56 protein-coding genes (1 of these 56 running past the window's edge) are annotated in these 57,671 nt (G+C 44.0%); 33 read left to right on the plus strand and 23 right to left on the minus strand.

Translation table 11 applies throughout. The annotated features are described in order from the left end of the window. Positions 1 to 109: 109 nt before the first annotated feature. Together FN831_RS23475 and FN831_RS23480 are read left to right on the plus strand one after the other, a co-directional pair. On the plus strand, positions 110 to 454 hold the full coding sequence (locus FN831_RS23475) for a Crp/Fnr family transcriptional regulator (protein WP_142530655.1): 345 nt from the start codon (positions 110 to 112) through the stop codon (positions 452 to 454). Between the two features lie 137 nt (positions 455 to 591). Further along, on the plus strand, positions 592 to 1,401 hold the full coding sequence (locus tag FN831_RS23480; RefSeq protein WP_142530656.1) for an alpha/beta fold hydrolase: 810 nt from the start codon (positions 592 to 594) through the stop codon (positions 1,399 to 1,401). A 115-nt stretch (positions 1,402 to 1,516) separates the two neighbouring features. Here FN831_RS23480 and FN831_RS23485 read toward each other — a convergent pair whose 3' ends face one another. After that, positions 1,517 to 2,386, minus strand: a complete 870-nt coding sequence (locus FN831_RS23485; RefSeq protein WP_142530657.1) for an NmrA family NAD(P)-binding protein — start codon at positions 2,384 to 2,386, stop codon at positions 1,517 to 1,519. 157 nt (positions 2,387 to 2,543) lie between these two features. On the opposite strand from FN831_RS23485, the gene FN831_RS23490 reads away from it, so the two are divergent. The 4 genes from FN831_RS23490 to FN831_RS23505 all read left to right on the plus strand — a co-directional run bounded on the left by FN831_RS23490 (position 2,544) and on the right by FN831_RS23505 (position 5,947). Next, entirely contained in the window at positions 2,544 to 3,272 is a 729-nt protein-coding gene (locus FN831_RS23490) for a hypothetical protein (protein WP_142530658.1), read from the plus strand. Between the two features lie 75 nt (positions 3,273 to 3,347). Further along, positions 3,348 to 4,757, plus strand: coding sequence for a dihydrolipoyl dehydrogenase (gene lpdA, locus FN831_RS23495; RefSeq protein WP_142530659.1), 1,410 nt, complete (start codon positions 3,348 to 3,350; stop codon positions 4,755 to 4,757). Positions 4,758 to 4,782: 25 nt separating this feature from the next. Then, on the plus strand, positions 4,783 to 5,469 hold the full coding sequence (locus FN831_RS23500) for a metal-dependent hydrolase (RefSeq protein ID WP_142530660.1): 687 nt from the start codon (positions 4,783 to 4,785) through the stop codon (positions 5,467 to 5,469). Between the two features lie 58 nt (positions 5,470 to 5,527). Beyond that, the gene (locus tag FN831_RS23505; RefSeq protein ID WP_142530661.1) at positions 5,528 to 5,947 is read left to right on the plus strand and encodes a winged helix-turn-helix transcriptional regulator; all 420 of its coding nucleotides are present in this window, start codon (positions 5,528 to 5,530) and stop codon (positions 5,945 to 5,947) included. A gap of 12 nt (positions 5,948 to 5,959) precedes the next feature. Here the strand turns inward: FN831_RS23505 and FN831_RS27795 are convergent, their stop codons facing one another. From FN831_RS27795 to FN831_RS23520, 4 genes are read right to left on the minus strand one after another with little or no spacing between them, the layout of a single operon-like run. Continuing rightward, positions 5,960 to 6,124 carry a hypothetical protein gene (locus tag FN831_RS27795; RefSeq protein WP_185960586.1) on the minus strand — a complete coding sequence of 55 codons (165 nt, stop codon included), beginning with the start codon at positions 6,122 to 6,124 and terminating at the stop codon, positions 5,960 to 5,962. A gap of 3 nt (positions 6,125 to 6,127) precedes the next feature. Continuing rightward, positions 6,128 to 6,826, minus strand: a complete 699-nt coding sequence (locus tag FN831_RS23510; RefSeq protein ID WP_142530662.1) for an NmrA family NAD(P)-binding protein — start codon at positions 6,824 to 6,826, stop codon at positions 6,128 to 6,130. Between the two features lie 35 nt (positions 6,827 to 6,861). After that, positions 6,862 to 7,917, minus strand: coding sequence for an aldo/keto reductase (locus FN831_RS23515; RefSeq protein ID WP_142530663.1), 1,056 nt, complete (start codon positions 7,915 to 7,917; stop codon positions 6,862 to 6,864). Positions 7,918 to 7,970: 53 nt separating this feature from the next. After that, positions 7,971 to 8,564 (minus strand): TetR/AcrR family transcriptional regulator, encoded by a 594-nt coding sequence (locus tag FN831_RS23520; RefSeq protein WP_221931396.1) that lies wholly within the window; start codon positions 8,562 to 8,564, stop codon positions 7,971 to 7,973. A gap of 237 nt (positions 8,565 to 8,801) precedes the next feature. Here FN831_RS23520 and FN831_RS23525 point away from each other — a divergent pair, with 237 nt between their 5' ends. From FN831_RS23525 to FN831_RS23535, 3 genes are all read left to right on the plus strand, one after another. Beyond that, entirely contained in the window at positions 8,802 to 9,647 is an 846-nt protein-coding gene (locus tag FN831_RS23525; RefSeq protein ID WP_142530665.1) for an alpha/beta fold hydrolase, read from the plus strand. A 280-nt stretch (positions 9,648 to 9,927) separates the two neighbouring features. Further along, a complete protein-coding gene (locus tag FN831_RS23530; RefSeq protein ID WP_142530666.1) occupies positions 9,928 to 13,161 on the plus strand; it encodes a S41 family peptidase in 3,234 nt (1,077 codons plus the stop codon). Beyond that, positions 13,158 to 13,871, plus strand: coding sequence for a GNAT family N-acetyltransferase (locus tag FN831_RS23535; protein WP_142530667.1), 714 nt, complete (start codon positions 13,158 to 13,160; stop codon positions 13,869 to 13,871). Before FN831_RS23530 ends, FN831_RS23535 begins: the two co-directional genes overlap by 4 nt. Here the strand turns inward: FN831_RS23535 and FN831_RS23540 are convergent. The 3 genes from FN831_RS23540 to FN831_RS23550 form a co-directional block, all read right to left on the minus strand. Continuing rightward, entirely contained in the window at positions 13,860 to 14,465 is a 606-nt protein-coding gene (locus FN831_RS23540) for a TetR/AcrR family transcriptional regulator (RefSeq protein ID WP_246101725.1), read from the minus strand. The two genes, FN831_RS23535 and FN831_RS23540, sit on opposite strands and share 12 nt — an antisense overlap. Before the next feature lie 124 nt (positions 14,466 to 14,589). After that, positions 14,590 to 15,333, minus strand: coding sequence for an SDR family oxidoreductase (locus FN831_RS23545; RefSeq protein ID WP_142530668.1), 744 nt, complete (start codon positions 15,331 to 15,333; stop codon positions 14,590 to 14,592). Between the two features lie 138 nt (positions 15,334 to 15,471). Next, on the minus strand, positions 15,472 to 15,846 hold the full coding sequence (locus tag FN831_RS23550) for a winged helix-turn-helix transcriptional regulator (RefSeq protein ID WP_142530669.1): 375 nt from the start codon (positions 15,844 to 15,846) through the stop codon (positions 15,472 to 15,474). 287 nt (positions 15,847 to 16,133) lie between these two features. Here FN831_RS23550 and FN831_RS23555 point away from each other — a divergent pair, with 287 nt between their 5' ends. After that, a complete protein-coding gene (locus FN831_RS23555) occupies positions 16,134 to 17,102 on the plus strand; it encodes a quinone oxidoreductase family protein (RefSeq protein WP_142530670.1) in 969 nt (322 codons plus the stop codon). Positions 17,103 to 17,157: 55 nt separating this feature from the next. Here the strand turns inward: FN831_RS23555 and FN831_RS23560 are convergent, their stop codons facing one another. Both FN831_RS23560 and FN831_RS23565 read right to left on the minus strand, forming a co-directional pair. Beyond that, positions 17,158 to 17,718 (minus strand): TlpA family protein disulfide reductase, encoded by a 561-nt coding sequence (locus FN831_RS23560; protein ID WP_142530671.1) that lies wholly within the window; start codon positions 17,716 to 17,718, stop codon positions 17,158 to 17,160. Between the two features lie 211 nt (positions 17,719 to 17,929). Further along, positions 17,930 to 18,808 (minus strand): helix-turn-helix domain-containing protein, encoded by an 879-nt coding sequence (locus tag FN831_RS23565; RefSeq protein ID WP_142530672.1) that lies wholly within the window; start codon positions 18,806 to 18,808, stop codon positions 17,930 to 17,932. 143 nt (positions 18,809 to 18,951) lie between these two features. Between FN831_RS23565 and FN831_RS23570 the strand changes: the two genes are divergently transcribed. Continuing rightward, the gene (locus FN831_RS23570; RefSeq protein ID WP_142530673.1) at positions 18,952 to 20,115 is read left to right on the plus strand and encodes an alpha-hydroxy acid oxidase; all 1,164 of its coding nucleotides are present in this window, start codon (positions 18,952 to 18,954) and stop codon (positions 20,113 to 20,115) included. Between the two features lie 143 nt (positions 20,116 to 20,258). After that, positions 20,259 to 21,404, plus strand: coding sequence for a dipeptidase (locus FN831_RS23575; protein ID WP_142530674.1), 1,146 nt, complete (start codon positions 20,259 to 20,261; stop codon positions 21,402 to 21,404). A gap of 183 nt (positions 21,405 to 21,587) precedes the next feature. On the opposite strand, the gene FN831_RS27800 is transcribed toward FN831_RS23575, so the two are convergent. Continuing rightward, a complete protein-coding gene (locus FN831_RS27800; protein ID WP_185960587.1) occupies positions 21,588 to 21,734 on the minus strand; it encodes a hypothetical protein in 147 nt (48 codons plus the stop codon). Between the two features lie 283 nt (positions 21,735 to 22,017). Here FN831_RS27800 and FN831_RS23580 point away from each other — a divergent pair, with 283 nt between their 5' ends. Together FN831_RS23580 and FN831_RS23585 are read left to right on the plus strand one after the other, a co-directional pair. Beyond that, positions 22,018 to 22,827 carry an SDR family NAD(P)-dependent oxidoreductase gene (locus FN831_RS23580; protein ID WP_142530675.1) on the plus strand — a complete coding sequence of 270 codons (810 nt, stop codon included), beginning with the start codon at positions 22,018 to 22,020 and terminating at the stop codon, positions 22,825 to 22,827. A gap of 3 nt (positions 22,828 to 22,830) precedes the next feature. Beyond that, a complete protein-coding gene (locus tag FN831_RS23585; RefSeq protein WP_142530676.1) occupies positions 22,831 to 23,577 on the plus strand; it encodes an alpha/beta fold hydrolase in 747 nt (248 codons plus the stop codon). 5 nt (positions 23,578 to 23,582) lie between these two features. On the opposite strand, the gene FN831_RS23590 is transcribed toward FN831_RS23585, so the two are convergent. Continuing rightward, positions 23,583 to 24,488 carry an alpha/beta hydrolase gene (locus FN831_RS23590; protein ID WP_185960588.1) on the minus strand — a complete coding sequence of 302 codons (906 nt, stop codon included), beginning with the start codon at positions 24,486 to 24,488 and terminating at the stop codon, positions 23,583 to 23,585. Positions 24,489 to 24,594: 106 nt separating this feature from the next. Here FN831_RS23590 and FN831_RS23595 point away from each other — a divergent pair, with 106 nt between their 5' ends. After that, a complete protein-coding gene (locus tag FN831_RS23595; protein WP_142530678.1) occupies positions 24,595 to 24,888 on the plus strand; it encodes a hypothetical protein in 294 nt (97 codons plus the stop codon). A gap of 92 nt (positions 24,889 to 24,980) precedes the next feature. Here the strand turns inward: FN831_RS23595 and FN831_RS23600 are convergent, their stop codons facing one another. Continuing rightward, positions 24,981 to 26,723: an ABC transporter ATP-binding protein gene (locus FN831_RS23600; RefSeq protein ID WP_142530679.1), complete on the minus strand. Its 1,743-nt coding sequence runs from the start codon at positions 26,721 to 26,723 to the stop codon at positions 24,981 to 24,983. A gap of 171 nt (positions 26,724 to 26,894) precedes the next feature. On the opposite strand from FN831_RS23600, the gene FN831_RS23605 reads away from it, so the two are divergent. Continuing rightward, a complete protein-coding gene (locus FN831_RS23605; protein ID WP_142530680.1) occupies positions 26,895 to 28,319 on the plus strand; it encodes a TonB-dependent receptor in 1,425 nt (474 codons plus the stop codon). Between the two features lie 57 nt (positions 28,320 to 28,376). On the opposite strand, the gene FN831_RS23610 is transcribed toward FN831_RS23605, so the two are convergent. The 4 genes from FN831_RS23610 to FN831_RS23625 all read right to left on the minus strand — a co-directional run bounded on the left by FN831_RS23610 (position 28,377) and on the right by FN831_RS23625 (position 31,449). Continuing rightward, complete coding sequence (locus FN831_RS23610; RefSeq protein ID WP_142530681.1) at positions 28,377 to 29,444, minus strand: SDR family oxidoreductase; 1,068 nt, start codon at positions 29,442 to 29,444, stop codon at positions 28,377 to 28,379. Positions 29,445 to 29,543: 99 nt separating this feature from the next. Then, entirely contained in the window at positions 29,544 to 30,110 is a 567-nt protein-coding gene (locus tag FN831_RS23615; RefSeq protein ID WP_142530682.1) for a Crp/Fnr family transcriptional regulator, read from the minus strand. Between the two features lie 191 nt (positions 30,111 to 30,301). Further along, the gene (locus FN831_RS23620) at positions 30,302 to 30,541 is read right to left on the minus strand and encodes a hypothetical protein (RefSeq protein ID WP_142530683.1); all 240 of its coding nucleotides are present in this window, start codon (positions 30,539 to 30,541) and stop codon (positions 30,302 to 30,304) included. Between the two features lie 68 nt (positions 30,542 to 30,609). Continuing rightward, a complete protein-coding gene (locus FN831_RS23625; RefSeq protein ID WP_142530684.1) occupies positions 30,610 to 31,449 on the minus strand; it encodes a helix-turn-helix domain-containing protein in 840 nt (279 codons plus the stop codon). Between the two features lie 84 nt (positions 31,450 to 31,533). Here FN831_RS23625 and FN831_RS23630 point away from each other — a divergent pair, with 84 nt between their 5' ends. Then, positions 31,534 to 32,391 carry an alpha/beta fold hydrolase gene (locus FN831_RS23630; protein WP_142530685.1) on the plus strand — a complete coding sequence of 286 codons (858 nt, stop codon included), beginning with the start codon at positions 31,534 to 31,536 and terminating at the stop codon, positions 32,389 to 32,391. Positions 32,392 to 32,403: 12 nt separating this feature from the next. Here FN831_RS23630 and FN831_RS23635 read toward each other — a convergent pair whose 3' ends face one another. Genes FN831_RS23635 through FN831_RS23650 form a run of 4 tightly spaced genes read right to left on the minus strand, consistent with a single transcriptional unit; the run spans position 32,404 to position 34,783 of the window. After that, on the minus strand, positions 32,404 to 33,279 hold the full coding sequence (locus FN831_RS23635) for a helix-turn-helix domain-containing protein (protein WP_142530686.1): 876 nt from the start codon (positions 33,277 to 33,279) through the stop codon (positions 32,404 to 32,406). After that, on the minus strand, positions 33,267 to 33,806 hold the full coding sequence (locus tag FN831_RS23640; protein ID WP_142530687.1) for a GNAT family N-acetyltransferase: 540 nt from the start codon (positions 33,804 to 33,806) through the stop codon (positions 33,267 to 33,269). The genes FN831_RS23635 and FN831_RS23640 overlap by 13 nt, the downstream gene beginning before the upstream one ends. A gap of 6 nt (positions 33,807 to 33,812) precedes the next feature. Then, positions 33,813 to 34,289: a MarR family winged helix-turn-helix transcriptional regulator gene (locus FN831_RS23645; RefSeq protein WP_142530688.1), complete on the minus strand. Its 477-nt coding sequence runs from the start codon at positions 34,287 to 34,289 to the stop codon at positions 33,813 to 33,815. Next, positions 34,286 to 34,783, minus strand: a complete 498-nt coding sequence (locus FN831_RS23650; RefSeq protein ID WP_142530689.1) for a GNAT family N-acetyltransferase — start codon at positions 34,781 to 34,783, stop codon at positions 34,286 to 34,288. Before FN831_RS23650 ends, FN831_RS23645 begins: the two co-directional genes overlap by 4 nt. 270 nt (positions 34,784 to 35,053) lie before the next feature. On the opposite strand from FN831_RS23650, the gene FN831_RS23655 reads away from it, so the two are divergent. From FN831_RS23655 to FN831_RS23675, 5 genes are all read left to right on the plus strand, one after another. Next, positions 35,054 to 36,376, plus strand: a complete 1,323-nt coding sequence (locus FN831_RS23655; protein ID WP_246101727.1) for an MFS transporter — start codon at positions 35,054 to 35,056, stop codon at positions 36,374 to 36,376. A 130-nt stretch (positions 36,377 to 36,506) separates the two neighbouring features. Then, positions 36,507 to 37,694 (plus strand): multidrug effflux MFS transporter, encoded by a 1,188-nt coding sequence (locus FN831_RS23660; RefSeq protein WP_142530690.1) that lies wholly within the window; start codon positions 36,507 to 36,509, stop codon positions 37,692 to 37,694. A gap of 47 nt (positions 37,695 to 37,741) precedes the next feature. Next, positions 37,742 to 38,917 (plus strand): hypothetical protein, encoded by a 1,176-nt coding sequence (locus FN831_RS23665; RefSeq protein WP_142530691.1) that lies wholly within the window; start codon positions 37,742 to 37,744, stop codon positions 38,915 to 38,917. Positions 38,918 to 38,949: 32 nt separating this feature from the next. After that, on the plus strand, positions 38,950 to 39,342 hold the full coding sequence (locus tag FN831_RS23670; protein ID WP_142530692.1) for an acyl-CoA thioesterase: 393 nt from the start codon (positions 38,950 to 38,952) through the stop codon (positions 39,340 to 39,342). A 5-nt stretch (positions 39,343 to 39,347) separates the two neighbouring features. Continuing rightward, positions 39,348 to 39,872, plus strand: a complete 525-nt coding sequence (locus FN831_RS23675) for a peptide-methionine (S)-S-oxide reductase (protein WP_142530693.1) — start codon at positions 39,348 to 39,350, stop codon at positions 39,870 to 39,872. A 95-nt stretch (positions 39,873 to 39,967) separates the two neighbouring features. Here the strand turns inward: FN831_RS23675 and efp are convergent, their stop codons facing one another. After that, a complete protein-coding gene (gene efp, locus FN831_RS23680) occupies positions 39,968 to 40,528 on the minus strand; it encodes an elongation factor P (protein WP_142530694.1) in 561 nt (186 codons plus the stop codon). A gap of 190 nt (positions 40,529 to 40,718) precedes the next feature. On the opposite strand from efp, the gene FN831_RS23685 reads away from it, so the two are divergent. The 11 genes from FN831_RS23685 (at position 40,719) to FN831_RS23730 (ending at position 56,449) form a co-directional block, all read left to right on the plus strand. Beyond that, positions 40,719 to 41,876: a PepSY-associated TM helix domain-containing protein gene (locus tag FN831_RS23685; protein WP_185960589.1), complete on the plus strand. Its 1,158-nt coding sequence runs from the start codon at positions 40,719 to 40,721 to the stop codon at positions 41,874 to 41,876. A 24-nt stretch (positions 41,877 to 41,900) separates the two neighbouring features. Then, on the plus strand, positions 41,901 to 42,248 hold the full coding sequence (locus tag FN831_RS23690) for a winged helix-turn-helix domain-containing protein (RefSeq protein ID WP_142530696.1): 348 nt from the start codon (positions 41,901 to 41,903) through the stop codon (positions 42,246 to 42,248). A gap of 64 nt (positions 42,249 to 42,312) precedes the next feature. Beyond that, the gene (locus tag FN831_RS23695) at positions 42,313 to 44,958 is read left to right on the plus strand and encodes a TonB-dependent receptor (RefSeq protein WP_142530697.1); all 2,646 of its coding nucleotides are present in this window, start codon (positions 42,313 to 42,315) and stop codon (positions 44,956 to 44,958) included. A gap of 135 nt (positions 44,959 to 45,093) precedes the next feature. Then, on the plus strand, positions 45,094 to 46,491 hold the full coding sequence (locus FN831_RS23700) for a serine/threonine protein kinase (RefSeq protein WP_142530698.1): 1,398 nt from the start codon (positions 45,094 to 45,096) through the stop codon (positions 46,489 to 46,491). Positions 46,492 to 46,518: 27 nt separating this feature from the next. Next, a complete protein-coding gene (locus FN831_RS23705) occupies positions 46,519 to 47,463 on the plus strand; it encodes a hypothetical protein (RefSeq protein ID WP_142530699.1) in 945 nt (314 codons plus the stop codon). Positions 47,464 to 47,466: 3 nt separating this feature from the next. After that, the gene (locus FN831_RS23710; RefSeq protein ID WP_142530700.1) at positions 47,467 to 48,990 is read left to right on the plus strand and encodes a PP2C family protein-serine/threonine phosphatase; all 1,524 of its coding nucleotides are present in this window, start codon (positions 47,467 to 47,469) and stop codon (positions 48,988 to 48,990) included. Positions 48,991 to 48,992: 2 nt separating this feature from the next. Next, positions 48,993 to 52,946, plus strand: coding sequence for an FtsW/RodA/SpoVE family cell cycle protein (locus FN831_RS23715; protein WP_142530701.1), 3,954 nt, complete (start codon positions 48,993 to 48,995; stop codon positions 52,944 to 52,946). Positions 52,947 to 53,001: 55 nt separating this feature from the next. Next, the gene (locus tag FN831_RS23720) at positions 53,002 to 53,814 is read left to right on the plus strand and encodes an FHA domain-containing protein (RefSeq protein ID WP_142530702.1); all 813 of its coding nucleotides are present in this window, start codon (positions 53,002 to 53,004) and stop codon (positions 53,812 to 53,814) included. Between the two features lie 35 nt (positions 53,815 to 53,849). Next, positions 53,850 to 54,017, plus strand: a complete 168-nt coding sequence (locus FN831_RS27805; RefSeq protein ID WP_185960590.1) for a hypothetical protein — start codon at positions 53,850 to 53,852, stop codon at positions 54,015 to 54,017. 167 nt (positions 54,018 to 54,184) lie between these two features. Next, on the plus strand, positions 54,185 to 55,750 hold the full coding sequence (locus tag FN831_RS23725; protein WP_142530703.1) for a hypothetical protein: 1,566 nt from the start codon (positions 54,185 to 54,187) through the stop codon (positions 55,748 to 55,750). Positions 55,751 to 55,765: 15 nt separating this feature from the next. Then, entirely contained in the window at positions 55,766 to 56,449 is a 684-nt protein-coding gene (locus tag FN831_RS23730) for a hypothetical protein (RefSeq protein ID WP_142530704.1), read from the plus strand. 34 nt (positions 56,450 to 56,483) lie between these two features. Here the strand turns inward: FN831_RS23730 and FN831_RS23735 are convergent, their stop codons facing one another. Next, on the minus strand, positions 56,484 to 57,671 hold the 3' portion of the coding sequence (locus FN831_RS23735) for a DEAD/DEAH box helicase (RefSeq protein ID WP_142530705.1). Its footprint extends 2,196 nt past the window's final position; 1,188 of the gene's 3,384 nt are visible here — the last part of the coding sequence; its start codon lies off the right edge, out of view; the stop codon is at positions 56,484 to 56,486.

The following is a 57,671-nucleotide window of genomic DNA, read 5'->3' on the forward strand; positions in this document are numbered from 1 at the left end:
GGTTTTTTACTGTTCATTGTGTCCATAAGTTTATACTAATTTACTTATTCTTACTCTTGATTATCAAGAGTTGACACAGTTTGATTTACAGTCTCCCAAACATCAGTTTGTGACCTCATTTACCAGTTTCCTGGCACAAACTGAATGCAATTATTACACGGAGGCCATGTCTGATTCCCTGATCCTTTATATTCATGTGGACCAGTTAAATTTGCTCTACCGCCAGTCTCACCAATGGGAGCGCTTTGGCAGGCTGGTAGCAGAAACCGCATACCATACGGTCATGCGAAATACTGAAGGTTTTCTTTTTAAAAAAGCAGAAGACAGGTATCTGGAAATGCTGGAGCAGCATCCCGATATTTTTAGTTCTATACCACTTTATCATATTGCATCCTACCTGGGGATACAAGGTCCTTCACTGAGCCGGATCCGAAAGAGATTAGTTCATAAATAAGCTCCCGTTGACCTTTCAAGCTATCCTGTCACTTAAAAGTCACATACATTTTCGGTATTCTGATTTTAACCCAGGTTAAACTCCTGCCCATGTTTTCATCCTAGTATTGCGCAGCCTAAACAATTAGGCAATACATTATGAAAAAAATAATTTTAAGGGCACTCTTCGGAGTGCTGATCATGGCTGGGTTTTTTTCCTGCTCAAAGGATGAACATCATGATTCGCAATCAGGGAAAACATATGTTATCGTTCCGGGAGCCTGGCAGGCCCCTTATGCATGGGCAACGGTGAAAGCAGAACTTGAACAGGCAGGCAATAAAGTAGTAGTTGTTGAGCTGCAGGCGCATGGAAAGGATACTACCGCCGATGCGCATACATCCATCAATCTGTATAGGGACAGGGTGGTTACTGCTGTTAACGGACTAAGCGGTAAGGTAATCCTTGTAGGGCACAGTCTGGGAGGAGAGGTGATATCTGCTGTTGCAGAAGCTATTCCCGGCAAGATCGACCGACTGGTTTACCTTGCTGCATTCCTTCCCGCAAGCGGGCAGTCTGTATACGACCTGGCGAGTACAGACACGACTTCTCTACTGAGGATATCAATCATTCAATCAGGGTATGTCCTCGACCTTATCCATGATAATATCGCGAATATTTTTATCCAGGATGGCACAACGGATGAAAAGAACCTGGTGTTGAGTAATTACCGCTTTGAACCAGGCCTCCCCTTCAATGATAAGGTTACACTCTCTGCCACTAATTATGGAACTGTAAAGAAGTACTATATACACACGCTTCTGGATCAGGCGGTAACCTACAAGCTGCAAAAACGGATGGTTGCCGGTGCCGGAATCATACAGGAATATAACCTGAATACCAGCCATAGCCCTTTTCTTTCAAAACCCGATTCTGTAACGATACTGCTGACAAAAATTGCTGCACAATAGAATAAGTGTATCTAGTAAAAAGACTGTCCTTATTCAGTTCTTCGATATGGGTAATATCAAGTCCTGTTGAGGCACAGTCTTTTAAGTAAAAAGCGATGCTGAGAACAGCGTTGTTTTATTGGAATATTTCTTTCCTGCTGGTGATAAACTCAAGCATTCCCGTAGGGATTTTACCTGTAATCTCTTCTATAAAGTCATTCGTTCCTGAAAATAAACCATCCCGGCAATCCTGGGCTACCGCCGTTATATGCTGTATGTGATAATCGGAGCGTTTATCTTTCAGATATTCTGCAAATTCGGGGATCTCCATAGAAGCGTAGGTAATTTTTCTTCCAAGAACTTCGCTGAGTATTTCTGCCACATCATATTGTGTAAGCTCGACCGGGCCAAAAAGGGGATAAGTTTTTCCGGCATGTGCCGATGGGTTGGCAAGAATTGCTGCGATCACATTTCCCTGGTCTTCAGCAGTCACAGGTGCGTACTTTGCGTTGCCAAACGGTAATGTAAGGCGGTCGTTTTCTCTGATTTCCCCGGCAAAATAGGTAGTCCACTCTGCAAAAAAGGTGGGCCTGATGTGAGTAACAGGTACACCTGAACGGTCAAATATGCGTTCTGCAACCCAGTGGTTCTGCGCTGCATGACTTTTTGATATTCTTCTGGCAGAGATCTGTGACATATTTAAGATATGACACACGTTTTGTTCCAGCGCAGCCTGTGCAAAAAAGGCTGTTGATTCAATGATACCGCCGATAGTAATCGGATATACATAGTAAGCTGCAGATATACCTTCCAATGCATTACTTACATCATCAAAAACAGAGATATCTCCCTGCACAACTTGTACTCCTCTTTTTTCCAGCTCGTCTGATCGTCTGTCTATCCTGTGGACCATAGCCCTGACAGAAATTCCAAGATCAAGTAATCTGTTAACCGCATTTCTGCCTGTTGAACCGGTAGCGCCGGTTATTAAAACTTTTTTTTCCATGATATGATTTAAATGCTGTTGCTGCTCCGGAAAATTTATTAAGGCATGTCGCAAAAACTTCTTTCGCTGGGATGACATACAGCTGAGTAATAAAATATACTTTTGCAAATATACCGAACGGTATATTATGATTACTGATATTTTAAAAAATAAAATTATGAATGACGGAACAGAACTTTTATCACTGGTAATTGAAGCTCACGGGGGCATTGAGAGATGGAATCAACTTAAAGAAGCAGACATTCACGTGCAGATTGGAGGGTTTACCTGGATCTATAAAGGCCAGCCCGACCTGCTGAATGATATCCATTACCGGGCTCAGCTGCATCATCAGTATGGGAATTATTACCCCTTTGTCTCCCAGGACAATCTCAGTGTATTTGAAACCGGAAGGGTAGCTATTGAGACAAAAGGCGGAGAGCTGATTGAAGAATTGCTGCATCCCAGGGCTAGTTTTGCAGCACATACACGTGAAAGCAAATGGAGCAAACTACAGCTGGTATATTTTGCAAGTTATGCCATGTGGAACTATCTGACATTTCCCTTTAATTTCACTTTACCTGGTTTTATGCTTCAGGAAGTAGAGCCCTGGACAGAAAACGGAGAAAGCTGGAGGCGATTGGAAGTGACATTTCCGGATTACCTGGAAACCCATAGTAAAAAACAAACATTTTACTATGGGGAAGATGGCTTGCTCAGAAGGCATGATTACAATGCTGTTGTTCTTGGCGGCGTTCCGGCAGCTCATTACGTGTACAATCACAAAGACTTCTCAGGCATCATGATACCAACAAAAAGGCGTGTGTATAGTCGTAAAGAGGATAACAGCTTTTCAGCAGAGCCTGTCTTTATTACTATTGATATTCTTGATGTTAAACTCAAATAATGAGGCAGATAAGTATGGCAGGTTGTCAGTTATACCAATTGGTATATTTATTGATGGCTTTAAAAAAAATTTGAAATGGAAACTCAATATGATTTGATCGTTATCGGGTCCGGACCTGGTGGTTATACCGGTGCCATCCGCGCCTCGCAACTGGGGTACAAGGTGGCAATTATAGAGAAATATGACGTCCTTGGCGGTACCTGTACCAATGTGGGGTGTATTCCGGCAAAAGCATTGCTTGACAGTACAGAACATTTTCACCAGGCAAAGGAGCAATTTACCACCCATGGCATAGAGCTGAGCGGCGGCGAGCTGAAACTGAATTTTACGCAGTTTATTAAGCGTAAAGCTGAAGTGATAAGTTCCAACGTTTCGGGCCTCAACTATCTGATGAAAAAAAATAAGATCGATGTGCATGTGGGTAGAGGGAGTTTTCTGGACAGCAGTCGGCTAAGCGTAACCAGAGACGGGAAAGTAACTGAGCTGACAGCAAAGTATTTTATCATCGCGACTGGTTCCAAGCCATCTACTATACCTGGTGTTGTGATTGACAAGGACAGAATTATTACCTCAACTGAAGCTTTGTCGCTCACAGCGCAGCCAAAATCGATGGTGATTATTGGTGGCGGTGTGATTGGTGTAGAACTGGCCTCAGTTTATGCCCGTATAGGTACAGAGGTGACCATCATCGAATATACCGATTCCCTGATTCCAACCATGGACAGAGAGCTGGGAAAAGCCCTTTTCAAGACCCTGGGTAAACTCAACATCAAAACATTGCTGAGCAGCAAGGTGCAGTCGGCCGCAAACCTTGGGGAACAGGCTGCTATCCGCTTTCTGGACAATAAGGGAGCTGAGCAGGAGATCTTTGCAGACTATTGCCTGGTAGCAGTAGGGCGTAAGGCTTATACTGAAGGCTTAAACCTGGAAGCAGCAGGCGTTGAAACTGAAAAAAATGGTAAAGTAAAGGTGAATGCACAGCTGCAGACAAATGTGCAGAACATTTATGCGATAGGCGATGTGATCGACGGGCCAATGCTGGCACATAAAGCAGAAGATGAAGCGGTTTTGGTTGCCGAAGTAATCAACGGGCAGAAGCCGCATATCAATTATAACCTGATACCTTCAGTAGTTTATACCTGGCCGGAAGTGGCCTCGGTAGGTTCTACAGAAGAACAGTTAAAAGCTCAGGGTATAGCTTACCAGAGCGGCAGTTTTCCTTATTCGGCAAGCGGCCGGGCCAGGGCAGCAATGGACACTGACGGTTTTGTGAAAGTATTGGTATCACCGCAATACGGTGAAGTGCTTGGCGTTCATATTATTGGCCCGCGGGCAGCCGATGTGATTGCACAGTCTGTTGTTGGAATGGAATATGAAGTTACGGCAGAGGATATGTACAGAATCAGCTATGCGCATCCTACATATTCAGAAGCTTTAAAAGATGCCTACCTGATCGCCGCAGGTCAGGGGGCAATTAATATATAATTTACACCGTCTAAATATCAAAAATATGAAAATTACCTATTACGGGCACTCCAGTTTTGCTGTCTTTGCCGGAGGCAAAAACATCCTTTTCGATCCCTTTATTTCAGGAAATGAACTGGCTAAAATTGTTAACATCGATGAGATTGCTGCTGATTACATTTTTGTATCACACGGGCATTTTGATCACATACTGGATGTTGTGAATATAGCAAACCGTACCGGCGCACTGGTGGTTGGGAGCTGGGAGCTGTATGATTATTTTAGCAAACAGGGTCTCAAAAATGTTCATCCACTTAATCCGGGCGGTAAAGTGAGTTTTGATTTTGGCAGTGTCAAATCTTTTATCGCCCAGCATTCCAGCAGCTTTCCTGACGGCAGTTATGCGGGGGCAGCAAGTGGATTTGCCTTTCAGACTACGGAGGGAAATTTTTACTACAGCGGAGATACAGCCCTGACGCTGGATATGTCCCTGGTGCCAAAATGGGCAGCTATGGATTTCGCGGTTTTCCCGATAGGCGATGTACTAACGATGGGTGTAGAGGATGCAATTGAAGCGGCTAAAATGGTGCAGGTGAAAAAGGTGCTGGGTGTACATTATGATACCTTTGGATTTATCAAACTTGATCCGGCAGAGGCGATACAGACATTTCAGAAAGCTGGAATGACTTTAAGCTTGCCTGCAATTGCTGAGACCATCGAGATTGATCTATAAACACTTGTATTTAGCAAGTAATGTTCTTATTTTTGTGAAGGAATTATAAACTCAAAAGATGAAACAGATCACGCAGCGTTCTAAATGCCCGGTTAGTTTTTCACTGGACTTTCTCGGAGATAAATGGTCCCTGCTGATTATTCGTGACATCATGGTATATGATAAATTCACTTACGGTGATTTTTTGCAGTCTGACGAAAAGATATCCACCAATATTTTGGCCGACAGGCTGGCTGCGCTGGAGCAGAATGGCTTTATCACCCGTCGTGTTTCTGCTGAAAAAAAGAATAAGATCATTTATGAGCTGACAGAAAAATCTGCCGACCTGGTTCCAATCATTATGGAATACAATATCTGGGGCGCCAAATATAACCCGGACGGGGAACAGGCGCTGATAGAGGAATTGAAGAAGGACAAACAGAAAATGATAGAAAAATATCAGGACAAGATCCGTAGAAATCTGGGAGCTTTGTCCTGATATTTTTTGTAACTAAATCTTTGTCCCGTAAACGAACCTCAGAAATTTTTCTAAACTCTCAGGTTTCCTGCCCAGAATATCTTCGAGATCGGTAACAGTCTCTTCAAACTCTCCCGCTTTCATCGCTGAAGCCCAGTCGGACGCAAATTTAGCGTAAAAAGGAGGGATGCCCGACAATTCCTAATAGGCAACATATTCATCAACGGGAAGATCAACTACAGGAATATCTTTACCCGTAATTTCTGATAAAATGCGGGCAATATCCTGGCGCGACCAGCTTTGGCTGTTGGCAAGAGTGACCTGGAGCGGATATTTATGATCGGCAGTAATGATCTTTGCAAGTGCTTCGCCAAGATCTGAACGTGATGCTACAGCTGCGGCACCATCTCCCGAAGGGAATAGCACGCCTTTTTCAATAACACCCGGTCCAAGCAGAAATGGAATAACATCTATGTACAAGGCGTTGAGTGCGATGGTGTAAGACAATCCCGATGCTGCCAGCAGTTTCTCCATATTAACTTCTCTTTCAGTTACGCCGGGAATGACCCAGCCACTTTCTTTTTTCCCCTGTATACCGGTATAAAGCACATATTTTATGCCTGCATTTTTCGCAGCAAGTATCGTATTGGCTTCGAAACTCTGGTCTGAAAAGGCTGGTGAAGATATCATCAATAATTTGTCTATCCCCGCAAATGCCGCGAGCAAACTATTATAATCGGAGTAATCTCCCTGTCTTACTGTGATGCCTGCGTCTACTAATTCCTGAGCCTTTTCGGGATTCCGGGCAAGTGCAACAATCTGCTCTGAGGGTATAATTCTGAGGAGTGCTTTAATGGTTTCCGCTCCTAAAGCGCCGGTTGAACCTGTTATTAAGATCATAAAATTTATGCTGGTTTTGTTTATAATTAAGTTTATTATGCTACTGCATGTTTGATTTCAATATGTCCTGAGCCTCTGCCAAAAAGATTGTTTTTGGACTGTTCTGTTATTTCATGCGGTGAACCCAGGCTGACCTGGCTAACCGTGTTCAGCTGTTTGATCTGGTCAGCTGTAAGTACCAGATCAATTGAAGAGAGGTTATCTTCAAGCTGCTGCAAAGTGCGGGGGCCGATTACCGTAACTGTAGATAAACTACATTCATCATGCTTCTGACGTATCCAGGCCAATGCCACATCTATCAATTTCGCTCCTTTTTCTTGAGCTATCGCTGCTACCAGATCTATGATGGCTGTTTCGCGTTCGCCTTTTTCATCTTTCACGAGCATACCGCCAGCAACCGCTTTTCTTGAATTTGGATCTTCTTCCTTATTTCTGTACTTCCCGGTCAGGGTGCCTCCGGCGAGCGGCGACCAAAATGCAACACCCAGCCCCAGCGCTTCGGCCATTGGCAACAGTTCCCGGTCAGCCGTGCGCTCAATCAGGTTATACTCCGTCTGAATACCGATGATCGGTGCCCAGCCTCTCAGATCAGCAAGCAACGCTGCATTGGCCACCCGCCATGCAGGAAAATTGGAAAAGCCCGCATAGTTAATCTTTCCCTGGCGCACGAGATCGTCAAGGCCCATTACAATTTCTTCTATCGGTGTTTGTCCGTCATTAAGATGTACCCAGTACATGTCCAGGCGGTCCGTTTTAAGTCGTTTCAGGCTTTCCTCTACAGCGCGCATCATGGCTTTGCGGTTATTGCCGGTAGTATTTAACTCCCCGGAGCCAGCACTGTATTTTGAGGCGATTACAAAGTTATCTCTCTCGCTTTTCAGGAATTCCCCTATGTATGACTCCGACGCGCCCGACTGGTATTGGTCTGCAGTGTCTATAAAATTGCCTCCGGCCCCGGCATAGCGGTCGAAAACAAGTTTCGCCTCTTCTTTTGTTGAACCAAAAGGCCATACTGTTCCAAAGTTGCCTGTACCTAAGGCAAGGTTTGAGACCCTCAGGCCTGATTTCTGTCCAAATATTTGATATTTCATGAGATGACAATAAATAAAATAATGATCGTTATATTTTGTGTTAAAAAAAATTCTTAGTCCCTGACTATGCTTTTTGCGACCTCCATTGCGATCTCCAGCATTTCATCAGACTGCTTTCTGCTTCTGGATACACTATACATCAGAAATCCGAATTCAGAAAGGGCAATGATATGCAATGCTGTTTTTTCAGCCTTGGTTTCCGGGCGGAAAACACCTTCTTTAATTCCCTGCTGAATAACGGTGACCAAATCTTTCTTCCAGAGCATAATTCCTTCTGCGGCCTTTTTACGCAAGGCCTCAAAAGTATCGTCAGCATCAACAAGGGCATTTTGCATAGGGCAACCTCCTTCAGGGAATTTCAGGTTCGCAGAACTGTGGTAGGCTTGTATATACATATACAACTTATCTTTTGTAGTGGTACATTTATTAACCTCAAGCTGTACAAGCCTGCGAAAATTCGCAAGATTATAATCAAAGGCAGCAAGTGCAACTTCTTCCTTATTTGCAAAGTTGCCATAGATACTACCGCTTGTGAGTTGGGTGGCCTTGGTCATATCAGTAATAGAAGTACCTGCATAACCCTTCTTATTGAAGATTGCTGCAGTAGAAGCAATGATGTGTGCACGTGTTCTTTCTGTCTTTGACATTTCCATGTGACAAATATAATGATCGTTATAATATATCATGTGCTTATCAGAGGTTATTTTATTGTATGACTCAGAACTGACGATTGCCTTTTCAGCCTAAGCAGTTGAGAGGTAGTTATGACCTATCGGTCATTTATATGTAAAGTAGTCAATTACCTTCTTAAGTGACCGAAAGGTCATTTATATTTGTATTGTCTTTCATCTTCTGATATGACACAACAACTAAAATAAATAGAAATGGATAACTACACACATCACACCGCGCCCACACAGTTTGTATCGGGCAATGGTATCAAATTCGCTTATCGCCGGTTTGGGAAAACCGGAACAATTCCGCTGGTCTTCTTTCAGCACTTCACAGGTACACTCGACAACTGGGATCCGGCAGTGACTGACGGAATTGCGGCAGAGCGCGAGATCATTATTTTTGATAACGCCGGCATAGCCAGCACAGATGGCGAGGTTGCCAGTACCATCAAAGGTATTGCGGCTACGGCACTCAATTTTATCGACGCGCTGGGCCTGCAGAAAATTGATATTTTTGGCTTTTCCATGGGAAGCTTTGTTGCGCAGCAAATCACAGTAGACCGTCCCGGTCTTGTCCACAAACTCATTCTGGTAGGTTCCGGTCCCCGGGGCGGGGAAGGACTGGCTACGTTTTCAGCAGAAGTATGGGCCATGTTCTCCAAAGAATACGCCCAACCGGACGAACTGCTGCTGGAAACCTTTTTTGCACCTACAGAAAGCAGTCAGGCAGCCGGATGGAAATTCCTTGAAAGGATCCGGACAAGGATAGAAGACAGGGATATCAATATCAATGAGAAGGTAGTGCCCGCACAATTGGCGGCAATTGCCGAATGGGGAACACCTGCAGAAGGATCCTATGATTACCTGAAAGAAATCCAGATCCCTGTACTGGTAGTAAATGGTAAAAGAGATGTTCTTTTTCCGACGGTAAATTCATATATCCTGCAACAGCACCTGCCTGATGCCCGTCTTGTAATTTATCCAGACAGCAATCATGCATCACAATCGCAGTTTACAGAAAATTTTCTCATGCAGGTGAGTGAGTTTTTAAATTAAGCATCAGGTATTTCGGTGAGTAGCGTCTTTCCCCCCGGAAAGACGCTTTTTTGCTGTCAGCACTACAAAAATTACCCTGGGAGGACAATTATTCTACTTTTATACATACCACTTGGTATATAATATTTTATTTTTGATCAGCAGAAATTCATGATTCTTGTCACATATGAGAATTTGTTGTGTCTTTTGGCTGCAGAGAGATCAAAAAGCTGCATGTAGTTAAATGTGGTCAGTCCTGTGGCCGCTGTTTAACTGAACTTAAATCATTAATATTTTTAAATTGAAAAGACTAATTATTTTCTTCGCCATTTTTTGCGTTCAAATCTGTCATGCACAGACCAGCCCATTTATCCGATGGATGCAGCAGCCCGTACTTTCACCTGATGGCCAGTTTATCACTTTTGGGTATAAGGGCAATATTTATAAGGTTTCCTCATCCGGAGGGACCGCAAACCCAATGACGGTTAACAATTCATATAACGGCTATCCTGTTTGGAGCCACGACGGGAGCCGGATAGCTTTTGCTTCTAACCGCTATGGAAATTTTGACGTGTTTGTCATGCCGGCAACCGGCGGTAATGCTGAGCGCCTCACGTTTGATTCTTCAAAGGATCTTCCATATGATTTTTCTGCAGATGACAGCCAGGTCTACTTTGGAACTGACCGCCATGATTTCTATACTTCGGTAAGGTATCCAAACGATAATCTGTGGATGAAGCTATATGCTGTTCCCGTAAAAGGCGGACGCAGTCTGATGATCAATTCTGCTGGTACAGAATCCGTGCATTTTAATAAAAACGGGGATAAATTTCTTTTCCAGGACCGTAAGGGCACCGAAGATCCATGGAGAAAACACCACCGGTCGGCTGTGACCCGGGATATATGGTTGTATGATATCAAAACTAAATCGTACAGCAAGGTATCTGATTTTGAGGGCGAAGACCGGGAGCCGGTTTGGGGTGCAGGGGATAATTTCTATTATCTCAGTGAACGCAACGGCAGTCAGAATTTGTTCCTGTCTTCAGTTCAGCATCCCTCAGAAATCAAACAGCTCACTAACTTCACAAAAGATCCGGTTCGTAATCTCTCACGGGCAGCCAATGGCCTGATCGCTTTTACTCAAAAAGGTGAGCTATACACCATGCAGGAGGGACAGGCGCCGGTTAAAATTAATATTGCTGTAGCGGCTGATTTTAACACCGGACAGATACAAAATATATCCATTAAAGATGGTGCTTCGGAAATGGAAGTATCGCCGAATGGCAAAGAAATCGCCCTGGTTGTAAGGGGCGAGATTTATGTAACGGCAATCAATGGCAGCGGTACCAGAAGGATTACAAACACGCCGTACCAGGAAAATATGGTTGAATTTAGCCCGGACGGCAGGAGCCTGATTTACGCTGCGGAGGAAAATGGTTCATGGGATATCGAAAAAGCATCCTTAAAAAATAAGAATGAACCCTACTTCTATGCTGCAACTACAATAGCTACAGAACCGCTGATTGCCTCAGTGAAAGATGAGTTCAAAGGTGTTTATTCGCCTGATGGAAAAAAAATCGCGTACCTGGAAGACCGCAATATACTCAAGGTTTATATTCTGGAGAAGCACACCGCAGTTACTGTTTTAGCTGAGGGCAATAATTATGCTTACCGCAACGGGGATATCAGTTTTAGCTGGTCGCCAGACAGCCGCTACCTTTTAACTTCGTCTTCTGAAGGACATGCCGGAAATGATAACGTTATTTTGCTTTCTGCCGATGGCAGCGGAAAGCCTATCAACCTTACGCAGAGCGGATTTGACACTGAGCAGCCGCAATGGGGAATAGGCGGAAAGATGATGTATTATACTTCAAATAAAGAGGGTTTAAGAAGTCTCTCGCAGGGGCCAGGTCAGTCTGATATATATGCCACATTTTTTGATCAGGCTTTATTCAACAGTTTTCAGCTCAGTAAAAATGATCTTTCGCTTCAGGATGAGATGAAAAAACGGGACACTTCTGCTGTGGCTGCTAATTCAAAACCGCAGAAAAAACTTGCTGCAGATTCGGCCCTTAAGGTAAACCTCAACCTGAATAACCTGGATATCCGGACAATCAAACTTAGTCAGAATTCAGCAGAAATTGCAACCACTATATTATCTGCGGATGGGGAACGTCTGTTTTTCCTGGCTAAATATGACAATGCTTTTGACCTTTGGGTTACAGCCCTGCGCAGCCATGACACCAGGAAACTGGCATCTCTGGATGCCGGAAATGCAGGGATGGAGCTTAGTAAGGACGGAAAAAGCATTTTTATTTTAGCTGACGGAAAAATCCTGAAGATTGATGCAGAAAGTGGTGTAAAGACTCCTTTGGCCTTTAATGCGGTGATGGACCTGAATGCGGATGCCGAAAGAAGCTATATTCTAGACCATGCATATCAGCGGATGCTGACAAACTTCTTTGATCCCAAATTGCAGGGCGTAGATTTGAAATACTACCATGATGAGTATGCAGGTTTTCTCCCCTACATCAATAATAACTATGATTTCCAGGTTCTGCTGAGTGAGTTTCTGGGCGAGTTGAACGCTTCACATACCGGCGGAAGATATGCTCCGGTATTCCCTAACGGTGATGAAACTGCCGCCCTTGGATTGCTTTACAATGTGAAACAGGGAGGCATAGGTTTAAAAGTAGAGGAAGTGATTGCCGGCGGTCCTTTTGACCTGGCAGGTTCGAAGATGCGCAAAGGGAGTGTGATTGACCAGATCAACGGTGTAGAGATCACAGCAGATGCAGACTGGGCCGCCTTGCTCAACCGCCAAAAAGGGAAATATACGCTGATCGGATTTCATAATCCTGAAACAAATAAAAGTTACCAGGAAACTGTAAAACCCATCGCAGCCCGTTCGGAGACCAATTTATTGTATAACCGCTGGACCCACCTGATGGAACACCTTACTGACAGCCTTTCTGGTGGAAAGGTTGGGTATGTTCATATCAGGCAAATGGATGAGGCCAACTTCAGAATTACGATTGATAAGGTGAAAGGTAAAAACAGGGATAAAAAAGCACTGATTATTGATTCCCGGTTTAATCCTGGGGGCAACCTGCACAAACAGCTTGTTCAGTTTTTCAGTGAAAAAACCGATATTGTTGCAAGGCCGCAGAGTCATCATTATTTTCAGGACGGGCAGCCGGACGGTTCTGCAAAACCAACCTGTGTATTGATGAGTGAAGGGAACTATTCTGACGGATTTAATTTTCCTTATTTGTACAAGCGGAAGGGGGTTGGCAAACTGATCGGTGCTCCTGTAGCAGGGACTGGTACAGGCGTGTTTTGGGAGCAGCAGATAGATGATACAATGGTAATCGGATTCCCTCAGTTAGGTTTGTCATGGATTGGAGAGGAAACCCTGTTTGAAAATCATCAGCTGGAACCCGATATTAAAGTGATTAATGAATACAATTATTTTTTAAATGGAAAAGACCAGCAGCTGGAAACAGCCGTTAAAGAAATGTTAAAAGCCATATGAAACATATACTAGATCAGCCTGTGTGGGCTGCACTCGTAACAGGTAATAGCAATCTGGCTCAGGGAACTCCTGAGGCTAAATACTTTGATAAGACCATTTCACCCTTTGTGGATGTGGCGCATCATGATACTGCCCATTTCAAGAACCTGTATGACGCTGTTCCCGGTAACCGGGATGTATGGATGTTTTCCCTGCAGAAAAACCTGGATCTGGGACCATGGAAGGTTGTTGATACGACTGACACGCTGCAGATGGTTTACAAGGGCCTGCCATCAGAAGCTCAGCCGGCAAAAAAGGTCAACCCGGCAGCCAAACATAGTGAGGAGCTGATCACCCGCCCACTGCAGGACGCAGATATCCCTGCAATGCTTGCCCTGACTGAACAAACCAAACCCGGACCGTTTGCTGAAAGAACATTCGATTTTGGTCATTTCCAGGGTATATTCCATAATCATAAATTAGTAGCCATGGCTGGGCAGCGTTTACATCCCGGCGCTTTTGCCGAAATCAGCGGCGTTTGCACGCATCCTGATTTTACGGGCAGAGGTTTGGCACGACAGCTGATGCAGGACCAGATCAACCGGATATTGCAGAATGATGAAACGCCGTTCCTGCATGTTAGACTCGCAAATCTTAATGCTGTTAAACTATACCAGCTGATTGGATTTGAAATCAGGGCTCAGCTTTGTGGTTATGTACTAAAGAAGTAGGATACTTTGTTCTTCAATCTCAGCTTTTAGCATATCCATCAGGATGTTCATTTTGTCGTTGTTGCCTGATACCCTGGAAATGAGTATGCCACCTTCGATCATCGCATAAGTCTTTGTAGCAAAGGCAGCGGCGTTCCATGTTTTCTTAAACAGGCCGGCTTCCATACCTTCCTCCACGGTGTCCTGGATAAATTTCTGTACATCAACAACGATCTTGCAAACTTTATCCCGGATGATGGGACTGGTATCATCTGCTTCCATCCCAAAATTCATCATCGGGCATCCGCCTGCGACAGGAGGGTTTAAGGGATCAGACAGGAAATCCAGCATTGCAAAGAGCTTCAGTTTTGCATTCTTTTCAGTGTTTACTGCGGCAAGCGTTCTGTCAACAAATGCATTGAGGTTATAATCTACCACACTATAAGAAAGCTCTTCTTTATTTTCAAAGTGAACATATAAACTTCCTTTGGCCAGCTGGGTAGCTTCCATAATATCACTCATCGAAGTGCCTGCGACACCCTTGGTCATAAAGATAGGGGCGGCTTTTTCGATAATGAACTGTTTAGTCCGCTCAGCTTTCGTCAGTTTATCCATATACAAATATACAATGACCGTACGGTCATTTGCAAATGAGCGCGCTTCTTTGTTGCGATATTGACCTGAGATTGACTGAACATGAAATCTTTTTACTGATTTTCGTGTTCAGTCAATTACAGTATTAAAGACCCTGATTAAACTGTTCCACAGCAGTAAAAGGGTTGCTGAAATAATCATCGCGTTGTTGCCCTGTGTCGCCAACATATATCTCATATAAATTATTTGAGATACCGTTAAAGATATCATCAGCCACTACGCTTGGCGGAATGCCATTTTCTGCGCCGCCGATTGGCCCGCTTCCTTCGGTATTGATCAGCGAAGGCATCACTTCAAAGACTTTTACGTTGGTATCTTTTGCCAGTGTCATCCTGAGTGCTACGGTATGCGAATGAAGTGCAGCTTTAGTGTCTGAATATGTAGGTAAAATGATCAAGGGGTGAAAAGAAACATTAGAAGTAATGTTTACTACTGCAGCTTCTGGCTGTTCCTGCAAAATTGGGAGTAAGGTTTCAGTAAGCCTTACCGGAGCAAAATAATTGGTTTCGAATTCAGTTTTTGCTTTATCAAATGCGCCGGCACCTTCACCCAAAGTATATAAAAGGGCACCACCGGCATTATTGATTAGTACGCTCAGATCGGGAAACTCATTTTTTATTCTGGCAACCAGGGCAGCAATAGCTACTTCATCCGTTACATCGCATACAATGCCGGTAAGGCCCAGTTCTTTGCCTGCTTTCTCTATTTTTGCTGCATTCCTTCCGGCAATGATGACTGTATTGCCTTCTTCGCTTAAGCGTTTTGCAGTTGCATAACCAATACCAGAGCCACCTCCGGTTATCAGAATCGTTTTTTTAGTTAAGTTCATTTTATTCGAGTTTTTGTGTTACAATACCATAATACATATCACTTGCATATTGCAAGTGTAAAGGTAATGCATAATACTTGCAATATGCAAGTGATATCAAATAAATTTTTGAATCAACTGTATAACATCGGTTTACCGTTATTGGGACTGAGGTTTGCTGAAAAATATTGGGGATATATTTTCTGTTTTCATCTGCTCTAAACTCCATTCCATTAGTTCCTTAATAAAGGGAATAAGCTTTCTCCCACGATCTGTAATGGAATATTCTACCTTGGGAGGTACAACAGGAAACATTTCGCGGTTGATCAAACCATCAGCTTCCAGCTCCTTTAAACTTTGTGTAAGCATCTTGGTGGTAATATCGGCAACTGCCCTGCTAAGTTCTCCATACCGCAATACTTTGGCTTCGTACAGGTAATACAAAATACGACCTTTGTATTTACCGCCAATTCTTTTGAACCCATAATCGATAGGGCAGCATTTGAATGCTTCAATCTTATTGTCTTTTGCCATTTTGTGTTTGAATTATCTCAGCTGATCTTTTATGATTTGTGTTAAGCTCCATCCGGATCTTGTTATCCAAGCCCTGGCAAAGGTAATTTTTTCCTTGCTTGTGTACAGTGTGTCCATCTGGATACGCGTCATTTTTTTGTCTACTTTTCTTTTTAATGGCCGAATAAGATGCTGATAATCAACAATACATTAAAAAAGGTACATATCGCACTAATAAGTACATACTTGTCACAAGGGAGAAATGAGGATAGGTTTGTTGCACAGAAAAGAAAATTAAAAGAAAATCAATGAAAGCAGCAGTTTATTATGAAAACGGAGGACCCGAGGTTTTCCGTTTGGAAGAAGTACCGGCCCCGGTTCCGCAAATCGATGAAATCCTGATCCGTATTCACAGTATCAGCATTGAAGGGGGAGATCTGATCTCCCGCGAAATGCTTCCCCTTGAAGCTATTCCAACTATCGTAGGGTATCAGTCGGCAGGTACTATTGTGGCAATGGGTGATAGTGTAACAGGCTTTAGCATTGGGCAGCGTGTTTTGGCGAACAGCCGCTCCGGCTCTCATGCAGAATACATTGCCGTTGAGGCCAGCAGGGTATGGGCAATATCCGATCAGATGAGTTTTGAAATTGCCGCGGCGGTGCCGGTGATCTTTTTCACCGCGCATGAATGCCTCTTTACTTTTGGCCGTTTGCAGGCCGGCCAGACTGTACTGATTCATGGTGGGTCTGGAGCATTGGGCTTAGCTGCGATCCAAATTGCAAAAAAAGCAGGTGCCCGGATAATTACTACCGGGTCAGACGATGATAAACTGGAGCGGTTGAGAGCCTTTGGTGCCGATTATCAGGTCAATTACCGGAAGGATGATTTTGTTGAGGAGGTGATGAAAATCACGAATGGTAGGGGAGTGGACCTTGTACTGGATTCTGTAGGCGGATCCAACCTGGCAAGAAGTATCCAATCGGTACGGTTTAGGGGCATAGTCACTTTTGTGGGAGGCACAGGCCGGGACCAGACACCGCTTGATCCGTATCTGCTCTGGCCAAAAAATGTAAGCCTCTCAGGAGTCTTTATCCCCATGACGATAGAGTTTGAACGCCAAAGGCTGCATGATGTAGTCTCCGCATACCTGCAGGACATCGCAGAATCTAAATACCAGGTGGTGCTGGACAAAACCTTTAGCCTGAATGAAGTGACGGAAGCGCATCAGTATATACTGGACAAGAAGGCATTTGGCAGAGTGATTATGCAGCCATAATTAAAAAGGGTCAGGCCATTTCACTGACCTGACCCTGATGACTGTTTTCTGTGGATTAACGGCTGGCAATCTGTTCTTTGCTCAGCCCATCTACCGCCTGCACCAGCTTGCTGAACTCTTCCTTATCATATAAGCGTGTTAAAAACCTAATTTTACCTTGTCTGTCAATAACTACATTTCTGGTTACACCAGCTTTTTTGTCGGCAAATTTCTGGAAAATTTCTGCTCCCGGATCCAGGGCCAGCGGATAACTGATTTTGATGTCTTTGTGAAATTTCTGAACAGTAGCCAATGGCTCGTCACGGTCTACTCCAATCAGGACAACGTCTTTATCCTTATAAGCCTGCCAGATGTCGCTTTCCAGATAGGGCATTTCCTCGCGGCATACCGTACACCAGGACGCTGTAAACTGCAGGATGACGATCTTTCCTTTAAGTTCTTTTAATGAAGTTTTAGTACCGTTTTGAAGTACAAGATCAAAGTTGTCCGGCGCCTGATCACCAACCTTAACCAGATAGCCCCTGCTGTCGCTGTTCGGGTTATCAAATGTCTTTTCCTGCGCAGACGAGGCAAGTGTTGCCAGGGCAATGGCAAGTGTAAAAAATATCTTTTTCATGATCTGTAAAATATCGGGTGAGGATAGGTTAATTAGGTACTCTTAATGTATACTAATTTAGTAGTACAAATTAAGGCAATAGTCTTTTCTTATCCAATTAATCTTGAATTTATTTACATTATTTTGTGAAAAGTGTCATAATGATATCATCGTTGCTGGTTGGGATGCCAGCAGGCAGGCCTGCTCCGCGAGCATCTCCTGAAAGACAAATTTAAAAATGGTGCTTATCCAGCATCACCTTTCTGTATTGCTCCGGGCTCACACTGTTGTGCTTTTTAAAGTGACGGGAAAAGTAAGAGAAGTCCTGAAAACCTAATTCATCGGCAATTTGTCCTACAGGAATATGGCTTTGCACCAACATTCTTTTTGCTTCCAGGATAATGCGCTCCCTGATAAATTCACTTGCAGTTTTACCTGCTGCTTTCTTAACGGCCTCATTTAGATAATGGGGAGTAATGCAGAGCGCAGAACCATAAAATGATAACTGATGCGCTGTACGGAAATGCCTTTCAACGAGGATTCTAAACTTATCAAAAACCAGTATGTGTGCGCCAATAACGGTATTGCTGGTCTGCTGGTCAAAATATTTGCGCTGCAGCACCTCAAAAAATACATAAAGCAGGGAACTGATCACCATTTTTGAGAAATCTGTTCTTGCAAACTCCTGATAAATCAGCTTTAGTACCGGCTCCAGTGTTTCTTTGCTCTCTTCATCCAGTACAATTCCCGGATTTTTATAACTGTTATGGAGAAATGCCAGCTTGCGTAGGGCTTCTTTGTTGGTGAAATTTAAAATAAAAAATTCCTCTGAGAACATAATGCTGTCGCCCTGCACCGACTGATATTCTTCAAAATGATGTGTTTGCCCGGGCGACATGAAATAGATCGTGTCGCGGGAGAGTTCCAGTTCCTGATTATCTACAAAATGTTTGGTACTTCCCTGTCTGATCCATAGCATTTCATAAAAGCTGTGTTTATGTGGCCACACAAAAGGCGCAGGCCTGTTCAGCTGCTGAAAGGGAACAATTACAAACTGATTTTCTTTTGTATAAAAAGGCGAGAAATCTTTGATATCATAGACAGGGATCATAATTTGGTGTCGATTTTCTAACCAGAATTTGCAGGTTGGCAGCTAAGATAAGAAAAGTACCATTGAAGATACGATTTATACTAACGGCAATTGAACGGGCGTACTATCTTTAAAATTTTAAATTACACCAAAAATATAACTGTATGTCATATGGACAATTAGGCTTTGATCCACGTTACCCTTCTATTGGCGACCTGAAAAAAAAAGCAAAAAAACGTATTCCTAAATTCGCATTCGACTATCTGGAAGGTGGCTGCAATGAGGAAGTTAATCTCTCAAAAAATGAAAGAGATTTCCATGATGTAGAGATGATGCCGCAATATCTGCAAAATTATGCGGGTGTCGATATCAGTGCCGAATTGTTTGGCCATCGCTATGATGCTCCTTTCGGCATATCGCCGATTGGCCTGCAGGGACTGATGTGGCCAAATGCCTCAGAAATCCTGGCCAAAGCGGCTGTTAAACATAATGTGCCATTTATTTTAAGTACTGTGGGGACCAGCAGTATTGAGCGGATTGCCGAAGTAACTTCAGGGAAATTCTGGTTCCAATTGTATCATCCTGCTAAAACTGAGATGCGCGATGATATCCTGCAAAGACTGAAAGATGTGGAATGCCCTGTTCTGGTGGTACTCGTTGACGTCCCGTCATTTGGATTCCGTTACCGGGAAATTAAGGCAGGGTTATCTATGCCGCCTAAGATGAACATCAGAAATGTGTTCCAGTCGGCCATCCGACCACAATGGTCTTTTGAAACCCTGACCACCGGTATTCCGGAATTCGCTACTTTAAAAAAGTATATGGAAAAAGGCCTGGATATGGGGCAACTGGGGCAGTTTATGAATGCTTCTTTTGATAAGCGGGTCGATATGAACAAGATTTCAGCGATCAGGGATAAATGGAAAGGTAAGCTGGTCCTGAAAGGAATTGTAAGTGACCAGGATACCGAGAAAGCAATTGCGCTGGGAGCAGATGGAATTATTGTATCCAACCATGGTGGGAGGCAGATCGATGCCGGCGAGTCCTCAATCCGGTCGTTGGGAAACCTTTCCGGGAAATATAAGGACAAAATCACTGTTATGATGGATGGCGGCATCCGTTCCGGTCCAGATATCGCGAGGGCAATTGCCAGTGGTGCTGAGTTCACTTTTATGGGCAGGCCATTTATGTACGGTGCTGCTGCATTGGGCAAACAGGGTGGTGATCATACGATTGGTCTTTTTAAAGCACAGTTTAAACAGGCAATGGAACAATTGTGCTGTGAAACGATTGCAGGCTTACCTGGTACGCTGATCAAATACAAATAGTTCTTCCTGGATTTTAAAATTGGTTTTCGTCGGTGAATACAGGATGAACGACGATTTTGGTCGATGGTTTTAACAGTACTTCATATATTCGAATACTATACCGGCAGGGCTATAGATCCTGCCGGTGATCTAATATTTAAATAATGAAGAAGTTTCAACCCAATTGGTCCCGCCGGCAGTTTCTTTCGGCTGCTGGTATCGCAACCGCAGGAACCGCTATGATGATGAGCCCTCTGGCAGCATGGGCGATTGAAGAGATTGACCCCCGTATAGCAAAAATCGTAGCTGATACCATGGGTATTGATACACACAATCATATTGATGTGCCGTTGAACACAGCTGAATTGCCCGGTCCAAAAATAGATCTGGCAGCTGAGATGAAACGTTCAGGTTTATCGGCCATCTGCATGACCTTCGCAACGGATTATCAGAAGGGAGATGCTTATGAGCGTTTTCTCAACGGATTGACCGCAATGGATGAGCAGCTGAAAGTTAACGGTTTGCAGCGTGCATTCACATTGCGGGATCTTCAAAAGGCTCACAGAAATCACCATCCAGCCGTAATCCAGTCCGTAGAAGGTGCTCATTTTCTTGAGGGACATTTGGACAGGCTTTCAGTGGCCTATAACCGCGGTCTGCGGGTCTTAACACTTCTGCACGACAGCGATGCCAATGTGCCACTGGGTGACGTTTTTACAAATCCAATCCATTACGGAGGTTTGACATCTTTTGGAGCAAATGTGATCAGGGAATGCAACAGGCTGGGTATCCTTGTGGACCTTTCACATGCCAACGTGCCAACAGTAACCGCTGCACTCAAAGTGGCAAGTCATCCTTTACTCGTTTCACATACTGGCCTTGATACTCAACTGGGACAGAATGAAACTATGGCGCGCATGATGCGCCCCAGGCTGATCAGTAAGGAACATGCGAAATTTTTGGCCAGTACCGGAAGTGTAATTGGTGTTTGGACGCATCTGGCGGATACTGCGCTGGAGTATGCACAAAATATCCGTGCAATGGTTGATGTGGTCGGAATAGATCATGTTTGCATTGGAACAGATACGAAGCTCACTCCGGCATATCATCCGCCTGGAGATAAACGGGGTGGTGCCGGCGGCAAAATGGGCGGCGGATCCAATGAAACCTGGCCCGATCAGAAATTTGGCTTCTATTATACTGTAGTTGATGCACTACTCAAAACCGGCTTCAACCGCGATGAAATTGGCAGGATCGGCGGCGGTAATTTCTGCAGGGTATTTGATGCCGCTACCAAAGGCCATCATTAAGGTTAAGTTGCCAAAATTCCATTTGCCTTAGCCGGGATGTAAGATCCCGGTTATCGCTTCAGCATAATCCCATAGTTTGACGGCTGCGGCTGTATCTTTTGCTCCATCGCTCACTATGGCAGAAGCAGGTTATCCCCGCAATTCATACAAGCCATCAGGCCCTTAATAGTCGTTTCCCTCTACCTATGCTGAAGTTGCAGCATAAAGTGCGGGAAGTGCCCCCTGCCAGGCCGGCATCAGCTCACCATACTTTTCTATCGCCGCTATGTAGTCCAGCGGATCCATGTATCTGATTACATTACTTTCAGTAACCCCGGGATGGGCTGCCATAGAAATAATGTCGTATACGGGCAGGTCTTCTATCTTTGAAATGTCAAAATGCCCGGTGCTGATGATGTTATCGTAAAGCGTTCCTTAGAGGGATTTGTAGAAATCTTCTGTCCGCATAAAACCTTTCATGATATAAAATTACGAGAACTAAGTAAGCACTCCCCTCAGATATTTTTTATGACATTCTTCACAGTTGTGTCTAAAGACACAGATTCAAAACCATTATCATTTTATGCCGTTGTCAGGTTATACTATTATTAAACAATCAGTTTATAAAAATCATATGGACTTAAATATCAGCGGAAAAGTAGCCCTTATCACTGGCGGAGACTCAGGAATGGGACTGGCAACAGCAAAAATATTAGCAGCAGACGGCGTTAAAATTATTCTGTCGGATCTTGACGAAGAAAGCCTGAAGGATGCCGCGGCAGAACTTACAGCAGAGGTGAAAGATGTTAAGGTGAGTACATTTGCGGCCAACCTGGCCGATAATGCCAGCGTTTTGAAACTTGCAGCATTTGCAGAGGAACAATATGGAGGAATAGATATCCTCATCAATTCTGCAGGTGCGAGAGGCGCTGCAGGAGATTTCCTTACGCTAACAGATGAGGACTGGCAGGAGACGATCAATACAGATCTGATGGGGGCGGTACGTGTGTGCCGCGCATTTATTCCACAACTTCAAAAGAAAGGCTGGGGCAGGGTGATCCTGATTGCATCAGAGAATGCCTATCAGCCTTATGAAGAAGAAAGTCCTTATAATGCTTGTAAGGCGGGAATCATTAACCTTTCCAAATGTTTGTCGAGATCTTACTCCAAAGATGGATTGTTGTTCAATTGTGTGTCGCCAGCATTTATAGAAACACCAATGACAGATGCAATGATGGACGATCTGGCAAAAGAACGTGGCGAAACGCGTGAGGAAGCAATCAAATGGTTCCTGAAGAATAAACGTCCTAATCTGGCGGTTGGCAGAAGGGGCAAACCGGAAGAAGTAGCAGCTGTGATCGCTTTTCTGGTTTCAGAACAGGCAAGTTTTGTAAACGGAGTAAATTACCGTGTTGATGGCGGTGCAGTAGAGTCTGCCTTTTAGATCATGGGAGAGCAGAATGAAAAACCAGCATTGGTATTTTTGCATTATTTCGGCGGTTCATCGCAAAGTTGGAAATGGGTAGCGCAGTTGCTATCCGATAGGTATCAGTGTATTTTGATCGACCAGCCGGGGTTTGGAACTGAACCTGCCCTGGCTACACCTTCGATCCAGAGTTTTGCGGGGCATATTGCGGAGCAACTGCAAAGCCTGAACATTACGGGTTATACACTTATCGGCCATTCCATGGGAGGTAAAATTGCGATGCAGATGGCAGTTGATGATCAGCGCGCAGAATTTGATCGTGTCAAGCGATTGATCCTGATTGCACCATCTCCACCCAGCACTGAACGAATGCCCAAAGAGGAACAGCTCAGAATGCTGATTCATCCTGATAGGGAGCAGGCGGAAACTACTGTGAAAAACGGAACGATAAAATCACTGGCTGCAGAACAGCACGATCTTGCAGTCTACACTCAGATGATTGTCGAAGAAACAACCTGGCGCTGGTGGATTAAGGAGGGGATCAACCATTCGATAGCTGATGCAGTCAGAGAGCTTCAGATTCCCATCACCCTGATCGCGTCAAAAGACGATCCTGCGGTAACCTATCAAATGACTACAGAAGATGCTATTCCGAATCTACCTTTGCATACTAAGATGATATCAACAGAAGGTATCGGGCACTTGTTTCCTCTGGAAGATGCCGACTGGACTGCAGCGCAGATATCAGCTATTGAAAGTACAGTATGATTTGATTACTTTGGTTTGTTTGCTGTATAACCTTTATAAAGAAAATGCAGGGCGTCATATTCTGCAATCAAGGGAACAGAGCCATGATCATCGTCTTTGTAATATTTATAGCTGTACTGGAGTCCGCTGCCGGAATGGTTCCTGATCACTTTGTTCAGCGCAAGTATAGCTCTGATATGTTCGGTATCTCCTGTGGTATCGCTAAGCACTTTCGTGGTATCCATACCTGAGGCCATTGTATTTGCTATACCCAGAAACAATGACTTCCCGAGTAATTTTTTATCCGTCATTGCTGATGGTGTTTCCTTTAGTAACTTCCTGCTATCCCACCACATACTTGGGTCAATAGCCACATACTGGTTAAATAACTCCGGATGGTGGATCATGATATTCATTACGGTGAGACCGCCAAATGAATGCCCTATGATTGACCGCTGAGGCGAGGGAGCATAAAGAGAATCAATATGTGGCATCAGTTCTTTTTCGATGAAGGCTACAAATTTCTCGCCGCCTCCGGATTTCTTAAACATTGGATATTTTTTACCCTCAGGACCGGTCAGTGCATTTGTAGGAGTCAGATCCCTTGTTCTGTCTTTATTGGGTATTCCCACCACGATCATCTCTGGCAGTACAGAATTGCCATTGATCTCGCTGAGTTGCTGGATCATGCCGGTAACGGAACTGAAATGACTTTCAGCATCCAGCAAGTACAGTATCGGATAGTGTTGCTTTTGATATTTGATATCGCTGGCAGAGGAGGGCAGGTAAATCCAGATCTTTCTGTCCTCGTTTAAAATCCTGGAATGCAAACTATCCACCTTGCCAATAATCAGATTGCCATTTTTTACAGTTTGTGCAGTAGCGGTAAAAACAGCGCACAGGAATAATATGATAAGCTGGAAGTTTTTCATTTGGAACATAAATTTTGGTCAGCAAATGACCAGGGTCTAAGGTATTTAAAAATTGGCAATTAAATAAATGAACTGATCTTGGCACCATTTTTAGACATAACTAAGTATGACAGCTATAAAAAACATCCAACCCTTAAGTCCGGAAGCAGTATTTGATCTTTTAAAAGTAGAATTCTCTGAATACGTAAACAATGCACTGGGTTCTAACCTGAGTGTAGAATTTGCACATGTTGCCGATATCGTTAACATCTCTTTTCCTGAAGTTATTGAAGGAACAGTTTTCACGCTGACTGTATCTGATGACAGTATTGAGGTTTCAAAAAATGAGACTGAAGGAGATTACAATACAGATTTGCTTGAAGAACAGCTAAACGAATTTCTGGCTGTTAAAGCAGGATAGTTTGGTCTGCAGATTATGATATAATTTGATCAGTACAGAATGATCTGATGAAAAAGTGCTAAGAAATAACTTAGCACTTTTTTTGTGACGATTTACCGGCGTTCGCCAATCTGCTGCCGCCACATCGAATAATACAGCCCTTTTAATGCAAGTAATTCATCGTGTGAACCCGCTTCAGATATTCTGCCTTTTTCCAGCACATAGATCTGATCAGCGTGCATGACGGTCGACAATCTGTGCGCAATCAGGATCGTCATTTGTTCCCTGCGGTCGGATATTTCCCTGATGGTGTGTGAAATTTCTTCTTCAGTCAATGAATCCAGTGCGGAGGTTGCTTCATCAAATATCAGGAGCCTTGGTTTCCTCAGTAATGCCCGGGCTATGGAAAGCCTTTGTTTTTCACCGCCGGAAAGTTTCATCCCGTTTTCTCCAAGGATAGTATCCAGCCCATGCGAAGCTCTTTCAATGAGCTTGCTGGCTGACGCCTTTTTAAGGGCTTCTATAATTTCGGCCTCTGTAGCCAATGGGTTTACAAACAGCATATTCTCACGGATAGACCCCGCATACAGCTGCGTGTCCTGGGTCACAAAACCAATCTGCCGGCGCAATGGGTTATAGCGGATTTTTTTGGAACTGGCTCCGTTAAACAGAATTTCTCCTTCAACAGGAAGATAAAGGCCTACAAGCAATTTTACAAGCGTAGATTTTCCCGAGCCGGAAGGGCCCACAAACGCTGCGGTCTGACCATTAGTGATATCAAATGATATACCGTCAATAGCATTATAATTTGCTGTCTTGTGCCTGAAAACTACGTTTTTGAAATCCAGGTTTTCTAAAGTCCCAAATTCTATCGGATTTTCCGGACGTGTTTCTACCGGTTTTCCCATTAATATATCAAATGTATTCAGCGATGCGTCAGCCTCCCTGTAGAGAATAATCATATTCCCGAGATCCTGCAGGGGGTTAAAAATAGCAGTAGAGATGAACTGCATAGCTATAAGTTCTCCGGTAGAAAGGACTTTTCTGAAGATCAGCCACAATAAGATGAACAATACAGATTGCTTTAATATGTTCAGCAGGTTTCCCTGGAAAAAGGAGAGGATGCTCACCTTTTTTGCCTTGAGCATTTCCAGGTTAAAGATCTTCAGCGTCTGTGCATTCAGCCTCCTGATTTCTGAAAAAGTAAGGCCGAGGCTTTTTACCAGTTCAATGTTCCGCAGGCTCTCGGTGATCACCCCCGCCTGGCTGTCTGCCTGCCGGTTGATGGAGCGCTGAATGGCTTTTACCCTTTTGGATATCAGCCCGGTAAGCGAGCCCAGCAGCAGTACGCCAACAAAGAAAACAGGGACTAACAGCCAGTTTTTATTGATACTGTACCAGATCAGAAAACCTACGCCTACCGTTGATGAAAATAGTATATTGATAAAGGCATTGATAAATCTTTCAGCGTCGGTTTTTACTTTCTGCAGAACGGAAAGAGTGGTTCCGCTGCGGCTTTCCTCAAATTCCTGAAATGAAAGACGCAGCGTTTGTTTTAGCCCGTCGTTGAAGATGGCCATGCCAAACCGGGCAACGGCCTTTCTGGTTGTATATTCCTGTATTGCCTTGCACAGTTTTGATCCAAAGGCAATGGCCAGCGCAATCAGCAGCCAGTAGGAAACTTCTCTGATCAGGGTATGTTCAGGCAGGTGGTGCCGGTTGGTAGAATAGTCGTCGATAATACGCCCAAAGATCACCGGGTCCAGTAAGCTGAGCAGCTGAGCTGCTGCGGCCAGAACCAGAGAAAGGATAATTAGCAACCGGTGCGGACGCAGGTATTTGAAAAGTATCTTCATTTGTTGTTGTTGGGGAAAGAGGATGTTAGAACACGTGGTATCACCATTGGTTTTGATTTTTCGGTAACAAAATAGGACGTAAAACGTTGTAATAGCAGTTGGGGCTGATTATGCGGTTGAATATTAGTACCTTTAGGCGCATCAAAAAGCATCGTAACCCTATTTAGACGCATGGAAAACATTCACAATAAATTCATTGGAACAAAACAGAAAGCACTGGCTATTAACCTTGATCCGCAAATTTATGGTTCTTTTGCAGAGATTGGCGCCGGGCAGGATGTGGCTGCCAATTTTTTTAAGGCCGGCGCTGCCGCCGGTACCATCGCCAAAACGATGTCGGCCTACGATATGGCTTTTTCTGACGCAATTTATGGTGCCCAGCAGGTGAAACGTTATGTAAGTGAGCAGCGGCTGATCGCGATGCTGGGTCATGAATATGATCTTGTTATTGAGCGTTTAGCCTCCAAGAGAGGCGATACTTCAACTTTCTTTGCATTCTCTGATACTTTTTCGGCCTTAAATTATCAAAAAACCAATCAGGGACATGGATGGATGGGCATCCGTTACCAGATGGAGCCCAATGGTGAATATCACGATGTGGTGCTGCATGTAAAACTGCTGGACAATGATCTTGGCCTGCAGCATTCAGCAGTGGGGATTCTGGGTGTTAACCTGGTTTATGCCTGCTTTAATTACCACAAATCACCTTCGGTGTTTTTGCTTTCTTTACTGGATGACCTCAGCAGAGACCGTATCCAGATTGATATGATCCGCTTTGAAGGCCCGGGTTTCAGCCATGTGGACAACAGGCTGATGAGTTTACATTTGGTAAAATATGGCTTATCTGATGCAGCGGTGTTTGGCCCCGATGGTAAAAATCTGCAGCCTTCTGAAGTTTTATATAAGAAACATATCATGATTGTGCGCGGGAGGTTCCGCCCCCTGATCAATGTACACATGGATATGATCAATACGGGGGTTGAACGTTTTAAGGACGAGCCTGATGTTGATGCTGCGAATGTAATCGTAGTGACAGAACTTACACTTCAGTCGCTGAAGGAAAGGGGAGCTGATGACAGTGCGGAGATCAATGAAAAGGACTTTTTAGACCGCGTTGATATACTCTGTTCGGTAGGTCAGACAGTGTTGATCTCCAATTTCCATGAATACTACAAGCTGGTGGCTTATCTCTCAAAGATCACTACCCTGAAAATGGGAGTGGTGCTTGGATATCCCAACCTTGAGTTTATCTTTAATGAAAAGCATTATCAGTATTTGCAGGGCGGTATTTTGGAGGCATTTGCAACATTGTTCAGCAGAAAAGTAAAGCTGTTTATTTATCCTACTCTCGGAGACGGAATTGTATATAACTCCAAAAGATTTTCTCCGCCGCCGCATCTGATCGATCTGTTTGAATATTTAATTGCCAATGATAAGATTGAGGATATCCTGGATTACAATGTAAATAATCTGCATGTACAGACAGACCGTGTGCTTGAACTGGTGAAGGAAAATGCTCCGGGCTGGGAAGATTATGTGCCTGAGCAGGTGGCCGCGATTATCAAAGAGAGGTCCTTGTTTGGGTTCCCTGAGTAAACTCCTTGTTAAAATATAAGGGCAGGTTGTGGAATTACCTGCCCTGGTTTTCCTTTGTTAAGGGATTAATTGTTCAGCACGAAGCTGCTCAAAAAGATCAAAAAACGCATCATTCGTTTTCTGGTATACATTAAATCCAAGTTTGCGGCTTTTAGACATATCTGTCATTACCTCAATCGGGCGGCCCAGATCAAGATCTGTATGCCATGCGGAAGCCAGTTTGCTCAGGTCGGCTTCTTTCAAATGATATTTTGCTGCAATTTCCTTCCAAACCGCGGCGTCGTTCTGCATTTCTGTTTCAAGCGGCTGGATAGTACCTTCATAGCCAACTGCATCAACACCAAAGTATGCGGCTATCTGGTTCCATAACCAGCTCCAGCGGAAAACATCACCATTTACAATATTGAAGGCTTCATTTTGTGCTGTTGCTGTAGTTGATGCCCAGATCAACTGTTCGGCCAGTATCCTTGCATCAGTCATGTCCGAAAGTCCGTTCCATTGCGCTGCAGAGCCCGGCCAGCGAAAGGGACGTCCGGTTTCTTTACAGATGGAAGCATAAACTGCTAGGGTAGTACCCATGTTCATCAGGTTCCCTACTGCTTTCCCGATCACGGTATGCGGACGGTGGATGCTCCAGGTAAAGTGGTCTCTTGCAGCAGCGGCATAAACCTCATCTTCCTGTGCATAATAAAAGTTCTCAATGTCAAGACGCGGGTGTTCTTCCCTTAAAGGTGTTTCGGGTAAAAATCCTTCTTTGGCATAGGCTTCAAATGGGCCCAGGTAATGTTTCAGACCTGTTACCAGTGCCACATGCTGTACCGATTTTTTTGAAGAAAGTGCTTCAAGAACGTTGCGCACCATCAGGCCGTTTACGCGGATATTTTCTGCTTCGGTAGCATTGCGCATCCAGCTGGTGATAAATATATGTGTCGGTGCGATATCGGCCAGCGCCGATTTCAGATTATCCAGATCCATCAGATCTGCCGCCACTGGTTGTAAATTTGCGATTTCAGTTTTTGGATTCCGCGCCAAACCATATGTGGTCCAGCCTTTTGAGATCAGCTTCTCTGCCAGGTTACTGCCTGTGATACCGCTTGCCCCAACTACTAATGCTATATTGCCCATGTTATTAATTTTTAAATAATGTCAATGGTACAATATTCGGCATCCTGCGGCGGGCAGCAAAGGATCTACCTCACAAAATAAATGTGCGGTAGGTCACATTCAGGTCAGCGGCATGCGGCTTAGTGTTTCCCTGCTAATGCCAAGGTACGAAGCAATCAGTGCTTTGGGAAGGCGCTGTAGCAGGGAGGGGTACAATGTTACAAATTGTGTAAACCGCTCTTCTGCTTTCTGGCTCATCAGGGATAAAATCCTTCGTTGCAGGGCAATATAGCCCGCATTTGATTTTTTCATGAAAAAGTACTCCATCTTTTGCAGTTCTGCACAGAGTTTTTCCCTGTTTTCAATGGAGATATAATAGAGCTGCGTATCTTCTAAACAATCAATATTGAGGATTGCATTGGTTTTATTGAAATAAGCCTGAGGGTCTGATATCCACCAGTCTTCCATGGCAAACTGCATGATATGTGTTTTGCCCTGTTCGTCTATGTAAAATGACCTGAGCAGACCTTTAACTACAAAGTGATCATTGGGAGCGGGATCTCCTGCCTGCACCAGATACTGATGCTTTTTAAGAGCCTTGAAGCTGAAATGGGATAAAGCAAAGCTAAACTCATCATCGCTTAGCTTTACGATTTTCTCAATCTGTTCCCTTAAAAATTCTTCCATAGCCTGCCCTTTAAAATGCAATGGCTAAAGTAGTACAAAAGTTTGTAGGTTGAGTACACAAATACTGGTTGGGCTGGCAAATGTTTGTGCCTGACCAGGATATGCTGATACTTTCCGGGTGCAGAAAAGCATTAAAAGCGAAAGCCCCTCGTTAAAGGGGCTCTCATCGTTAAACAGGTAATAACAGTAAACTAGTTGTAACGATAGTGTCTTTGTTTGTTTTTATAATATACTGTACGGTGAGCATAATGACGGCCGTTATGGTAGTATCTGCCATGGGGAGCAGGTCTGCGGTGATGAACTACAACTCTTTCACGTGGAGGATGGTGAGGTCCGTTGTTGCCAACTCTTAAAACAACTGACTGTGCATCTGCGGTTCCAAATGTAAATACTGCTGCTACTACGAGGATGATTAATTTTAAGTTTTTCATGATGCCGATATTAAATGTAACTATTGTGTGTTTGTACTTATAGATACATTCCGGTCACAAAGGTTTAATCATTTGCCTGATTTTTCTTTCCTGTAAGCTGCCGGTCTTAAGTTAAGCTGATTCCTGAAAAAATTTGACAGGTGGCTTTCGTCGTTAAATCCAAATTCCCGGGCAATTTGTTTTAAGCTTAGGGTGCCGCCTTCAATTCTTTTTTGAATTAGACTTAAACGGTACTGCTTGATATACTCGCGGTAGCTGATTCCGTAATTTCTTCTGAAATAGTCGCCAAAGTAGCTGAGAGATATATTGAAATGCGCTGCGATGTTTTTAATCCGGCACATTTGCGGATCATAGATATTTTGATGTATATAGTCAATCACGAGAGGCCCTTCGCTTTTCTCCGGGTCTATAGACGGTTCTGAGCGCGTTCTCACTTCCTCAATGAGCCCAAAAACAGATAATATTTGAAAATGAAGAGCCAATGAGGAGCCGGCATTATTCTGATCTTTGTACAAAGTAATATTGCTGATGATGTTTTTAAGGGATGTGGCTGCAAAGGGGCCGAAAGTCAGTTTGCTTTCCTTCAGCGCGCTCATTCGCATCAAATCAAGCGGACTGAGGCCGGAGGAACTAATCATTTTGCCTGATGCGGCAAAGTAACCTTCGGTGAACTTGATCACAACAAAGCGGGTTGGGCGCCTGATTTCGAAATGGTGATGATCCCCCGGAGAGATTAAAAACAGGTCGCCCGCCTGGTAGTTTATCCGGTTATGGTTGAGCAGATGAATTCCTTTTCCCTTAAAAATATAGATCAGCTCGTAATAGGTATGGCCGTGAGGCTCATATAAAAATGTGGCTGTCACATAATCCTTTATGATCAGCAGATCAAATTGCCTGAGTATGCCCATACGCTAAAGTTACAAGTTTATACCTGTTGTTTACAATTTTGCATTTAAAAGTTTAACCGACCTTTGTGCTGTAAATTATCAGTTATGGACATACAAAACCCAATAGAAATGCCGGAACCACAAGTTGCGGTAGTTACCGGCATACTAGTTACCTATTATGAAGCAGGCAGTGGGGCACCGCTTATTTTGCTGCATGGCTGGCCGCAGACCTCGTATATATGGAGGAAGATACTGCCGCAACTGCAGGAGAAATTTCATGTTTTTGCGATAGACCTGCCGGGAATGGGAAATGAAAATGCGCTTCCAACTGCTGATACCAGAACGGTGGCTGGCCTGATCCACTCTTTTTGCAGAGAGTTAAAACTGGACAATATCTATCTGATGGCACATGACATAGGCGCATGGGTAGCCGTTACCTATGCGTTGGAATACGAAAAGTCGATCCGGTCACTGATCGTCCTGGATGGCGGTATCCCTGGTTTGATGCCTGATGCAGTGTTTATGCCGGCAAATGCGCAAAAGATATGGCAGTTTTACTTTCATGCGATCGATGGTATGCCCGAGTTTCTGATTGAAGGAAAAGAGCGGGAATATCTGAACTGGTATTTTATGAAAAAAACAACGGTGAAAAATGCGCTTACCGAAGCGGATATTGATCTGTATGTGCAGGCTTATACGGGTAAAGAGAGATTAAGAAATGGCTTCGACTATTACAGGGCTTTTGCGGAAAGCGCTGCACAAAACAGCAGTTATCAGCATAAGCTTACTATCCCCATCCTTGCAATAGGTGCTGAAAATTCACAGGGCATGAATATGGGGATCGCCATGCAAAAGATCGCTGCGTCAGCAGTCAGTTCAATCAGCATTCCTGAGTGCGGCCACTATATAGCTGAAGAACAGCCCGAAGCTTTGCTGAAGATCATTTCAGAATTTTTAACCTGAGCAGGAAACTCCCTATCCAAATATTTCTTTGCGATACTGTAGGGGAGAGTGCCCGGTAAGGTTCCGGAAATATTTTCCGAAGCCGGATGGGTCGGCAAAGCCCAGAATATCGGCGGCCTGGGTGATTGTCAGATCTTTATTTTGCAGTATTGCTTTTGCTTCAAGAATGACACGTTCATCGATCAGTTCACCGGCAGTTTTACCTGTTTGCTGCCTTATACTTTCCGAAAAATATTTACTGGTCAGGTTCTGTAATGACGCGTAAAAACTTACTTTGCGCGCAGTTTTGAAATGAGCTTCGAGGTTACTTTTAAAAGCAGAAACAATAACCTGTTTGTGGGAAAACGATATTGAAGGTTTCGCAGCAGTATTTGCTACTGCAATTTCCCACAAAATGATCTGTACTAAATTGCGTATAATATGATTTGAATACGCGTTATCCTTACCTGCCTGTTTTTTGATGATCTCAAAATACTGCAGGATGGTTTCAGTTTGTTCTGTATTCAGATTGAAATAATGGTTGCCGCGGTTATAAAAGAAAGCATACCTGTCCAGGTAATTTGCGTCGGACAGGTTCTCCAGAAAAAAGGATTTTTTGAAAAAGACTACCTGGCTTTTAAAATTGCCGCTAGCATGAACAAATTTTCGTAATACGGATGGCGCCATCACAAAAACTGCCGGTGCCTTAAGCTGGTAAGAGACCAAATCTGACTCAACTAACAATTCTCCTTTCTGCAGGAAGGCGATAAAATAGGCCTCTATCCGGCAGGGTTCCAAATAGGGCGCATTTTTGATGTCAAATTGCTGAACGATAAAATCTCTTTCAGGCTCATCATGTCCCAAAATCTTTCTTAAACTCTCAAAACTGATTGTAGTTATCGTTGCCATATTTCTTTTTCCATAATCAGGAGTGTCAGCCCCCGGTACTGAAAAGGAAGATCGGCTGAATCTGATGTTTGTACCAATCCTAAATTGGCGAAGCCGAAGGACCCGTAATACCTGATTAGATGGGGATTATCGGCCCAGGTGTCTAAACGCGCATAGTGGTATCCATGCTCTTCTGCAAAAATCTCTGCCCATTCCAGAATCCGGGAAAATAGCCTGTGGCCCTTAAATTCAGGACTGGTCACAATACGGTTGAGATACAGGGATTTCTCAGCCGTTCTTTCTTTCCAGAGCTCGGTTTCAAGCGGGCCTGCATCTCCAGCGCTAAAAATGCCTGCAATCTGACCATCAATTACTATTTTATACTGTGTACCGTCGGCAATCTCTCTGTTGATTAAAGCCCTGTCATAACCATTCCATACCGGGAAATTATTTTCCTTCTGGTAGCTGATAGCGCTGTCAAACAGCGCATATATCGCAGAAAGGTCTTCCGGTACGGTATTTACGATTTCAACATGTGGAATTGTCATGTGCTGTCATTTATTTTTTTGTTCCAAAGCTCTCTGCAGGAAACTCTGATTGGCAATCTTTTCTTCAAATTCTGTGATAGCCTTTAACATATTATTAGGATTCCCGGTAATATCATTCAGCACAACAATCATAATCTCCCATACTGGCTGCATCTGAAGAACAAGCTCTTTACCTTTTGCTGTAAGCTGGATCAGACGTTTGCGCTCATCTTCCTTATCCTTTTTAGAACGAATGAGCCGGTGTTTCTCTAATTCCTTCAGTAAACTGATTGTTGAGGGATGGGTATACCCGATTTCATTGGCAATTTCCACAACGCTGAGCAGCTCTTTGTGGTGCAGGGTATAAATTACCGGGAACCATTTTGATTCAAAATCAATGTCAAATGCTTTATACAGCAGCCCTGCTTCTTTACGCAGCTGTTCACTAATGCGCTGCAATCTGGTAGAAATCGCTAATATGCCTGATTCTTCTATAATACTCATCCCGCTTGATTTAATGTGAAATGAAGAAATATATCGTCGATCATTGTCAATGGAAAAGCTTTTGGAAGAGCCGCTTGCTCCGTTACGATAAAATGATTTCTTTCAAAAAAACGCAGTGCAGCCTTCATCGTATTTAAAGCACCCAGATACAGCTCTTTGATACCATTTTCATGGGCATAGGTAATCAGTGTTTCCAGCAACATCTGCGCTATGTCAAGCTCTTTGCCTCTGTAGGATTCCCTGACAAAGAATTTCCTGATTGCCCCCTGATGATGATCAAATTTAGTGAGGCCTATTGTCCCTACCAGTTTTCCGTTGATAAACGCACCCCAGAAACATCCTCCGTCGCGGTAGTAAAATTTATTGATTTTCAGCAGATCGGGCTGGTCTTTTATCGTCACAGGAATATTGAACTCCTCCTGCTGTATGGTTAAGACTAATTCAATTACAGGTGCTGCGTAGGTATGCTGAATGGGTACAATCTGTATACTCATAATTTTACGATTTCAGTTTATCTAATGTATGTAGTTGAATACGTAGTTCAAATATAGATGAATGATATATAAATTATAAAGAAACAATCGTTTTGTTTAACGATTCTCCTACATTTACACATAAGGGTGTTATTTTTCCTGGAGGGTAACTTCATTTGTACAAATTGCACAATAGGATTCTGGTATCAATATTTCATGGCGAATAGCCGTTTTTTGACCGCGAATGGCGAAAGAAAATATGTACCTGCACTTATATGTTATTAATCATTAATGTCGTTAAAGATAAATGATAGTGCGATATTATGTGCTTTTCATTTAATCACCTACCACTTTATGCTCACTATGAATAATCCGGCTTCAGAAGAATACAGCCTTCAGAAGAAAAAATCCCTTGTTGTTGCCGTGCTGATCGCCTCTTTAGGCTACTTTGTAGATATTTATGATTTGTTACTTTTCAGTATCATTAGAGTAAACAGTCTGAAGACGCTTGGTATAACCGGGGCAGAATTAACACGTTCCGGAATATTCCTGCTGAATATCCAGATGGCAGGGATGATTATCGGCGGCATTTTCTGGGGTATTGCAGGAGACAAAAAAGGAAGGCTTTCTGTGCTTTTCGGATCGATTTTTTTATACTCGCTTGCTAACATTGCCAATGGATTTGTCCATTCTCTGGAAGCTTACTCGTTGTGCCGCTTTATTGCCGGATTCGGACTGGCGGGAGAACTGGGGGCGGGTATTACCCTTGTAGCCGAACTTATGCAGAGGGAAAAGCGCGGTTATGCCACCACCATTGTTGCTGCAGTTGGTGTCTGTGGCGCGATTACCGCTTTTTTCACCTCAAAATATTTTGACTGGAGAACAACTTTTTTTATTGGGGGAGCGCTGGGCCTGATGCTGCTGGTGCTGAGAATCAGCGTAAAAGAATCTGAAATGTTTGTATTGTCGAAACAAAAAGGTACTAAAAAGGGTAGCCTGGCTTTAATTTTTAGTGACCGCAAACAGGTGTACAAGTACCTGTGCTGCATTTTTATCGGAATCCCTATCTGGTTTACGATAGGTGTACTGATCACCCTTTCGCCCGAGTTCGGAAGAGCACTTCATGTGCGGGGAGAAATTAGTGCAGGCGCCGCCGTGGCCTGTTGTTACTTTGGAATGGTGATCGGTGATGTTGGCAGCGGTTTACTGAGCCAGTATCTCAAAAGCAGGAAAAAAGTGGTTTATATATTTTTAACTTTCTGTCTTTTTTCAATTGTTGCTTTTTTGGCCGCAGGTGATATGAAAATAAATACCTTTTATATCATTTGTGTTTTGTTGGGTTGTTCTGTCGGGTACTGGGCTATATTTGTAACTATTGCAGCCGAGCAGTTTGGTACCAACGTGCGTACTACTGTCACCACCACTGTCACCAACTTTGTGAGAGGGGCACTTATTCCTATTTCCCTGTTGTTTCAATACTTAAAAACTTTATTTGGCGGCTCAATGATCAGCGCCGCTGCCGTAGTGGCCTGCTGCTGTATACTGTTAGCCCTGATCGCCCTTAGCAGTATGCAGGAAACATTTTTTAAAGATTTGAACTATCAGGAAGAATAGGATGCACCGGAAGCAGGGACGGTATGGTAATTTTATATGACCATACACTTGGAATTACGCGCCCGTAACGTTAGTTTGCAGGTAACTTGTAATGCCGTTTTGCATACAATAAACCCGCTGCTGATTCCGAATGAAAAATAACCAATCCGTTTTGCTGATTACTTTGACCCTGGGTATTTTAACGGCAATTGGTTCGATCTCTATTGACATGTATCTTCCCGCATTTGAAGTTATGGCGGGTTATTTTAAAGTGCCCATTGTACGGATCGAAAGTACCGTTACTCTGTTTTTGTTTGGTATGTCTTTTGGCCAGCTGTTTATTGGGCCTTTATCAGACATCTGGGGAAGAAAGATTCCATTGAGAACTGGACTGGTAGTCTATATACTATGCAGCATCTGCTGTATGCTTACGCATTCCTTTACGGTTTTCTTATGCCTCCGTTTTATACAGGGACTGGCGGGCAGCGCGTGCCAGGTTATCTCCCGTGCGCTCGTAAATGATATCTACCAGGATAAAAATGCAGCGCACATCTTTACGTTGCTCCAGATTATCATGGGCGTTTCTCCGATACTGGCGCCAATGGCCGGGGGAATGCTGGCAGCTGAATCCACATGGAAGCTTTTATTTTTGATTATGGCTGTTATTTCGGGCGTTGGGCTGACCGGATGTTTAACAGTTTTGCCTGCAGGCAAGCTTGCATTGAGTGATAAGCGGCTGAATTTATCCGCAATATTGCAAAGTTACAGACATTGTATCCGGCATCCGGCGTTTGTAAATTACGCATTGGTGAGATCTGTGAGCAACAGTGCCGCATTTTCTTTTGTGACTGCTTCACCATTTGTATTTACACAAATATATTCATTGAGTAAACAGCAGTTTGGTTATGTGTTCTCCTGTTCGGCAGTTGGTTTCATCAGCGCAGGAATTTTAAATACAAGGTTGCTCAGGCGGTTTGAGCCGCACACCATCACCAGATTTGCTATCGGCAGCCAGATCATCACCGGATTGATCATTATCCTTGTTGTGTATTTTAATGCACCGTTTATGCTTTTACTGGCCCTGATTTTAACATTTCTTTTTATGCTTGGACTGATCCTGCCAAATGCAACTGCACTCTATCTGGGGGCGATACCCTCTTTTAGTGGTTCTGCATCTGCATTGATAGGATCAATGAGTTATCTCTCGGCCTTTCTGATTACTTCTTTGCTGACGCTGCTTCATAATGGTACTGCATATCCTATGTTTTTGATGATGCTCTCCTGCGCGGTACTGGCTTTTTGCTGTTTACGTTTCAAAATGCCACTGAGATTTTCTTAGTTGCTGAAATTTAAATAATTTGCATAAGGATTTAACCGTTCCTCGCTATGCAAGTTTATACCAGTTCGAAAACCCCGAAATCCATTGTTCTTATTTTGTGTAGTTTGGGCTTGCTGGGGCTGGGATATCTTTTAACGATGTTATTGCTGCATCACACAGGTAGCGGCCATCGTGCTGTGGATAAATGGTTTGCGGCTTCCTTCATTCTGCTGTTTATATTGTTTATCATATATATAGCGCTGGAATCCTGTATTGCTACGCTCAATGTAGGAGATGACAGCATCAGGTTTGCCGGGGCAATCAAAAGATGGGAATTAAAATTTTCAGATATCAAAGGCTATCGACACAAGGATAAATATCTTCTGATCGAACCGCTATCTAAGGATGGGAAGAGAATTGGCCTCAGACTCAGCCAGCCGGGCACAATTCAATTGATAGATTTGCTGAAAAGCAGATTCGATGATTTGGACTTAAGGGAAAGGGAGGAAGAACACAAAAATATACTTGATGATCTTCGGTATGGAAAAACGATCGCGGAAAGAGCAGAAAAATTAGAAGACGCTACAGGAGCTTCTAAATTGATCAACGCCATAGGGGTAATGATCCTGTTGCTGAGTTTCATCCTCAAAATAGAAAAGTATACAGTAGCAGTTGCTATTTCAGCGCCAATAGTTTTCATCATAATATTAAGAATTTATAAAGGATTGATCAGGATCGGAACAAGTAAAAGCAGCCCGTACCCATCAATCCCCTTTGGCCTTGCTGCGGTTATCATCTGCCTAATCATAAAGTGCTTCCGCTACAGCATTATGGATTATCATCATGTCTGGCAACCGGCTTTGCTTGTTGCCATAGTTTTGGTGGTAATTTTAATGGTTGCAAACAAAAGCTTTAGCCGTATTTCAGAAAGCCGCATAATGGGAATTGTATTGATCATGATTTGTTCTTTTCTCTACGGATTTTGCACTGTTGTTTGCTTGAACTGCGTTTATGATACGTCTAATAGCCGTTATTATCAGGCGAGAGTGCTCGATAAATGGGTCAGCAACGGGAGAACAAAAGCTTATCATTTTAAAATATCCCAGTGGCGGGAGGGAGGAGATACTGAAAATATACAGGTATCCCGGCAAATGTTCGACAGGATAAATATAGAAGATCCTATGAATGTATATCTTTATGAAGGAAGGTTGAAAATTCCATGGTATGTAATAACTGATCAGTAAAATATCAGATTCTATGTTGATCTTTGCAGCATATGCAAGACTATATATTTGAAATTGAGCTGAAGGTAAGGGATTATGAATGTGACATTCAGGGTGTAGTGAATAACGCTATATATCAATCTTATCTGGAGCATGCCAGGCATGAATATCTCATATCGAGAGGATTTTCATTCGCAGAACTTACACAGCAGGGTATCCTGTTGATGGTATCCCGCATCGAAATGGATTTCAAACGATCACTAACCAGCAGGGATGTATTTGCAGTGAGGCTGAGGACTGAACGCCAGGGCGTAAAATTGATATTCTACCAGGATATATATCGGGTACCTGATAATGCGCTGTGCCTGAAAGCTAAAGTTGAAGCAATTGCAAAAATCAACGATAAGCTGAGCAGGGGAGAAATATTTGATACTTTACTGGCCTGAGCATAATGGAAGAAATAGGCTTCGGCGGGAGTTGCCACTGGTGTACTGAAGCCATCTTTTTATCATTAAAAGGTGTAAACGCCGTTCGTCAGGGATGGATTGCTGCAGATGGACCAAATATGACTTTTTCTGAAGGTGTTATTGTTGAATACAACCCGGAAGTGATTACTTTGTATACATTAATCGCTATTCATCTGTTCACACACAGCTGCACATCAAATCATAGTATGCGGTCGAAATACAGGTCTGCCGTTTACACCTTTAACGCAGGGCAGCGTCAGATTTCTCGTGATGCAATCCAGTCTTTACAAAAAGAATTTTCTGATCCGGTTATTACACAGGTTCTCCCTTGTGAAGACTTTAAACTGAACACAGAGGATTTCCTAAATTATTATTACAGTAATCCTGAAAAACCTTTTTGCGAAAATATAGTAAATCCTAAACTGAAATTGCTCCTCGCACAGTTTGCTGATCAGGTGAATACCGAAAAGCTTATACACCTGAATCGCGGTACCGATCGTACCGGATAAACAGTGATATTGATATCCCAGCAGGCGTAAATACAAGAAAGCCCGTCAACTTGCGTCACCGGGCTTATGATATTGTATTCAATTGATAACTTGTTTTATTTTACACGTTCAACATACTCGCCTGTACGTGTATCAACTTTGATTCTATCGCCCTGATTAACGAATAAAGGTACCTTTATCTCTACACCGTTTTCTGTAGTTACATTTTTCTGCGCACCTGAAGAAGTATCTCCTTTTACAGCAGGTTCAGCGTAAGTGATTTCAAGTTCCACAAAATTAGGTGCCTGGGCTACAATTGGTTCTTCGCTTTCAAACGAAACAATTACGTCCATACCTTCTTTAAGGAATTTTGCCGATGGGCCGAATAAAGCTTTAGGTACATTAAACTGGTCGAAAGTTACATTGTCCATCACCACAAAATATTCACCTTCTTCATACAGGTACTGATAATCGTTTGTCTCTACACGGCAAATTTCAATCTGCTCATCAGTTCCTAAACGGGCTTCCACAATTTTTCCTGTTTTGATATTGCGAAATTTGCCAAGGTAGAAAGCTCCACCTTTACCTGGTGTACGGTGTATCAGCTCTGTAACTGTTACCAGTTCGCCGTTGTAACGTAATATGTTTCCTACTTTAGCTTCAGATGTTTTTGCCATAAAAATATTATTGTAAAATTTTGAGTCCAAAGATAGGGGCTTTTTTGTATTTATAGCTTAAGCCGGAAAGATATTGTGTGTTTTGGCAGAATTAATATATTTGTTATTAATCAATAATAAGTCTAAATACTATACCTTTAGATCGAAACAGGCTGATGTAATGCTGTTTCTCATTATTTATCTAAAAAAGATGACTGCTGCAAAAAGCGCTATATTATTCGCACACCGCTGGCTTGGGTTTATCTCCGGACTGGTAGTTTTTATCATCAGCGTTAGCGGCTGTATCTACTGTTTTCAGGATGAAATACAGGATAATACCATCGCATATCGTAAAGTAGAGGCACAGGCTAAACCCTTTCTGCTGCCTTCGGTGTTTGAACGCTTGGCCCTGAAGCAGTTTCCTGAAGGAAAGATCACCTCGGTGAGCTATCTGGGGAAGGACCGTTCCCTGATGGTACGCCTGACGGTGAAAAAAAAGGTGATGGCAATATATTTTGACCCCTATACGGCTGAGATCCTGAAATCCCGGGTGTTTAAGGATTCATTTTTTGCTATGATCAAGGATATACACTTGTATCTTTTTCTGCCAAGGGAAATTGGCAAAGTAGTCAATTACGTTTCTGTAATTACTTTTGTCATTATTATGATTACCGGACTGGTATTGTGGTGGCCAACACGGAAGTCAGACCGCAAACGGAGTTTCAGGATTAAATGGGGTGCCAAATGGAAACGCGTAAATTACGATCTGCACAATGTTCTGGGTTTTTACGTCACCAGCGTAGTAATCATCATCGCCATAACCGGTTTATCTTTCAGTTTACCATGGGTAAGTAGAGGCCTTTATACAGCAGCCAACCTTGGTAAAAGTTACCCGGCGGAAAAGAAAAAGTTCAAATCAGACTCAACAGCTATTGCTTCTTTTCCGAAGGCCCATCTGGTGATCGACCGCGCATATGCCATTGTCAGAAAGAAATCTCCGCATGCAAACTATCTCCTGTTGATCCCGGGAGCAAAGAAAGGTTCGCCTATTTTAGTTACAGCCTATCCTCAGCCCTTACATTTCCGGGATCAGGATACTTATGCGTTCGACCAGTATTCGGGGAAGCTGCTCAACTTCCTGCCAAACAGTAAAAAAAGTGCCGGGATGCAGCTCAACAGTATGAATTATGATATTCACACCGGGCAGATCGCCGCTCTCCCGGGAAAGATCATCGCATTTCTTTGTAGCCTGGTCAGTGCCACATTACCGGTTACCGGACTGATACTATATCTTGGTAAAAAGAAGAAAAGCAAGAAAAAGCCTAAGCCTGTTCCAAAACTACAGCCTGAGAAAGCGCTTTCTTTTTAATATCTTGAGCAATAAATAATTTCTATGAGCGAAGACACAGCCTTAAAGTTAAACGGTAAACTCTGGATAGAACTAAATGGCAGCAAACTGGTTGGCCCCGGCAGGGTTGAACTGCTGGAGCGCATCCGCGACTGTGGTTCTATACGACAGGCTGCCCTTCAAATGAATATGTCTTACCGCCAGGCATGGCAAATGATAGAAGATATGAATACACGGCTGGATGCTCCTGTGGTAATTTCCCAACGCGGCGGCAAAGGGGGAGGCAATGCTGTGGTCACAGAAAAAGGGGAGATGGTTATTGTGGAGTTTAAATCATTCTATAAGAAGTTCCAGCAATTTTTATCAAAACATAGCGGATCTATCAACCTATAAATTTTAACAAAATTTAAAACATTATCCGGACATTCGTTATTCATTTCTGTATATAACGAATTCTATGAATAAACTCCTACTCTCTGTCATTTCCCTCTTTACTATAACCGCTCTTCAATCAGGTGTTTTGCATGCACAGAGCACTGATAAAACAAAGAAAAATCCAGATACCGTAATTAAGAGTACCGATACCACTCATAGCGCTGTAAGAAGACAGTCAAAACCATTACGTGTGCAGGATACCCTGCATCGGCTTTCTGAAGTGGTCATCACCGCTTCGAGGACGGAAGAAAGTATATTAAGATCGCCGGTAAGTATTGAGCGGGCGGATACATCTGCTTTTAAATTATCTGCTGCCCCTTCTTTTTTTGATGCACTGGAGAACCTCAAAGGTGTACAGATGATTACACCAAGTATGGGTTTCAGGATCATTAACACCCGCGGCTTTGCCAATACAACCAATGTAAGATTCACACAAATGGTGGACGGGATTGATAATCAGGCACCACATATTGGTGCCCCGATCGGAAATGCAATGGGTCCCAGTGATCTTGATATCGAGCATGTAGAGATCATCCCCGGAACCGCCTCAGCATTATACGGACTGAATGCCATCAACGGCCTGGCAAATTTCATGACCAAAGATCCTTTTACAAGTGAGGGCGTCAGTATCCAGCAGAAAGTAGGGCTCAACCATGTGAACGACCAGGAAACATCTGCAAAGTTATTCAATGAAACCAGTGTAAGAATTGCGCACAAAATCAGCAACAGGCTGGCTTTTAAAGTGAATGGTACATTTACAAAAGGGTACGACTGGATTGCAGACGACAGGACGGATTTAAATGCTGCTGCAAATGTTGCTGCAGGGATAGCGGGTGGGCCATCGAGCCCGGCTTACGACCCCGTAAGCGGATATGGAAATGAGTCTTCCAACAGGAAAACAATCGCCCTCGATGGCAAGCAGTATGTTGTGGCGAGAACCGGCTACGCCGAGAAAGAAGTGGCGGATTACCATCTTCAAAATGCAAAGGCAGATTTTACACTGGCTTACAAAATCAGTCCGAAGGCTTTGCTGAGTTACACCTATCGTTTTGCTGACCTTGACAATATTTACCAGCGCTCCAACCGCTTCAGGCTGCAGGATTACCTGCTCCAGCAGCACGCTGTTACATTTAAAAATGATATTTTCCGCGTTAGTGCATATGTAACTACAGAGAACACCGGTAAATCTTATAATTTAAGGTCTGCAGCAGAAAATGAGGATAAAGCATTTAAATCGGATAACCAGTGGTATGCAGATTTTACCAAAGGGTTTAATCAGTCGAGATCACTTGGCACAGCCGTTCCACAGGCATTCGCTGCTGCAAGGCAGGCGGCAGATCTGGGCAGGTTACAGTCCGGAACGGAGGCTTTTCAGGACAAACTTACTGAACTCGCTGATGTAAACAACTGGGATATCGGCTCAGCCTTGCGGGTCAAAGATCAGATGCTGCACGCAGAAGGACAGGTTGATATTTCGAAACTGATCGGGGCTGGCTTTAAGCAACGCACGGGCCTGGATCTTCAGGCGGGTTTTGATCATCGCAGTTATTTTATTCAGCCTGATGGCAATTATTTTGTTAATCCTGACCCGGCAAAGGTTGGACAAACTTTTTCTTACAGCAAAACCGGTGGGTTTATTCAGGTAGGAAGGGATTTTTGGGACAGCAAACTGAGGCTTACCGCTACCTTGCGGGCCGACCGTAATGATTATTTCAGCACCAAGCTTAACCCGCGGTTTACGGCTGTGTTTTCTCCGGTGGAGGAACATAACATCCGTGTTTCATTTCAGAGCGGCTACAGGTTCCCAAGTATTTTTGAGGCCTTTTCCAATGTCAACAGTGGTGGTGTGAAACGTATTGGCGGGCTCAAAATCCTTTCTAACGGCGTACTGGAAAACAGTTATTTAAAGAATTCCATAGATGCTTTTCAGGCAGCCGTTACCCGTGATTTCAATGCAGGAATGACCACCAGTGCCGCTATTGAAAAGAACAAAAGCCGCCTGGTAAAAAATTACTATGACTATATCAAGCCTGAGCATATCAACTCATTTGAAATCGGATACAAATCCTTATTCCTCAACAGGGACTTGAAACTGGACGCAGATTTTTATTACAATAAATATGAAAATTTTATCGCGCAGGTGGAGATGAGCGTGCCGAATACGACATCCGCAGATTCTATCCCCTATGCCCTTAATGATAAAACCAAACAAAGCCGTTACAGGGTATGGACCAATTCCCAGAGCACGGTATACAATTATGGCGGAAGTTTTGGGCTAACCTACCGTATGATGAGGAAATTTACGCTTGGTGGCAACGTAACTTATTCTAAGCTGGACAGGACTACCAATAATGATGGTCTGGAAGATGGTTTCAATACACCGGAATGGATCTACAATCTTTCCTTTGGTGGCGACCGGATTTACGGAAGACTGGGTTTTAATGTCTCGTACAAGTATCAGAGCAGCTATTATTCACAAACTTTCCTGGTAAACGGAACGGTTAAAAGCTATGGCAATACCGATGCACAGGTCAATTACGATCTGTTCAAACATAAGCTGAATGTGAAAGTAGGGGGCTCTAATGTGTTTAATAAATATTATTACTCTTATCTCGGAGGCCCTTCTATTGGTGGTTTCTACTATACCAGCTTTACTTACACCATGTAAATACTTCTTAATTCTTTTACACGAAACAGCTATAGCCTGCTAATAATTTAATAAATTAGAAGCAGGCTATTTTTATAGATCCTTGGAACTATAATTGTAGTATGATTGCCCACATACAGTGTTTAATTAGCTTAAATGAGTAAAGTATTTACAATTACTGAAGGCCTGGAGAACATGGGTGCACTGCGCACAGGCGGCCAGGGTTCAGTATATAAGGGCAGACGTTTTGGTCCGATAATCACTGCAGTAAAACTGCTTCCCACACCCGTTCATATGGAAAACACTGAGGATAAGAACTTCAGGAGCTTTCAGAACGAGGTAGAAAAATTAAAAAAGGTTAACGAAGAACCGAACCCGAATGTAGTGAAGATCCTGAATTCAGGAATAACTGAAAGCGGTTCTTTCCCGTTTATAGAGATGGAATTTATTGACGGGCCTGATCTGGAAGATCTTCTGAAGGAACCGCAGGACCCGATTTTTGCAATCAAAGAGGTGATTAAAGTCGCCGACCACTTGGCAAATGCCCTCGCACATTGCCATAAGGTTAGCGTTAAACACGGCGATATTAAAAGCAATAACGTTAAATTTAATCTCCATACCGGGAATTATGTGTTGCTGGATTTTGGCCTTTCGGCGATGTCGGATGAGCAAAGAAGAACCAGCATCAGGCATGCCGGTGCCATAGAATTTATGGCTCCGGAGCAGAGCGAAGGACAGATGCTGTTTGAAACTGATGTTTACAGTTACGGTGTAATTTTATACGAATTGCTGGCAGGACAGGTGCCGTTCCCTCTAACCGATAATGGGCAGAAGTCGCGAAATGATGTGCTCGTAGGCCACCTTGAATTACCAGTACCGGATATCCTGGGACTGAGAAAACAGAATCTTCCTGAGAATTGGTCTGAAGCGAAAAAACAGCATGAGATGATGGTGCCGCAATGGCTTCTCCAGGTTATTGCCCGCTGTTTGGAAAAACTTCCGCAAAACAGGTATGCCGACGGGGTAAAACTGCAAGAAGCCATTGTCAGGAGCAGTATAGCAGAAGCCGGAAATTATTATAATAGCAGCATTGTGCAGGATACAGAAAATTCTGGACTGATGCCCGCCGGGGCTGCAGATACTTCCTTGCTGCAAATGGAGAACGACAGATTGCAAACCCTTCTCCGAAATTATCAGGAAGAAGCGGCGGATGCAAAACAGCCGGACAGCAGTGTAATAGTGATCTCTAAACCGGTGTTTTTTGTGCTGGTAATGAGTGTGGTGCTGATGGCGGCATTCCTCAGCTATTATCTGTTGTTCAGAACTACAGAACAGCCGGAAAGGAGATCGCGCCAGGATCAGGTAACTACTCCGGATACAACACAAAAAACCGGTCGCAAAGGATATGCCTGGGACAAAAAAAGAGATTCAGCAATAACAGATACAGCATACGGGGATGATAATGGAGAAACACAACCGGTACAGCTAAAACCTGTTCCACAGGCGCAGCCTGATACCACCGTAATGGACCTGGATACAACCGTACATTTTTAGTTTGCAGCATACCATACATTAAAACAGATGGCAGAAAAACCAACATTTTGGAAGAAAACCGGTCTGCAGGACTTTTTCCTTCCTTCAGAAAAAACACAGAAGAAACAGGTTGTAAAGGCATTAACACCTGATGAAGTATATAAATATATTATTGATAAGTTTAAAGAATCCGTTGCGGAACTTTCTTTTGCAAACCGCATTGTTTTTTACCACGAATTTATCATTTGTTTCAATGAAGAAGATTACAAGGAGTTCCTGGCGCATAAACAGGGCCTTTTTGGGATCATCGTTCATGAATCGGTCAACCAGTTTTACAAGCTGCTTGAAGAATACCGCAAATCCGGAAAAACAGTAGAACCTTCTAGTTCTAAATGGGTATTCCGGCTGGTGTCTCATCCTGATTATGAACGTGGTGATAAAGGATTTATAGGTAAATTATTGCCGGGAAGTACGCAGAAGAACGAAAACCTGCGGGTTACCTTTATTCCGCGCCAGACAGGCGTGGCAGAAACGCTTGACCTGAACCAGGAAATACTCAACGGCTTTACGTATTACAGTGAAGGTTATTATGAAATGCCGTATGATCTGCAGGCGTCGGCTATTCCTGCTCCATCAGCAGGACAAAAAGGTTATGCCAGGTTGGAAACCATTATGCCTGATCAGAATTTCAGAGGCAAGAAACTCGAATTCCTGATGAAGAACGATGAAATCACAGTGTCTGGTAAGGACGAAAGCAGAAATGAAACTCATATTTTTGTGATTCCCTCAGACTGGGTGAACACGCCGCACCTGAGTATCCGCCATAACCATGCAGATGGTAAATTATACCTGGCTTCATTCGGTGAAAAAACGATCGTAAATGAAATTGAAGTTCCCCGGACTGAGATTAGTCACCCGGATTGGATAGAGCTGCCCTTTAACTCCAGGATTTTACTCAACGGTATTATTGGCATAAATATTTTTAAACCTTAAGTGATGAAAAATTTGTTTGGCATTACAGACACCGGTAAGGTGAGAGATAATAATGAAGATGTTTTCATTGCAGAGGAGGTACGCAGCGGACAGTTTATCATCGCGGGCGTAATCGATGGCGTAGGCGGTTATGAAGGAGGGGAGGTGGCTGCGGCGCTGACAAGAGAGGTGGTGCTTGCTGAAATGGCCACTATTGGCGCAGATGTGCCCGCACAGCTTGAAATTGCTTTCAATCTGGCCAATGAAGAGATTTTTGCCAGGAAGCTGGAGGATCAGAAGCTGTCGGCCATGGCTTGTGTAGCCACCGTTGCGGTGATCGACCGGCTGAACAACCTGCTGCATTATATTCATGTGGGCGATACCAGGTTATATCTGTTCAGGGATCACTCCCTGATCAAGCTATCAAGCGACCAGTCGCCCGTGGGTTTTCTCGAAGACTCTGGCAGAATTACCGAGGAAGCTGCCATGCAGCATCCCAAGCGCAATATCATCAACCAGGCGCTGGGACTGGGGAGCCAGGAGGAAATGTCAGACAGCTACTTTGAAACAGGATCTTCTCCTTTTTTGCCTGGAGACCTGATCCTGGTGTGCAGCGACGGTTTAACAGATATGATCAACAAGGAGGTTATTGCCAGGGTCCTTGATTCATCCGGTACCCTGCAGGCAAGAGCAGAAAAACTCATTGCAGAAGCAAATGCTGCAGGCGGAAATGATAACATAACAGTGGTACTGGCTTTGAATGATAAGGCACCGGTATCACACCCCGTTTCACGTCCTGCTGCAGACTTATTTTCACAGGCAGCTAATGAAGTACCCGAGCTCAAAGCCCCTGTCAGCCCGGCTGTGCAGGAGATACCGCCATCAGAAGTAAACCAGCGAAAGAACCCTTTTGTAAAAAAGGAACCAAGTTCAGGAGTTTTGGCAGGTACCAACCAGGGATCCGATAATGTGACGCAGCAGAACAAAACTCCCGGAGGCAATCAAACTCTGGTGATCATTCTTTCAGCATTGTGCCTTTTGTTTCTGGCCAGCACGGTATGGCTTTTCTTTACAAACCCTCCGGTAGAACTTAAACCTTCAGGAACACTGAATCCTGCGCCCGCTGTTACCGTAAATCCACAGGAAAAAAAACTGATTGATACATTATCCAAACTCAAAGGAGATACCTTGATACTTTCTGCCGGTTTTTTCAAAAGTCCGGTACATTTAAGCAGGGCATTGAATATCAACAGGGACACTTTGATTATCAAAACCAAAGGAGACCTGATCTTTCAGCGGGACTCTGCCTATAAAGGGCCGGCAATGATTTTATCGCCGGCATGTAAGTATGTGGTAATTGATCAGCTGGTGCTGGAAAATTTCGAAACCGGGATCGTATCTTATAAAAACGTCCTCGACCTCAAAAATGTAAAATTTAACAATTGTAAGTATCCCTTACAGATCTTATTTGAATTTCCTGACCGCTCATTTATAAATGGCAGGATATCTAAACGTGCATTCCAGGCAGATACGCTGGCCAAGAAATAACAATGGATAGACAACAACAAACATCTGGAGGAAGGTTAAAAGAGCGTATCAGCATCACGATGATCGGCATCATCCTGGTATTCGCATTTTTTAAGCTTTTTGGCGTTTTGCAGGAACGCATGAAAGATGTAGATAAAGGCTTAGCGACGGGAACAATTGTGAACCTCAATGCCCCTGATCCTGCCAATGCCATAAAAGCAATGCTGACAAAAGGCTATTATTATGACGATCCTGCAGATATTGACCTGATCAGATCGGTAATTGCCGACAAACAGCAGGAAGACCGTTTCAGTAATATTGGAGACCTGAATAAAAGAAAATTCAATGTCTCTGCAGATAAAGCAAGCCAGTATGGGGGCGCATCTTTTAAGAAACGTGTGGCTTTATCCCGGGCGCTGCTGGGCTTTACAGGACAAGATGAAAAACGGTTTGAACAGGAGATTACGGCTCCGCCGGCTTTGCCCTCCGTGCAGGATATGGGGATTGGAGACGGTGCCCTGCAGGGCAGTGTCAAAAATGCTGAAGGGGTTGTATCCGGGGTGCTGGTAAGATTAACCGCTATTGTGGCGGCCGATAGTGTAGATGCCAGGCCTTTTACAGCTTATGCACGTACAGACCAGGAGGGTAAATATAAATTTACCGGATTGCCTGAAGATAAAGCATACGAAGTTATTCCCCTGAAACCGGGTGCCGAGTTTGGACAGGTAAAAGGAGTACAGGCACTAAACGGCCATCAGACATTAAATTTTACAGAGGCGCTGCACCGCATCAGATTGCTCTCTTCGAGAGATTTTAACACTCTGAAGAATGAGGGCGCGCTGATTGTACGGACGCCTCAGGATTTCAGCTTTTACTACTGGTGTTTTGCCGGGGCACTGCTATTCGGCTTTTTGCTTATCCACATCGTATTATCCATAAGGTTTCCGGATGCAGATCAGGTCATCCTGCCACTGCTCATGCTGCTCACAGGTATTTCATTTCTTACCCTGTTAAGTTTACAGGACCCTCTGCGCGACCGGTTCCTGGTTGCTGATTCTGTACTGTATCTATTTATCGGTGTGACGGGCATTTTTATTTTGCTTGCCTTTAACCTGCGCCGGTTTACGGCCGACTCCAGCTTATACCGCCTCTTTATTTTTACCAAACAGCGTGATGCCGCTAATGGCTGGCCATGGATCACCTTGGCAATAGGTTTGCTGGTGATTACGCTCCTGTTCGGCGCCGGGCCGGAGGGCAGCGGCGTGAAAGTAAACCTGCTGGGCATACAGCCCAGTGAAGTAGTAAAATACATCGTAGTGCTTTTCCTTGCGGGATTTTTTGGAATGAATGAGCAGTTCATTGCTGCCTATTCCAGCTGGAAAAAACGCTGGTCTTTCTTTTCATTTGCGCTGGCAGCAATTTTGTGTACGCTGCTGCTGTTTTTACTGCTTGGCGACCTTGGCCCTGCAATCGTGATCTGTTTTACATTTATCATTCTCTTTTCATTCTCCAGGGGCGATTTTATGGAAATGACAGCTTTTGTGGTTCTGTATATCCTGGTGGCATGGTTTGTAGAAAATGTATGGCTGGATGCCTTGATCACTTTTGGCGCCCTGGCACTTTATCACACCTTAAAAAAGAGGACGGTCAGCGAATCTGCGATCATGGCACTGGTAGTGATTACGGCTTTCCTTACCATTGATAAGATCCCTTACCTTGATAAAATTGTCCCCGGTCCGGTAGAAAGGCTGAGCGACCGCAAAGCGATATGGCAGGATGCCTGGGACAACGAGGTTTACGGGGGCGATCAGGTGGCAAACGGGCTCTGGGCCATATCGAGCGGCGGTATAGCCGGTCAGGGTACGGGCAAAGGCTTTGCGAAAACCATCCCGGAGGCCCACACAGATATGATTCTTCCGGCTATTGCAGAAGATTTTGGCTGGCTGGGTATGGCCTGCGTTTTCGGGCTGTTCCTGCTCTACCTGCACCGCGCGATCATCATCGGACGGCAAACGGGCACGCCTTTTCTTTTTTACTGTTGTGCAGGGATAGGCATCTGTACCTTTATTCAGTTCCTGCTGATTGCCGGCGGCTCTGTTGGCGCTTTACCTTTATCTGGGGTATCCCTGCCTTTTGAAAGTTATGGTGGTTCTTCGCTGGTGATCAATCTTGTGGCGGCGGGATTTCTTCTTTCTGCTTCATCGGTAAGAGGAACAGAAGGCCAGATGAAATATATCACCCGCCAGCAGGATAAAAACCTTGTTCCGGCGCTGCTTGCTGCCTGTATCGGCGTGCTGTTATTGCTGGTCAATGTTTCCAGATATAGCTTTAACAACAAGGCCTGGGTGGTAAAGCCTGCGCTGGTGGCCGACAAAGGTGGAAGCCGCATGTTCAGCTATAATCCAAGAATTGGAATACTCATGAAAAAACTGGAAGCTGGTAATATTTATGACCGTGCAGGATTGCTGCTGGCTACCAGTGATCCAAAGCTGTTTAAAAAGCAGCAGCAGGAGCTCCGCGAAGCAGGAATTCCAGAATATGACCTGGATTCTGCACAGCACAGAAGGGTTTCAAGGTATTATCCTTTTGAAGAACAGCTGTTTTTCTGGACCGGTGATGCCAATACGGGTGTATTTAACGGGGGGATCAACGGTTATTTTGCAGAATATGAGCACGCCGCTGAGCTCCGGGGATTTAAGATGCCATTAACAAGTTATAACCTGATTGCCTCACGCTATCGCGAAGACCGTTTTCTGCCCAGAGGCCCTAAGGAAATGACGGTTGTGAAAAGAGATTTCTCGGCATTATCACGGATCTTGATAGCAGGCCTTGATACCAGTGAAATTGCCCTGTTTAAAAAACGCAACAGGGATGTGAAGCTGAGCGTGGATGCGGCTTTGCAAACGCGTTTGCAAACAGCTTTGGCGGCAGATCCGGCAGTGCAGAAAAACAGGGTTTCTGTGGTAGTAATGTCTTCGGCTACCGGAGATGTGCTGGCCTCCGCGGTTTACCCGCTGCCCCCGGTAAAAAGCTGGGAGCAGCTTACCATGAGCAGGACCGACCAGAATAAGCTGGCAAGTTGGACTACTACTGCCGACCTTGGGTTTACAGTAGCGACCCAGCCGGGTTCTACGGCAAAATTGCTGACGGCAATGGCTGCTTTTAATCAACTGGGCATGCGCGCAGCACAGCAGACTTATCTGGTGAAAGCCAATGAGAGAATACGCAGCGGCGGACCAGAACCTGATGAGACCGGAAATATTGATATGGAACGGGCCATTGTAAAATCTAACAATGTATACTTTATAAAGCTGGCAAATCAGGAACATCTGGCAGAGCCGATGGGAGAGCTGTACCTCAAAACTGGTATGTTCCTGCACGGGGTTGGAGGTTACTACTACGGAAGAAAATCTGCAGATCCCGATCAGGCAAACCGATGGTTTGATCTGTGGCGCAGAACGGAATTCAAAAGTGCCTACAACCCGCAGAATATCTACAGGAACAGGGCTACCGGGATTTCCGGAATGGCCTGGGGACAGGGAGAACTGATTGCTACACCAGTGGCAGTGGCTCGCCTGGCCGCTGCGATTGCCAACCAGGGCAAATTGGTTCCCAACAGATATGTGCTCAAACTAAATGATTCTACGGTAAAAAGCCCTGAAAGTATTGCGCTGGCCAAAAATCCTGCCTATGCAGCGTTGTTAAAGCAGTATATGGTTGAACAGAGTGCCGGCAAAGCTGGTCTGTTTGGGCTTTCTGTAGCCGGTAAAACTGGAACACCGGAAAGGATGCTGCGGGGTAAAAAAGTAAATGACGGCTGGTATGTGTTTTTTGCGCCCAATCCCGGTACTGCCGATTACACCGTAACCTGTATCCGTATTGAGGCCACAAAAGGCTCTTCAGAAGCAGTGAAGCTTGCTGCAGATGTGGTGATTCCACTGCTGGCAGGGAAAGGTTATATTAAAAGTATCAATTAGATAATTATAAAATGATCAGAGGGGCGGTCAGTCCTGATGATAAAAAGGAGAAGATATGTTTGATTTTTTTAAACGGAATACAAAGTTAGATGCCAAAGGGATCAGGGATGCGATTTTGCAGTTTATCAAAGAAGAATTGCAGCAGCTGGATGGAGGCGAAGGCTCTGCGCTCCAATCAGTTTCTCTATTTGTGTCTCCAAACGAAGAAGAGAAATTTCTTTATGAAGCGGCTTTATACAATGGAAATACGGAAAAACTGCGTGAAGATGTTCAGCGCATTGCCGATAATTTTGCATTGGATCTGCCGGCAGACTGGCAGTTGGCCCTGCAGTTTGAGGATGAGCTGCCCTCAGGTACGCTCCGCTCCAATGAAATCAAGGCAAGGCTAAAACTCACCATGTCGGCACCGGCAGAGGTAACGCAACCGGCAGGAGCATCAGTAACAGGGATTGGGGCGGCAGTTAAAGTCAGTCTCAAAGTACTAAAAGGAAAGGCAGAGCAGGATGAATACATCTTAAAACCGGAGGCTGGCAAACGCATCAATATCGGCCGTGAAGCCATTATTCAGGCCAACGACGGTTCCTTACGGATCAATCATATCGCCTTTCCCGAAGATCCGGCATATGAAAGCAACAAGTATATCAGCCGGCAGCATGCCCATATCGAATGGGATGTGCCGTCGGCCTCTTTTAAGTTGTATGCTGATGAGGGCGGAGTGCCCCCGGGCAATAAAACAAAGATCAGAACAGCGCATGACGAATCCATTAATAAGCTCAATTCCACAGCGGTGGGATATCCTTTAAAGGACAGGGATCAGATCATTTTAGGTGATGCAGCGATACTGGAATTTACTGTCATTTTACAATAGATTTTTGGATTAAAATGATAAAAACCTTGTATCTTTTGCCCTTGATTTTATGTTTTACAGTCTATAAAATCAAGGCGCAGGCAAAACATATCATTAGTGGCTATATCAGAGATGCACAAACCGGAAAGCTGCTGATTGGTACAACGATACGCGCAGAGGGATTGGTAATCTCAACGCAGCAGGAAATAATCCTGGTATGCTAAGTACGGCCACCAACGATTACGGATTTTACTCCCTTACCGCAGCGGACGGCACATAACGACTGATGGTGGTGCCATAGGTGTATTCAATGCCTACCGCTCTAATAAACTTACGGTCACAGCTAAATTTAGGGATTAATTAATTATATTAGAGTATAACCTCTCCACCCATGAAACCTCTTTTTTTAATAAATATTCTCATATTTTTGCTGGCAGTATCCTGCACCAACGCACAAAAGGAAAGTAAAAATATTCCAGTCAGGATTTTCCCTTCAAATCCCAGTCTCTTTAAAAATCATCTGGGAATCAATGCGTTTGAATGGGATTTTTCCGATTCAGATAACGGACTGATTCCTGAGAGCAGAAAAAAAGTGATACGCTCGTTTGGCGGTTTCAGGCATTACATGGATTGGGATAAACTGGAATCCGAAGAAGGGAAATATACGTTTAACCCGGTGCATTCAGGCGGATGGAATTATGATATGATCTATCAGTGGTGCAAATCCGAAAATATTGAAGTCCTGGCCGACCTGAAGTCGTGCCCCAGCTGGCTGGTTAATACCTATCCTAAAGATCAGCGGAATGCAGAAAATGTTCCGGCACCTTATGGGCTCAACCGTAAGCTGCCCTCTTCCTACCTCAAGCAGGCAAAGGTAGCTTTTCAGTTTGCCGCAAGATATGGGCATAATAAGGCGGTGCCCCGTGCATTGGTATCTGTAAACACAAATGCCCGCTGGCCTGGCGATCAGTTAAACTATGTAAGGGTAGGACTGGGTTATGTGAAATATATTGAATGTGATAATGAACGTGATAAGACCTGGAAAGGACCACAGGCACATCAGAATGCAGAAGAGTATGCTGCAAACATGTCGGCTTTCTATGATGGGCACATGGGTAAACTGGGAAAAAATGCAGGTGTGAAAACTGCTGACCCGTCGATGAAGGTGGTGATGGGCGGTTTGTCAGATCCTGATATCAAATATGTAATTAAGATGATTGAATGGTGTAAAAAAAACAGGGGTTACAAAGCTGATGGTTCTGTAAACTTATGTTTTGATGTCATCAATTATCATGCTTATAACAACGACTGGACGGGCAGTGCTGATCCTACAGTGGGCAAACCGCCGGAGCTTTCGCGTGCAGCAGCGCTTGCAGATGCGTTTGTAGCCATGGCCAGGAAACATGCCAATGGGACGGAAGTCTGGAATACGGAATCAGGATATGATATCAATACTAAAAGTCCGCAAAGAGCAATTGCCATTGGTAAAAAGCCGGCACTAATCACCCAGGCCGACTGGATGCTGAGGTCTGCGCTTTTATATGCCAGGCATGGTATAAAACGCTCGTTTTTCTACATGCTGGACGATGTTGACCCCAACAGTACAACGCAATACGGAACTTCCGGATTTGCCGTTGGCAGTAAAAGAAGACCGGTAGCAGATTATTTTTTCCAGGTAAAAAAACTGATGGGCGATTTTCATTTTGTCAAAAATATGAAAACTGATCCCATTGTTGATGTTTATGGTTTGAATGGACGGAAAATATTTGTGATGTTTGTACCGGACGAACAGGACAGAAGAACTGCGTTTCGTTTGAATATGGGCACTGCTTCGTCGGTGACGGTGTACACACCTGTTGCGGGGGCAGACAGCATGAGGGCAAAGATTGTGGCTACCCCGAAAGGAATTTTAAACATAATGCTCACAGAAACACCCGTTTTTGTGGAGAAGAATTAAAAGGGCAAAATATAAATGGATAAGTCGGAAGTAGAATACGTATTGATCACAGTGAAATCGGGAGTGGAAGAAGCCCTCAATATTAAGATATATAAAAATGGTATTCTGGCGCGCAGGGGTTGCGGAGGCTTGCCGGGCGTAACGATCTCAGGAATGAGTTTTACCGGGGATGCTTCTTATTTTGATCAGCTGATGCAAAGCGTCTCACAGCAGATCCTGGATGAAAACATAAACCATGAGGAAGAGATTAAAACCGGTTCACTCGAATATCTGGTTGCCTTTTATGGGGTAAGTGCCAATGGCGACCAGGGGGAGCGGGCAGAATGGACAAAATCTACCGGGCTGCGCTTCTTTATGGATGAGGGCACCAGTTTCAGGCACAATTTATTGGGTTTTGCTGATGGCTTTGCGATAGAAGCGATGAAACTGACCAATTCCTGGTACTTTGACATCGTGATGCTCGCATTGGAAAAAATGCGTTCTGATGCACTTCCTGAGCAGACACTGGTTAATGCTCCGAAAACTGATGAAGCTTTGAACAAGGATTTCCAGAGTTATTTTGAGCAGATCAGCAAAAAAGAACTTCCTGAATTTATCAAAAATAAGAGCTACACAGATGACAGCGGCCAGCCGCATCAGCTTTCACTTGAAATCGAAGGACAGTCTATCAGCTATAAATTTGGGGCCAGGGTTCACTAAATAAAAATCTGCTGCAGCTGCAATTTTTAATCCACTAGCTGAAGAGCTTTAACAGATCAGTTTTGGTCAGTGATTTCAGCATCGAACCATCGGTCTGGATCAGGTCACTGACCAGTTCTTTTTTGGTTTCCTGCAGCTTCATGATTTTTTCCTCTATTGTATCCGGGCAGATCAGCCTTACAGCCACTACGTTCTTCTTCTGGCCGATGCGGTAACAGCGGTCTATGGCCTGGTTTTCTGCCGCGGGGTTCCACCAGGGATCAACCAGGTAAACATAATCAGCTTCGGTAAGATTAAGCCCTGTGCCACCGGCTTTGAGGCTGATCAGGAAAACGCGCACATCCGCATTATTCTGGAAATTCTCTACCCTGCGCTCCCTGTTTTTAGTCTGTCCTGTCAGGTATTCAAAGCCAATATCCCTGGCTTTCAGCTCTTTTCTGATCAGGTCCAGCATCGATACAAATTGTGAGAAAACCAGGATCTTGTGCTGCGGCGAATGGCTCTCAATTTCTTCCATCAGGGTATCAATCTTCGATGAAGAAATTCCGTGCAGCAGATTATCGCCCAGCAGGGAGGGGGAGTTACAAATCTGCCTCAGCTGCGTAAGGCCTTTTAGCACATGCAGTGTATGTTTTGGCAGGTCTTCTTCCTTTTCGCCCATCAGGTAACGCACATACTCATTTTTGCAGGCATCATAGGCAGTTTTTTGCTCAGTGCCCATTTCGCAGTAGATTACCATTTCTGTTTTATCAGGCAGCTCTCCGGCCACCTCTTTTTTTGTGCGGCGAAGGATAAAAGGACTCACCTTATTTTTCAGTGCAATTGCCCTCGTATTATCTTTAAATTTATCAATTGGTGTAGAGTATTGATCCCTGAAAAACTGTTTGCTGCCCAGCAGGCCGGGGCAGGCAAAAGAAAGCTGACCATACAGGTCGAAGGTATTGTTTTCTATAGGTGTGCCCGTCATGGTAATCTTGTTGCGCGACTGCAGGAGCCGTACAGCATTGTAACGCAGCGAATCAGGGTTTTTTATTGTTTGCGATTCATCAAGAAAGATATAATTGAAATGATACTTTTTGAGCCAGCCAATATCATACAGCAATGTTCCATATGAAGTAAGTATCACCTCATACTCATTAAAAACAGTTATATCTTTGATCCTGTCGGCACCATAAATGGTATACAGCTTCAAATCCGGTGCAAATTTAGCAATTTCGGCCTG

Source organism: Pedobacter westerhofensis (assembly GCF_900182595.1).
GTDB classification, from domain to species: Bacteria; Bacteroidota; Bacteroidia; order Sphingobacteriales; family Sphingobacteriaceae; genus Pedobacter; species Pedobacter westerhofensis.

What these genes read in the sequence shown, in the direction of transcription:
- FN831_RS23640 (WP_142530687.1), bottom strand. Translation starts at nt 33,806, where the DNA reads ATGACAATTCCACATGTTGAAATCGTAAATACCGTACCGGAAGACCTT.
- FN831_RS23605 (WP_142530680.1), top strand. Translation starts at nt 26,895, where the DNA reads ATGGAAAACATTCACAATAAATTCATTGGAACAAAACAGAAAGCACTG.
- FN831_RS23645 (WP_142530688.1), bottom strand. Translation starts at nt 34,289, where the DNA reads ATGAGTATTATAGAAGAATCAGGCATATTAGCGATTTCTACCAGATTG.
- FN831_RS23505 (WP_142530661.1), top strand. Translation starts at nt 5,528, where the DNA reads ATGAAACAGATCACGCAGCGTTCTAAATGCCCGGTTAGTTTTTCACTG.
- FN831_RS23630 (WP_142530685.1), top strand. Translation starts at nt 31,534, where the DNA reads ATGGACATACAAAACCCAATAGAAATGCCGGAACCACAAGTTGCGGTA.
- FN831_RS23710 (WP_142530700.1), top strand. Translation starts at nt 47,467, where the DNA reads ATGAAAAATTTGTTTGGCATTACAGACACCGGTAAGGTGAGAGATAAT.
- FN831_RS23655 (WP_246101727.1), top strand. Translation starts at nt 35,054, where the DNA reads ATGTCGTTAAAGATAAATGATAGTGCGATATTATGTGCTTTTCATTTA.
- FN831_RS23690 (WP_142530696.1), top strand. Translation starts at nt 41,901, where the DNA reads ATGAGCGAAGACACAGCCTTAAAGTTAAACGGTAAACTCTGGATAGAA.
- FN831_RS23480 (WP_142530656.1), top strand. Translation starts at nt 592, where the DNA reads ATGAAAAAAATAATTTTAAGGGCACTCTTCGGAGTGCTGATCATGGCT.
- FN831_RS23535 (WP_142530667.1), top strand. Translation starts at nt 13,158, where the DNA reads ATGAAACATATACTAGATCAGCCTGTGTGGGCTGCACTCGTAACAGGT.
- FN831_RS23520 (WP_221931396.1), bottom strand. Translation starts at nt 8,564, where the DNA reads ATGTCAAAGACAGAAAGAACACGTGCACACATCATTGCTTCTACTGCA.
- efp (WP_142530694.1), bottom strand. Translation starts at nt 40,528, where the DNA reads ATGGCAAAAACATCTGAAGCTAAAGTAGGAAACATATTACGTTACAAC.
- FN831_RS23510 (WP_142530662.1), bottom strand. Translation starts at nt 6,826, where the DNA reads ATGATCTTAATAACAGGTTCAACCGGCGCTTTAGGAGCGGAAACCATT.
- FN831_RS23670 (WP_142530692.1), top strand. Translation starts at nt 38,950, where the DNA reads ATGCAAGACTATATATTTGAAATTGAGCTGAAGGTAAGGGATTATGAA.
- FN831_RS23485 (WP_142530657.1), bottom strand. Translation starts at nt 2,386, where the DNA reads ATGGAAAAAAAAGTTTTAATAACCGGCGCTACCGGTTCAACAGGCAGA.
- FN831_RS23565 (WP_142530672.1), bottom strand. Translation starts at nt 18,808, where the DNA reads ATGATCCCTGTCTATGATATCAAAGATTTCTCGCCTTTTTATACAAAA.
- FN831_RS23615 (WP_142530682.1), bottom strand. Translation starts at nt 30,110, where the DNA reads ATGGAAGAATTTTTAAGGGAACAGATTGAGAAAATCGTAAAGCTAAGC.
- FN831_RS23580 (WP_142530675.1), top strand. Translation starts at nt 22,018, where the DNA reads ATGGACTTAAATATCAGCGGAAAAGTAGCCCTTATCACTGGCGGAGAC.
- lpdA (WP_142530659.1), top strand. Translation starts at nt 3,348, where the DNA reads ATGGAAACTCAATATGATTTGATCGTTATCGGGTCCGGACCTGGTGGT.
- FN831_RS23560 (WP_142530671.1), bottom strand. Translation starts at nt 17,718, where the DNA reads ATGAAAAAGATATTTTTTACACTTGCCATTGCCCTGGCAACACTTGCC.
- FN831_RS23595 (WP_142530678.1), top strand. Translation starts at nt 24,595, where the DNA reads ATGACAGCTATAAAAAACATCCAACCCTTAAGTCCGGAAGCAGTATTT.
- FN831_RS23585 (WP_142530676.1), top strand. Translation starts at nt 22,831, where the DNA reads ATGGGAGAGCAGAATGAAAAACCAGCATTGGTATTTTTGCATTATTTC.
- FN831_RS23665 (WP_142530691.1), top strand. Translation starts at nt 37,742, where the DNA reads ATGCAAGTTTATACCAGTTCGAAAACCCCGAAATCCATTGTTCTTATT.
- FN831_RS23525 (WP_142530665.1), top strand. Translation starts at nt 8,802, where the DNA reads ATGGATAACTACACACATCACACCGCGCCCACACAGTTTGTATCGGGC.
- FN831_RS23715 (WP_142530701.1), top strand. Translation starts at nt 48,993, where the DNA reads ATGGATAGACAACAACAAACATCTGGAGGAAGGTTAAAAGAGCGTATC.
- FN831_RS23490 (WP_142530658.1), top strand. Translation starts at nt 2,544, where the DNA reads ATGAATGACGGAACAGAACTTTTATCACTGGTAATTGAAGCTCACGGG.
- FN831_RS23730 (WP_142530704.1), top strand. Translation starts at nt 55,766, where the DNA reads ATGGATAAGTCGGAAGTAGAATACGTATTGATCACAGTGAAATCGGGA.
- FN831_RS23650 (WP_142530689.1), bottom strand. Translation starts at nt 34,783, where the DNA reads ATGAGTATACAGATTGTACCCATTCAGCATACCTACGCAGCACCTGTA.
- FN831_RS23500 (WP_142530660.1), top strand. Translation starts at nt 4,783, where the DNA reads ATGAAAATTACCTATTACGGGCACTCCAGTTTTGCTGTCTTTGCCGGA.
- FN831_RS23705 (WP_142530699.1), top strand. Translation starts at nt 46,519, where the DNA reads ATGGCAGAAAAACCAACATTTTGGAAGAAAACCGGTCTGCAGGACTTT.
- FN831_RS23620 (WP_142530683.1), bottom strand. Translation starts at nt 30,541, where the DNA reads ATGAAAAACTTAAAATTAATCATCCTCGTAGTAGCAGCAGTATTTACA.
- FN831_RS23700 (WP_142530698.1), top strand. Translation starts at nt 45,094, where the DNA reads ATGAGTAAAGTATTTACAATTACTGAAGGCCTGGAGAACATGGGTGCA.
- FN831_RS27800 (WP_185960587.1), bottom strand. Translation starts at nt 21,734, where the DNA reads ATGGCAGCCCATCCCGGGGTTACTGAAAGTAATGTAATCAGATACATG.
- FN831_RS23720 (WP_142530702.1), top strand. Translation starts at nt 53,002, where the DNA reads ATGTTTGATTTTTTTAAACGGAATACAAAGTTAGATGCCAAAGGGATC.
- FN831_RS23550 (WP_142530669.1), bottom strand. Translation starts at nt 15,846, where the DNA reads ATGGCAAAAGACAATAAGATTGAAGCATTCAAATGCTGCCCTATCGAT.
- FN831_RS23625 (WP_142530684.1), bottom strand. Translation starts at nt 31,449, where the DNA reads ATGGGCATACTCAGGCAATTTGATCTGCTGATCATAAAGGATTATGTG.
- FN831_RS23575 (WP_142530674.1), top strand. Translation starts at nt 20,259, where the DNA reads ATGAAGAAGTTTCAACCCAATTGGTCCCGCCGGCAGTTTCTTTCGGCT.
- FN831_RS23600 (WP_142530679.1), bottom strand. Translation starts at nt 26,723, where the DNA reads ATGAAGATACTTTTCAAATACCTGCGTCCGCACCGGTTGCTAATTATC.
- FN831_RS23725 (WP_142530703.1), top strand. Translation starts at nt 54,185, where the DNA reads ATGAAACCTCTTTTTTTAATAAATATTCTCATATTTTTGCTGGCAGTA.
- FN831_RS23590 (WP_185960588.1), bottom strand. Translation starts at nt 24,488, where the DNA reads ATGAAAAACTTCCAGCTTATCATATTATTCCTGTGCGCTGTTTTTACC.
- FN831_RS23540 (WP_246101725.1), bottom strand. Translation starts at nt 14,465, where the DNA reads ATGGATAAACTGACGAAAGCTGAGCGGACTAAACAGTTCATTATCGAA.
- FN831_RS23555 (WP_142530670.1), top strand. Translation starts at nt 16,134, where the DNA reads ATGAAAGCAGCAGTTTATTATGAAAACGGAGGACCCGAGGTTTTCCGT.
- FN831_RS23660 (WP_142530690.1), top strand. Translation starts at nt 36,507, where the DNA reads ATGAAAAATAACCAATCCGTTTTGCTGATTACTTTGACCCTGGGTATT.
- FN831_RS23695 (WP_142530697.1), top strand. Translation starts at nt 42,313, where the DNA reads ATGAATAAACTCCTACTCTCTGTCATTTCCCTCTTTACTATAACCGCT.
- FN831_RS23635 (WP_142530686.1), bottom strand. Translation starts at nt 33,279, where the DNA reads ATGGCAACGATAACTACAATCAGTTTTGAGAGTTTAAGAAAGATTTTG.
- FN831_RS23685 (WP_185960589.1), top strand. Translation starts at nt 40,719, where the DNA reads ATGACTGCTGCAAAAAGCGCTATATTATTCGCACACCGCTGGCTTGGG.
- FN831_RS23545 (WP_142530668.1), bottom strand. Translation starts at nt 15,333, where the DNA reads ATGAACTTAACTAAAAAAACGATTCTGATAACCGGAGGTGGCTCTGGT.
- FN831_RS23610 (WP_142530681.1), bottom strand. Translation starts at nt 29,444, where the DNA reads ATGGGCAATATAGCATTAGTAGTTGGGGCAAGCGGTATCACAGGCAGT.
- FN831_RS23515 (WP_142530663.1), bottom strand. Translation starts at nt 7,917, where the DNA reads ATGAAATATCAAATATTTGGACAGAAATCAGGCCTGAGGGTCTCAAAC.
- FN831_RS23675 (WP_142530693.1), top strand. Translation starts at nt 39,348, where the DNA reads ATGGAAGAAATAGGCTTCGGCGGGAGTTGCCACTGGTGTACTGAAGCC.
- FN831_RS23570 (WP_142530673.1), top strand. Translation starts at nt 18,952, where the DNA reads ATGTCATATGGACAATTAGGCTTTGATCCACGTTACCCTTCTATTGGC.